Here is a 56115-nt window from a genome sequence, read left to right on the forward strand (position 1 = left end):
GATGCCGGCGCTGGGCCTGACCTGAGCCGCGGGGGTCACCCCGCCGGGTGGGCTCAGGTGACCCCGTAGAACTTCTCCGTCTCCTCGACCGCGGTCTGGAACCGCTCGTCGAAGTCGTCGCGAATGAGCGTCCGGACCACGTAGTCCTGGACGCTCATTCCCCTTTTCGCCGCATGGTGCCGGAGCCGTTCGAGCAGCTCCCCGTCTATCCGCAGGCTGAGCACGCTGGTCCCCATGGATCGAGGGTCACCCCATGGGGCCCGGCCATGAGTCGCTTTCCGGAACCGGCTCACTCATATGGGTGATGAAGTGGTTCAGTGGCCGGGGTCACGGGCATTTCGGCACCCCCGAGTGGTCCTTAGTCAGGGTAATGAGTTAACCTAAAGAACATGTCGGACCTTACCCATGGCGACGACGTTGCCGCCGTGAACGCCCTGCGATCCGCCGTCATGCGACTGTCCCGCCGGCTCAAGCACCAGCGGGTCGACGAGTCGCTGAGCCCCACCGAGATGTCGGTGCTCGGCACCCTGTCCACCTGCGGCCGGGCCACCCCGGGCGAACTCGCCCGCAAGGAGCACGTCCAGCCGCCGTCGATGACCCGCATCGTCGCCCTGCTGGAGGGCAAGGGGCTCGTCCGGCTGGAGCCGCATCCCGAGGACCGGCGCCAGAAGGTCGTCACGAAGACGGAACAGGCCGAGGCGATGCTCGCCGAGAGCCGTGCCAAGCGCAACGCCTTCCTGGCCACCCTGGTCGAGGGCCTCGACGAGGACGAGTGGGCGAAACTCCGCGCCGCCGCCCCCGTGCTGGAAAAGCTCGCGCACCTGTAGTCAGGCCCAGAAGGAGGCGAACCCTTTGAGTTCGGGATCCGGAGCAGCTTCCGCCCCCGCACCGACCACCCCTACCGGCAAGTCCTCCATGTTCGGCTCGCTGCGCATCCGGAACTACCGCCTGTTCTTCATGGGACAGGTCGTCTCCAACACCGGCACCTGGATGCAGCGCATCGCCCAGGACTGGCTGGTCCTCAGCCTCACCGGCTCCGCGACCGCGGTCGGCATCACCACGGCCCTGCAGTTCCTGCCGATGCTGCTCTTCGGCCTCTACGGCGGCGTCCTCGTCGACCGGCTGCCCAAGCGGCCGACGCTCCTCGCCACCCAGTCCGCGATGGCCGTCACCGGGCTCTTCCTCGCCCTCCTCACCCTCAGCGGGCACGTCGAGGTCTGGCACGTCTACCTCGCCGCCTTCGCCATGGGCCTCGCGACGGTCCTCGACAACCCCGCCCGGCAGTCCTTCGTCACCGAGATGGTCGGCCCCGAGCAGCTCCAGAACGCCGTCAGCCTCAACTCGGCGAACTTCCAGTCCGCGCGGCTGGTCGGCCCCGCGGTGGCCGGTCTGCTGATCACCGGGGTCGGCACCGGCTGGGCCTTCCTCCTCAACGGGCTGTCCTTCGTCGCGCCCATCGCCGGGCTGCTGCTGATGCGGGCGCGGGAGCTGCATGTGGTGGAACGGGCGCCGCGCGGCAAGGGGCAGCTGCGGGAGGGGCTGCGGTACGTCGCCGGGCGGCCCGATCTGATCTGGCCGATCGTCCTGGTCGGTTTCGTCGGCACGTTCGCGTTCAACTTCCCCGTCTATCTGTCCGCCTTCGCCGACGACGTCTTTCACGCGGGGGCCGGGGCCTACAGCCTCTTCAACACGCTGGTGGCCGTCGGCTCGGTCACCGGGGCGCTGCTCGCGGCCCGGCGGGGGACGGCCCGGCTGCGGGTGCTGGGGCTGGCCGCGATGGTGTTCGGGGCGGTGGAGATTCTCGCGGCGGCCACGCCGTCGTTGTGGATGTTCGCGGTGCTGATGGTTCCGCTGGGGTTGTTCGGGATGACGGTGAACGTCACCGCGAACACGACGATTCAGATGTCCACCGATCCCGCTATGCGGGGGCGGGTGATGTCGCTCTACATGATGGTGTTTCTCGGGGGGTCCCCGGTGGGGGCGCCGATTGTCGGGTGGATCACCGATGCGTACGGGCCGCGGGTGGGGCTTGCGGTGGGTGGGGCGGTTGCGGCGGGGGCGGCGGCTGTGATCGGGCTGATTCTTGTGCGGGTGGGTGGGCTTCGGGTGTCCGTGGGGTGGGATCGGGGGCATCCGGTTGTGCGGGTCGTTCCACGGGGTCGGGTGGCTGAGGTGGTGTGAGCGCGGGGGTGTCGTTTGTCCGCGGCGCCGTTGTGGGTTTTCGCGCAGTTCCCCGCGCCCCTGGAGGGGTGGGGTGGGTGGTTGGGTGCGGCGCCGTTGGGGCTGGTCGCGCAGTTCCTCGCGCCCCTGAAGGGGGTGAGTGGTCCGGTGCGGGGCCGTTGTGGGTTTTCGCGCAGTTCCCCGCGCCCCTGAAAGGGTGGGTGGTGGGGTGCGGCGCCGTTGTGGCTGGTTGCGCAGTTCCTCGCGCCCCTGAAAAGGGGGGGTGGTTGGGTGGGGGGATGAGGTTGTTTGCTGCTGTGTTGCCGCCGGAGGGGGTTTGTGGGGAGCTGGAGGGTGAGGTTGGGGGGTTGAGGGGGCTGCCCGGTGCGGGGTTGTTGCGGTGGACCGGGCGGGAGGGGTGGCACTTCACGCTTGCCTTCTACGGGGAGGTCGAGGACGCGGTCGTGCCGGAGCTTTCGGTGCGGTTGGGGCGGGTCGCTCGGCGTAGTGAGCCGTTCGGGCTGGCTCTGCGCGGGGGCGGGGAGTTCGGGCACGGGCGGGCCCTGTGGGTCGGGGCCGAGGGGGACGTGGCCGCGCTGCGGCTGCTCGCCGACCGGGCCGAGGCCGCGGGGCGCAAGGCGGGGGTGCCGATGGGCGGCCACCGGCGGTACAAGCCGCATCTGACCGTGGCCCGCAGCAGGGACGCCGTGGACGTGACCCCGTACCTGACGGCCCTGGACGGCTTCACCGGCCGTGACTGGACGGTGGCCGAGCTGGCGCTGGTGCGCAGCAGCCTGCCGAGGTCCGGGGTGCCGGGGGAGCAGCCCCGGTACGAGGCGGTCGCCCGCTGGGCACTCGGCGCGGGCGGTTAGGCTCGGAGCGTGGACCCGAAAACACGGAACCGGATCATGGCCGGTGTGCTTGTACTGATGTTCGTCGTGGTGGCGCTCGCCTCCGCCTTCGGAGGGTGAGGGGACGCTCCCGCGAGGAGCGCCCCCCGCCACTCCTACCAGGCGAAAGCCTCCGGAGAGGGGCCCGGGCCGGGGAAGATCTCCTCCAGGCCGGCCAGCAGCTCCTCGCTCAGCTCCAGCTCCACCGCCCGCAGGGCGGAGTCGAGCTGCTGCGCCGTGCGCGGGCCGACGATCGGTCCGGTCACGCCGGGGCGGGTGAGCAGCCAGGCCAGCGCCGCCTCGCCGGGCTCCACGCCGTGCTTGTCCAGCAGGTCCTCGTAGGACTGGAGCCGGGCACGGGCCGCCGGGTCGGCCAGGGTGTCGGCGGCGCGGCCCGAGGTGCGCCTGCCGCCCTCCGCCTCCTTGCGGATGACCCCGCCGAGCAGTCCGCCGTGCAGCGGTGACCAGGGGATGACGCCGAGGCCGTAGTCCTGGGCCGCCGGGATGACCTCCATCTCGGCGCGCCGCTCGTAGAGGTTGTACAGGCACTGCTCGCTGACCAGGCCGAGGGAGCCGCGGCGGGCGGCGGTCTCGTTGGCCTGGGCGATCTTGTAGCCGGGGAAGTTGGAGGACCCGGCGTAGAGGATCTTGCCCTGCTGGACCAGGACGTCGACGGCCTGCCAGATCTCCTCGAACGGGGTCGACCGGTCGATGTGGTGGAACTGGTAGACGTCGATGCGGTCGGTGCCGAGCCGCTTGAGGGAGGCGTCCACGGCCCGGCGGATGTTGAGGGCCGAGAGCCTGTCGTGGTTCGGCCAGGCCGGGCCGTCGGCGCCCATGTTGCCGTACACCTTGGTGGCGAGGACGACCTTGTCGCGGCGGTCGCCGCCCCGGGCGAACCAGCTGCCGATGATCTCCTCGGTGCGGCCCTTGTTGTCGCCCCACCCATAGACGTTGGCCGTGTCGAAGAGGTTGATGCCTGCGTCCACGGCCGCGTCCATGATCGCGTGGCTGTCGGCCTCGTCGGTCTGCGGGCCGAAGTTCATGGTGCCGAGGACGAGTCGGCCGACCTTGAGTCCCGTGCGTCCGAGCTGCGTGTACTTCATGACGCACCAGCCAACTGCGTGGAGTGGACTCGAAGCAAGGACGTTCAGCGCAGCTCGGCGAAGAGGCCCCGGGCGGGTGAGCCGTCCGCCGCGGTCCAGTGGCCGCCGACGTGGCCGAGGGCGCCGGGGGGAGGGGCGTCGGGCAGGCCGAGGCGGCGGTGCAGGCGCAGGGCGGTGCCGTCGGAGGCGGGGATCACGGTGCCGGTGCCGTCGTCGACGGCGGGACCGGTGGCGGCGAGGGTGCCGGTGCCGGTGAACGAGCGGGCGATCTCGTGGTCGGGGGCGCCGTCGATGCTCTGCGCCTGGGGCTGGGCGCGGCCCTCGATCAGCGCGAACAACTCCGCGACCAGCAGCGGGTCCTGGCAGCCGTCGTAGGCCCAGCGCCTGCCGAGGACGCCGTGCTCCATGGTGCCGATCAGCGCGTGCTCGGCGCCGTCCAGCGGGGCGCCGCGGTAGGTGAGGGGGACCAGGTACGCGGCGCCGGAGGCGTCGGTCGTCACCATGAACTCGATACCGACCTCACCGGCCGGGTCGTCCAGCCGGAAGCCACCGGCCTTGGCCAACTCCGGTGTCCCGGAACCGGCGTACCAGGGGCGGGTGGGCAGCCACCCGGCGAGCAGTTCGAGCTTGGTCGGCTTCAGGGTGGTGCGATGAATGATCGACATGGGCCCGATTGTGTCAGTCGCGCGGGAACTCGCCGGTCTGCTGGGCGAGTTCGCCGGAAACCGGTCAGACCCTCGTGGCCGAGTACGTCCCGCCGATGCCCCAGGCCTCGGTCATCGCCGCCGCGAAGGCCGCGGCTATGCGGTGTTCGCCGCTGGCGTTGGGGTGGGTGCCGTCGTAGGTGTCGGTGTGGAGGTCGTAGTCCTCGGGCGGGGAGGCCAGGAGGATCGGGGAGCGGGGTTCGTCGAGGTCGGCGACCTCCTTGGCGAGCAGGACGTTGAACAGGTCCACCTGCTCGGCGAAGGCGGGGTCCGCGACGGCCCGGATGTTCGGGATGACCGGCAGGAACACCATCCGGATGCGCGGCCGGGCGGCCCTGGCCTCGGTGACGAAGGCCCGCACGTTCTCGGCCGTCTGCTCGGCGTTGGTGTAGAAGCCCAGGTCTATCAAGCCGAGGGCGACGAGGAGGACGTCGGGGCGGTGGTCGCGGACCGCCTGTCCGACCAGCGGCGCCATGTGCAGCCAGCCCTCGCCCCAGCCGGCCAGGTGGGCGCGGGGGAAGTCGGGGTCGGCGTAGGCGTGGGAGGTGGCGGCGTCGGTGGCCTTGTCGTAGAGCTCCTCGCGGGGGCCGACGAGGGTGAAGGGGCCGCCGTACGTGGTGCACAGGTGCTGCCACAGCCGGTAACGCCAGGTGTGTTCGCCCGCGCTTCCGATCGTCTGCGAATCACCGACGGGCATGAACCTGAGCATTGGCTCATGATGGACGATCAGCGCCTCCGGTGGGGTGTGAGGCCGGACACGCGGGCCGGGACCGCGGGCGGGATGGCAGGCTTGGCGGCATGCGCCGTCCCTTCGCCCTTCTCGCCGCTGTCCTCGTCACGGGCGTGTTCGCCGTGCCCGCCTCCGCCGACGACGGCGACGCCTTCACCATCGAGGACCCGCGGATCACCGAGTCCAGCGGCCTGGCCGCCTCCCGGCAGCACCCGGGCGTCTACTGGACCCACAACGACAGCGACGACGGCGCCTACCTGTACGCCGTGGACGGCGCCACCGGTGAGACCGTCGCGACCGTCACGATGACCGGTGTCGGCGCCCCCCGGGACGTCGAGGCGATCTCGGTGGGGCCGGACGACCACCTCTACGTCGGCGACATCGGCGACAACCTCGGCGGCACCTGGCCGCACGTCTGGATCTACGAGCTGCCCGAGCCGAAGGAGCTCAAGGACCAGACCCTCAAGGCCACCCAGTACGTGGTGAAGTACTCCGACGGCGCCCGGGACGCGGAGTCGCTCGTGGTGCATCCGAAGACCGGGCGGGTGTACATCGTCGACAAGGACGAGGCCGGCAGCCATCTCTACGAGGGGCCCGCCGAGTTGTCCGCCTCCGGCACCAACGTCTTCCGGCCCGTCGCGGACGTGCCCGACCTGGAGGCCACCGACGCGGCCCTCTCCCCGGACGGCGAGGACCTCGTGGTGCGCAGCTACTTCGGCGCCGTCCACTACGACTGGAACGGCGGCGACCTCAAGCGCGTCGGCCGGCTGAGCGTGCCCTTCCTGGGGCAGGGCGAGTCCGTCACCTACACGGCCGACGGTTCGAAGCTCATGTACGGCGCCGAGGGCGAGCGGAGTTCGGTGGAGCCGGAGGACGCGCCGGGTGACGGGGGCGGCGGGTCCGGGACCGGTTCGGGCTCCGGTGGCAACTCCTCGTCCGGCGACGGGGGTTCGGACGACGGCGGCGGTGACTACAAGGTCGGCGCGCTCGCGGTGGCGGCCGTCGTCGCCGTGGTGCTCGGCTTCCGGCGGCTGCTGCGGCGCCGGTGAGCTGAACCCGGCCGGCGTCACCGGGCCCGTCACTCCGTCCGGCGCCGGGCCACGCACACCTCCAGGCCGTCCAGGATGCGTTGCAGCCCGAACTCGAAGTGGTCGAAGTCGGGGCCCCAGGTGTCCTCGTCGAGGGCGGCGAGCAGCGGGTAGCGGCCGGAGGTGAGGACCTTCTCCAGGATCGGCGTCTGCGCCTGCCAGAACTCCGCGTCGGTCAGCCCGGTGCGCCGTTCCGCCTCCCGCTGGTAGAGCTGGGTGCGGGCGGCGCCCACCACATAGCCGTCGATCATGATGATCGCCGAGACCAGTTCGGGGTCGCTCAGCCCCATCGGCTTGATGCGGGCGAGCATCTTCTCCATGCCGTCCAGCGCGCTCGGTCCGAGCAGCGGGCGGGTCTGGTTGACCTGGAGCAGCCAGGGGTGGCGCCGGTACAGCTCCAGGGTCGCCCGGCCGAGGGCCTCCAGCGCCGAGCGCCAGCTGCCGTCGCCGAAGCCGTCGGGGTCCTGCGAGGGGCGCTGGACGTGGTCCAGCATCAGGTCCAGCAGCTCGCCCTTGCCGGGGACGTACCGGTACAGCGACATCGTGCCGGTGCCGAGTTCGGCGGCGACCCGGCGCATGGAGGCCGCCTCCAGGCCCTCGGTGTCCGCGACCCGGACGGCGGCTTCCACGATCCGGTCGATGGTCAGGGTCGGCCTCGGCCCCCGGCTGGGGCGCCGGCCGGTGTCCCACAGCAGCTCCATGGTGCGCGCGATGTCGCCGCTGCCGCTGGTCTCCGTACCGCCCTTGCCGCTGGTCATGACCGCCATTCTAGGACCTCCCCGAAAAACTGGGTACGGTGTACGCGTAATCGGGTACGGTGTACTCAGTTACGGAGAAGGGGGACCCATGAGCGACGGATACGCCGTCCGGGCCGAGGCACTGCAGAAGCGGTACGGCGACAAGAACGCCCTGGACGGCTTCGACCTCGCCGTCCGCGAGGGCACCGTGCACGGACTGCTCGGCCCGAACGGCGCCGGCAAGACCACCGCCGTGCGCATCCTGTCCACGCTGCTGAGGCTGGACGGCGGACAGGCCACCGTGGCCGGTCTGGACGTCGTGCGGCAGGCCCGCGAGGTGCGCGCCCGGATCGGGCTGACCGGGCAGTACGCCGCCGTGGACGAGGTGCTCACCGGCCGGCAGAACCTGGAGATGTTCGGCCGGCTCTTCCACCTCGGAGGCGGCCGCGCCAAGGCCCGCGCGGCCGAGCTGCTGGAGCAGTTCGACCTGACCGACGCCGCCGAGAAGGGCGTCGGCAAGTACAGCGGCGGCATGCGGCGCCGCCTCGACCTCGCCGCGTCGATGATCCTCGCCCCGTCGGTGCTCTTCCTCGACGAGCCGACGACCGGGCTGGACCCGCGCAGCCGGGGCGAGGTGTGGGAGTCCGTGCGGGCGCTGGTGGCGAGCGGCACCACCGTGCTGCTGACCACGCAGTACCTGGAGGAGGCGGACAAGCTGGCCTCCCGGATCACCGTGATCGACCAGGGGCGGGCCATCGCCGACGACACCCCGGACGGGCTGAAGAACCTAGTCGGCGGCGACCGGATCGAGGTGGTCGTGGCGGAGCGGTCCGACATCCCCCGGGCGGTGAAGGTCGTCGCCCGGGTCTCCGACGGCGAACCGGATTCGGACGAGACCGAGTTGCGGGTGCACGCGCCCGTCACCGACCGGGTGGCCGCGCTGACCGAGGTGGCCCGCACCCTCCAGGACGAGGGTGTCGCGGTGGAGGACATCGGGCTGCGCAGGCCGAGCCTCGACGACGTCTTCCTGCGCCTGACCGGACACCGCACCGAGAAGGAGGCGGCGGCATGACCGCAGTGGACCTCAACGCCCCGGCTCCGCACGGCCGTACGTACTGGCTGCTCTCCGACGTCTGGAACATCGTCCGCCGGGGACTGACCCACTACCGGCGCCAGCCGGTCAACATCGCCTGGCAGCTGGGCTTCCCGATCCTCTCCGTGCTGCTGTACGGCTATGTCTTCGGCAGCGCCATGACGGTGCCCGGCGGCGGGGACTACAAGGACTTCCTGATGCCGGGCATGTTCGTGATGACGATGGCCTTCGGCTTCATCAACACCGCGACCATGGTCGTCTACGACTCCACCAAGGGCGTCATCGACCGGTTCCGCTCGATGCCCATGGAGTCCTCGGCGGTGGTCGCCGGGCGCGGGGTGACCGATCTCATCGTCGCCTGCGCCGAGTTGGCCATCATGATGCTGACCGCGATCGCGATGGGCTGGCGCCCGGACGGCGGACTGAACTTCCTGGCCGCCTTCGGACTGCTGCTGTGGCTGCGCTGCTCACTGATCTGGCTCGGGGTGTGGCTCGGCCTGATCGTCCCCAACCCGGAGGCGGCGGGCGGTCTGTTCGCGGTGGCGTTCCCGCTGACGATGATCTCCAGCATCTTCGTCGCCCCGCAGCTGATGCCCGACTGGCTGGGCTGGGTCGCGGCCTGGAACCCGATCTCCTCCACGGCGGCCGCCACCCGGGACCTGTTCGGCACCCCGGTCGGCGGCGGCGACTCCTGGGTCGAGGAGCACGCCCTGCTGATGGCGGGCGTGTGGCCCGTCGTGCTGACGCTGGTCTTCCTGCCGCTGGCGGTACGGAGGTTCCAGAGGCTCAGCCGCTGAACGGCCCGCGACATCGGAAAGGGCGCCCACTCGCGTGGGCGCCCTTCACCGTCGTGAGGAAGCCGCTTACAGCTTCTCGATCACGTAGTCGACGCACTTGGTGAGCGCCTCGACGTCCGCCGGGTCGATCGCCGGGAACATCGCGATCCGCAGCTGGTTGCGGCCGAGCTTGCGGTAGGGCTCGGTGTCGACGACGCCGTTGGCGCGCAGCACCTTGGCGACGGCCGCCGCGTCGATCTCGTCGGCGAAGTCGATCGTGCCGATGACCTGCGAGCGCTTGGCCGCGTCGGTGACGAACGGCGTCGCGTACTTGCTCTCCTCCGCCCAGCCGTACAGCCGGGTCGAGGAGTCCTTGGTCCGGGCCGAGGACCAGGCGAGACCGCCCTGGCCGTTGATCCACTCCAGCTGCTGGTTCAGCAGGAAGAGGGTCGCCAGCGCGGGGGTGTTGTACGTCTGGTTCTTGCGGGAGTTGTCGATCGCCGTCGGCAGGCTGAAGAACTCCGGGATGTGCCGGCCGGAGGCGTGGATCCGCTCGGCGCGCTCGATCGCGGCCGGGGAGAACACGCCGATCCACAGGCCGCCGTCGGAGGCGAAGGACTTCTGCGGGGCGAAGTAGTAGACGTCCGTCTCGGCGATGTCCACGGGCAGACCGCCCGCGCCGGAGGTGGCGTCCACCAGGACCAGGGAGCCCTCGTCGGCACCGGCCACGCGCTTGATCGGCATGGCGACACCGGTGGAGGTCTCGTTGTGGGTGTACGCGTACACGTCCACGCCCGCCTCGGCGGACGGCTCCGGGTGGGTGCCCGGGTCGCTCGCGATGACCGTCGGCTCGGCCAGCCAGGGGGCGAGCTTGGCGGCCTTGGCGAACTTCGAGCTGAACTCGCCGAAGTTCAGGTGCTGCGACTTGTTCTCGATCAGGCCGTGCGTCGCCACGTCCCAGAACGCGGTGGAGCCGCCGTTGCCGAGGACGACCTCGTAGCCCTCGGGCAGGGAGAACAGCGCACTGATGCCCTCGCGCACCTGACCGACCAGGTTCTTGACCGGAGCCTGGCGGTGGGAGGTACCGAGGAGGGACGTACCGGTGGCGGCCAGCGCGTCCAGCGCTTCCGTCCGCACCTTGGAGGGGCCCGCGCCGAATCGACCGTCGGCGGGCTTGATGTCAGCGGGAATCTGGATCTCAGCCACGGAAGGGAGGGTAGCCGTTGGGGGAAACCTGGTCGAAACGCAGTCCGTCGGCTGAGACGGGGTGTGACGGGGTGTTTGGAATGCTGGGCCCATGACGGATCCAGAGGCCGACCTGCGCGGGGCCGTCCGCGGCGACGTCCGCTTCGACGCCACCGCCCGGGCGCTGAACACCATGGACGCCTCCAACCACCGGCGTGTCCCGCTCGGCGTGGTCGCCCCGCGCGACGCCGACGACGTGAGCGCGGTGCTGGAGATCTGCCGCGCGCACGGCGTGCCGGTCGTCCCGCGCGGCGGCGGCACCTCCATCGCCGGGCAGGCCACCGGCACCGGCGTCGTCCTGGACTTCACCCGCCACATGAACCGTCTGCTCGCCCTCGACCCCGCCGGCCGCACCGCCGTCGTCCAGCCGGGACTGGTGCTCGACCGGCTCCAGGAGGCCGCCGCCCCGCACGGACTGCGCTTCGGCCCCGACCCCTCCACGCACTCCCGGTGCACGCTCGGCGGGATGATCGGCAACAACTCCTGCGGCGCGCACTCGGTGGCCTGGGGCACCACCGCCGACAGCGTGCGGGAGCTGGAGGTGGTCACCGCCCGCGGCGAACGGCTGCGCCCCGGCCGGGGCTGGGCGGGCGCCCCCGAAGGGCTGCGGAGCCTCGTCGAGGGCGAACTCGCCCTGCTGCGCACCGGGTTCCCGCGACTGCCCCGCCGGATCTCCGGGTACGCCCTGGACGCGCTGCTTCCCGAGAACGGCGCCGACGTGGCCCGCTCGCTGTGCGGCTCGGAGGGCACGCTCGGGGTGCTCACCGAGGCCGTCGTCGACCTGGTGGCGGCGCCCCCCGCACGGGCCCTCGCCGTGCTCGGCTACGCCGACGAGGGCGCCGCCGCCGACGCGGCCGCCGGACTCCTCCCGCACGGCCCGCTGACGGTGGAGGGCATGGCCGCCGACCTGGTGCCCTCCGCCGTCGCGCTGCCCCGGGGCGCCGCCTGGCTCTTCGTGGAGACCGGCGGCGAGTCGCCCGCCGAGGCACGCACGCGGGCGGAGACGATCGTGCGGGCCGCCGACGCGGCGGACTCCCTGATCGTCACCGACGCCGCCGGGCAGCGGGCGCTGTGGCGCATCCGCGAGGACGCCGCCGGCACCGCGACGAGGATGCCGGACGGCAGCGAGGCATGGCCCGGCTGGGAGGACTGCGCGGTGCCCCCGGCCCGGCTCGGCGCCTATCTGCGGGACTTCCGCGCCCTGCTCACCGCACACGGGCTGCGCGGCACCCCGTACGGGCACTTCGGGGACGGCTGCATCCACGTCCGGATCGACTTCGACCTGCTCACCGCGGCGGGCGTGGCCCGCTTCCGGCACTTCTCCGGGGAACTCGCCGACCTGGTCGTGGCGCACGGCGGTTCGCTCTCGGGGGAGCACGGCGACGGCATGGCCCGCGCGGAGCTGCTGCCGCGGATGTACGGGCCCGACCTGGTGGGCCTGTTCGAGCGGGCCAAGACCGTGTGGGACCCCGACGGCCTGCTCAACCCCGGCGTACTGGTCCGCCCGGCGCCCCTCGACTCCGGACTGCGCTTCGCCGTCCTGCCCCGCGAACCCGTCGACGTCGCCTTCGGCTACCCCGCCGACGGCGGTGACTTCGCCGCCGCCGTACGCCGCTGCGTGGGCGTCGCCAAGTGCCGTACGACCGAGGCTGCCGGACCCGCCGTCATGTGCCCGTCGTTCCGCGCGACCGGCGAGGAGGAGCACTCCACCCGCGGCCGGGCCCGGCTGCTGCACGAGATGCTCGCCGGAGAGGTGGTCACCGACGGCTGGCGCTCCACCGAGGTGCGCGACGCCCTCGACCTGTGCCTGTCCTGCAAGGGCTGCCGCTCCGACTGCCCGGTCGGCGTCGACATGGCCACCTACAAGGCGGAGTTCCTGCACCACCACTACGCCGGCCGGCGCCGCCCGGCCGCCCACCACTCGATGGGCCGGCTGCCGGAGTGGCTGCGCCCGGTGGCGCGGGCCCGGCTCGCGGGGGCGGTCAACCTCCTGGCGCGGGTACCCCTGGTGGCGGCGGTGGCCAAGCGGCTGGGCGGGATCGCCGCCGAGCGGACGCTCCCGGCGCTGGCGACGCGCACGTTCAGCCGGTGGTGGCGCGCCCGGCGTGCCCCGGGCCCCTGCGACGGCACCCTGGTCGTGCTCTGGCCCGACACCTTCACCGAGCACCTCTCGCCCTCCGTCGGCCGGGCGGCCGTACGGGTGCTGGAGGCGGCGGGACTGCGGGTGGCGCTGCCGCCCACCCTGCGCACTCGCCGCCGGCCGGTCGGCGACGGACGGACCGCCTCGGCGCTGTCGCTGCTCACGGCCCGCCGCCGGGGGCGCGTCTGCTGCGGACTGACGTACGTCTCCACCGGGCAGCTGGACCGGGCCCGCGCCGTGCTGCGCCGCACCCTGGACCTGATGGCACCGGTGCTGGAGACGGACGCGCCGGTCGTGGTCCTCGAACCGAGCTGCGCCGCCGCGCTCCGCACCGACCTGCCCGAACTGCTCCACGACGATCCGCGCGCCGCCCTGCTCGCCGCCCGGGTCCTCACCTTCGCCGAGACCCTCCGGCGCCACGCCCCCGACTGGACCCCGCCCGCCGTGGACCGCCCGGTCACCGGGCAGACCCACTGCCACCAGCACGCCGTACTGGGCGACACGGCGGACCGCGCCCTGCGCGCGGCGGCCGGACTGACCGGCGAGCTGACCGGCGGCTGCTGCGGGCTCGCGGGCAACTTCGGCTTCGAGAAGGGCCACTTCGAGGTGTCCGCCGCCTGCGCCGAGGAACGGCTCCTGCCGTCGGTGCGCCAGGCGCCGCCGGGCGCGGTGGTCCTGGCGGACGGCTACTCCTGCCGGACCCAGCTGGAACAGCTGGGCGGGGTGCGCGGGAGGCATCTGGCGGAGGTGCTGGCCGAGGCACTGGACGACGAGGGATGACGCCCGGTGACCCCGGCCTTCGGCCGGCGGCGGATCACAGCGAGCGGTCGAAGTGGGCGGTCACCGTGTCCAGGGCGAGTTCGACCTGGGGTGCCCGGTCGTAGAAGTCGAACTGGGTGCCCTCCGTCCACAGGATGTCCTTGCGGCCCGCCAGCGCGGCATGGAAGCGGCGGGCGCCCTGCGGGATCGCGGCGTCCTCGCTGTGCACGAGCAGCACCGGCCGGCTGATCCGCGGCGCCAGCTCGATCGCGTCGTAGGTCAGCCAGTCGGCCCACGCCATCACGGCGAACCGGTTGGGCCAGGCGGGGACCGCGCCCCGCTCCGGGTTGAGATAGAAGTCGATGTCGTACGGCATCGCCGCGCGCTCGTCGGTGACGCTCACCACCGGCACGTAGTCGACCTCGCCGGTCTCGTCGTAGCGCGCCCTCGCCTCCAGGCCCGCCTTGATCCGCTCCGCGACCGCCCCGTCCCCGCCGTACGCCTCGGCGCAGACCTCGGCGTCGTGCAGCCAGGGCGCGACCAGGGCCAGCGCCCTGATCCGGGGGTCCTGGGCGGTCGCGTCGGACATGTACATCGCGGCGGCGCAGATGCCGAGCGCCGCGAGCCGGTCGCCGTCGACCTCCGGCCGGCCGGCGAGGAAGGTCAGCGCGGCGCGGATGTCCCGCACCTTGCGCTCCGGGTTCTCCACGTCACGCGGTGCGCCCCCGGACGCGCCGAAGCCGGTGAAGTCGAACGACAGGGCCGCGTAACCGCGTTCGGCGAGCTTGCGGGCGTACCGGTCGGCCATCAGCTCCTTGACGCTGGTCCAGGTGCCGGCGACGACGACGGCGGGCGCCGGGTGGTCGGGGAGGAAGAGGTCGCCGGTCAGGGTGGTGCCGTCGCCGTTGTCGAAGGTGACGGTCTCTTGTCGGGCCACGGTGTCTCTCCTGGTGGGGGATCGGGTCGGGCGTACCGCGGATCGGCCCTGGTGATCAGGCCGTCGGCGATGTCGAGGTGGTGGCGGGCGCGGAATCCGCCGGGGCCGCCGGGCCGGAAGCGGACCAGCAGGGTCGTGCCGCCCGCGGATCTCCCGGCCGACGTCGATCACGACGGCGTCCTCGGCGAAGGCGGCCGCCGGCGCGTCCGCGTCCTCGGCGACGACGGCGTCCAGATAGCGCTGCGCGGCCGGGTCGAGTCCGGCCGGGGCCGGGGCGGGCGCGCTCCCGGTGGCCGGCGCGGTCGCCGGACCGGTCGTCGGGCCGGTCGCCGGGCCGGACCCGGAGCACGCCACGGCGGTCGTGCCGACGAGCAGCACGGCGGCGGCCGTTCTCAGGGAGCCAGCGCGCGGTTGCCGTCGCCCCAGACAGCGGTCATCACCAGGCCGGCGATCCGCCAGCCCCCGGCGGTGCGCACCAGGTCGAAGCGGTAGGTGCCGCCCAGCGTCCACAGCGTCGCGCCGAGGTCCGAGCTGCCGTGGTGCGTGGCGTGGAAGGCGGCCGTGCACACGGCGCCGTCGCCGTCGACGGTCACGAGGTGGTTGGTGAGCAGGTGCTGGGTGGCGGTGTAGCGGCTGAAGCCCTCCCGCCAGGCGGCCGCGATCTGCCCGGGTTCGAGCGTGACGGGCTCGCCGCCGTTGAGGCTGGTGTAGTCGAGCGTCACCTTGTCGGCGAAGACGGCGGCCAGCCGGTCCCAGTCGCGCAGATCCGCGTACCAGGCCATCCGGGTGCAGGTGTCGATGATGTCGGATCGGTCCATACGGACCAGCCTGTCCGCGGGCCCGCCCCACCCGGCAGGGGAACCGGCTGCACGCCGGCGTGCAGGATCATGCACACACCCGTTCGGCGCCCGGTCACAGCCAGCCGAGTTCCTTGGCGCGCAGGGCCGCCTGGAAGCGGGTCGACGCGCCGAGGCGTGCCATCAGGTCGGCGACGTGCGAGCGGAACTTGCGCACCGACACGTTCAGCGACCGCGCCCCGGCCTCGTCGGTGCCGTGCTCGGTGAGCGCGCGCAGCACCCGCTGCTCGATGGGGGACAGCGGCAGGTCGTCCAGTTCACGCGCCCGCGCCCACATGCCCTCGAACACGTCCGCCGGCATCGCCACCACCCCCGGCTGGCGGATCTGGAGCGCCCCGGCGAAGGGGTCGGCGGGATCGGCCTGGACGAAGGCGACCGAGCCGTTGACCACCGCCAGGTGCCGGAACGGCTCCACGGTCACCCGGTGCAGGTCGCCCATGGCGTGCGAGGAACGGGCGTACGCCGCCTGCTCCGGGTCCTCCAGGGTCTCGGCGGCGAACAGGGTCCGGCTGCGCAGCCCGGCGGCCAGCAGCCGCCGGAACGGGGCCGGGTCGTAGACCTTGTTGCTCTGCTCGCGGGCCCGCCGCTTCATGTGCACGAACTCACGCGGCTCGCCGCCGAGCAGGTCGTCGATACGGCGGCTCACGGACGAGCCGTCGGTCAGGTGCTCGACCATCTGCACGCTGCGCCCGCTGCGGTGCTCCTAGGTCAGCTCCGACAGCACGTCCCAGGCGACGCTGAGCTCGGTGAGCCGCCGCTGGGTCTCCGCCATGCGCCGCCGGACCAGCAGATCGACGGCGGCGGCCGGGGTGACCGCGGTCGCCGTCCGGTCCACCAGCCCCAGCTCGCGCAGCTCGTCCAGGACCCGCGCCGGTTCGGGCATGCCGAGTTCGGCGCGCGCCCCGTCGAGATCGGGGTTCAGGGTGCGTAAGAGGTAGGGGTAGAGCCGCTCCTGCTCGGTACTCAGCCCCAGTTGGGCCAGGCTCACGGAAGTCCCCCCGGTCGGATGCTCGCTCTGGTGTCGAGGTGAAGGAACGCCCTGTGGCTCCCCTGTGTTCCGCCCGCGCCCGGGGCCTGGCGCGGGACAGCCCCAATCCGGCTTCACACACCTGACCGAGTCCATTACCCTGGACGCGGAAGTACATCAGGATGAACGATCCCGAGCACCTGGACCGCCCGTGAGCACCCCCGACGCCATTACCTCCGCACCCGCGCCGACTGCCACCGCCGCACCCGCGCCGGCCGGCGCCCCCGGCCGCCGGGGCTCTCTCGGGCCGGTCGGTCTGCTGCTGGCCGGCGGCGTCTCGGTCCAGTTCGGCGGCGCCCTCGCGGTGACCCTGATGCCCAGGGCGGGCGCGCTCGGCGTGGTCACGCTGCGGCTGGCGGTGGCGGCGGTCGTGCTGCTCGTGGTCTGCCGGCCCAGGTTCCGGGGGCACTCCCGCACCGACTGGGGCACGGTCGTCGTCTTCGGTCTCACCATGGCCGCGATGAACGGCCTCTTCTACCAGTCGGTCGCCCGGATCCCGCTGGGCCCCGCGGTCACCCTGGAGGTGCTCGGCCCGCTGGCGCTGTCGGTCTTCGCCTCCCGCCGCGCGATCAACCTCCTGTGGGCGGGCCTCGCCCTCGTGGGCGTCTTCCTCCTCGGTGGCGGCGGCTTCGGCGGCCTGGACCCGGCCGGTGTGGCCTTCGCCCTGGCGGCGGGCGTGATGTGGGCGGCGTACATCGTCTTCAGCGCGCGCACCGGCCGGCGGTTCCCGCAGGCCGACGGGCTGGCCCTCGCCATGGTGGTCGCCGCGGTGCTGTTCCTGCCGCTCGGCGTGGTGGAGTCCGGCGCGAAGCTCCTGGACCCGACGACGCTCGCGCTCGGCGCCGCGGTGGCGATCCTCTCCTCCGTACTGCCGTACACCCTCGAACTGCTCGCCCTGCGCCGGCTGCCCGCGTCCACGTTCGCGATCCTGATGACGCTGGAGCCGGCCATCGCGGCGACGGCCGGCTTCCTCATCCTCGACCAGGCCCTCTCGGCGTACCAGGCCCTCGCCATCGCCCTGGTCATCGCGGCCAGCATGGGCGCGGTACGGACCCAGGTGGGCCGCGCCAAGCCCGCCCTCGCGGAACCGGTGTCCTGACGAGCGCCGGGCGCGCCCCGGGCGCCCGCCCCCACCCCCACCGCCGCCGCGGCCGAGAGCGAGGCTCTCCGCCGCGGCGGCGGTCGTTTTCCGGGCGGCGTCCCCGGAGTCGCGCGCCGTGCCGCACGCGGCGGGCCCCGCCCCGCCGCCCCGCGCGGCGACACACCGCAGCTCCACAGCCCCCGCGGCGACACACCGCCGCCCCGAAGCCCTCGCGGCCCCCGAAGAAATTAATGCAAGCACGCTTGATTGTTTCTGGGCCCGCTGCCATGCTCCCCGTCATGGCCGACCCGACGCCCGTCTTCGACGACCTGCGCGCGGAGAGCGACGAACTCGACCGGCTCGTGGCCGAGTTGAGCCCGGACCAGTGGTCCCTCGCCACTCCCGCCCCCCGCTGGACGATCGCGCACCAGATCGCGCACCTCGCCTGGACCGACCACGCCGCCCTGCTCGCCGCCACCGACGCCGAGGCGTTCGGCAAGGAGGTCGAGAAGGCCCTCGCGGCCCCCGACCGCTTCGTCGACGAGGGCGCAGACGAGGGAGCCGCCCGCCCGCCGGACCGGATCCTCGCCGACTGGCGCTCCGGCCGGCAGGCCCTGCAGGACGCCCTGCGCGCCGCCCCGCCCGGCACCCGCTTCCCCTGGTACGGGCCACCCATGGCCGCCGCCTCGATGGCCTCCGCCCGCCTGATGGAGACCTGGGCCCACGGCCAGGACGTCGCCGACGCCCTCGGCGCGGTCCGCACCCCCACCGACCGGCTCAGGCATGTGGCCCGCATCGGGGTACGGGCCCGCGACTACGCCTTCGGGGTGCGCGGACTGACCCCGCCCGCCGAGGAGTTCCGGGTGGAACTCGCCGGACCTGGCGGCGACGTGTGGGCCTACGGTCCCGAGACCGCGGCCCAGCGCGTCACCGGCCCCGCCCTCGACTTCTGCCTCCTCGTCACCCGGCGCGCCCACCGCGTCGACCTCGCCGTACGCGCCGAAGGAGAGGACGCCGGCCGCTGGCTGGACATCGCCCAGGCGTTCGCCGGCCCACCGGGTGAGGGCCGAACGGCGAAGAGGGACGGCCGCACGGCCGAGGGGGACGGCCGGTGACCCTGCGGATCGGCAACGCCTCCGGGTTCTACGGCGACCGCTTCGACGCCGTGCGCGAGATGCTCACCGGCGGTGAACTCGACGTCCTCACCGGCGACTACCTCGCCGAACTGACCATGCTGATCCTCGGCCGGGACCGGCTGAAGGACCCCGCCGCCGGCTACGCCCGCACCTTCCTGCGGCAGCTGGAGGAGAGCCTGGGACTGGCCCAGGAGCGCGGCGTGCGGATCGTCGCCAACGCCGGCGGACTCAACCCCGCCGGGCTCGCCGACGCCGTACGGGAGCTGGCCGGGCGGCTCGGCCTGTCCGTCCGGGTCGCCCATGTCGAGGGCGACGACCTGACCGCCGGCCACCCCGGCAGCCTCGCCGCCCACGCCTACCTCGGCGGCTTCGGCATCGCCGCCGCGCTGCGCCGGGGCGCCGAGGTCGTCGTCACCGGACGGGTCACCGACGCCGCCCTGGTCACCGGGCCCGCCGCCGCCCACTTCGGCTGGGGGCCCGGCGACCACGACCGGCTCGCCGGCGCCGTCGTCGCCGGTCATGTGCTGGAGTGCGGCACCCAGGCCACCGGCGGGAACTACGCCTTCTTCGGCGAGCGGCCCCGGGACCTGCTGCGCCCCGGCTTCCCGCTCGCCGAGATCCACGAGGACGGCAGCGCCGTCATCACCAAGCACCCCGGCACCGGCGGCTTCGTCGACCTCGGCACCGTCACCGCCCAGCTCCTCTACGAGACCGGCGGCGCCCGCTACGCCGGACCCGACGTCACCGCCCGGCTGGACAGCGTCCGGCTGGAACAGGACGGGCCCGACCGGGTCCGGATCCACGGGGTGCGCGGGGAGGCGCCGCCCCCGACGCTCAAGGTCGGCGTCAACCGCTTCGGCGGCTTCCGCAACGAGGTCGTCTTCGTGCTCACCGGGCTCGACATCGAGGCCAAGGCCGAGCTGGTGCGCGCCCAGATGACCGACGCGCTCGCCAAGTCGCCGCCCGCCGAGGTCCGGTGGGAACTCGTCCGGACCGACCGGCCCGACGCCGACACCGAGGAGACGGCGAGCGCCCTGCTGCGGCTCGTCGTCCGCGACCCCGACCAGGCGGCCGTCGGCCGGGCGCTGAGCGGGGCCGCCATCGAACTCGCCCTCGCCGGCTACCCCGGCTTCCACGTCCTCGCCCCACCCGGCAAGGGCGCCCCCTACGGCGTCTTCGAGGCCGAGTACGTCGCCCAGGACACCGTGCCCCATGCGGCCGTCCTCGACGACGGCAGGCGGATCGACGTCACGCCGCCCGACGACACCCGCGTACTCGAGGACGTGGACGCGCCCCCGCTTCCCGAGCCGCTGCCGCCCGGCCCCACCGTCCGCGCCCCGCTCGGGCGGGTCGCCGGGGCCCGCAGCGGCGACAAGGGCGGCGACGCCAACGTCGGCGTGTGGGTCCGCACCGACGAGGAGTGGCGCTGGCTCGCCCACGAACTCACCGTCGAGCGGTTCCGGCAGCTGCTGCCCGAGTGCGCGGAACTGACCGTCCACCGGCACGCCCTGCCCGCCCTGCGCGCCCTCAACTTCGTCGTCGAGGGCATCCTCGGCGCCGGAGTCGCCGCCCAGGCCCGGTTCGACCCCCAGGCCAAGGCGCTCGGCGAGTGGCTGCGCTCGCGCCACCTGGACATCCCGGAGGTTCTGCTGTGACCGTCCTGTCGTCCGCGCTGGACGTGAAGGGCCCCGAGTACCGGGCCCACCGCGAGGCGATGCTCGCCAAGCTCGCCGACCTCGACACCGAGCACGCCAAGGCCCTGGCGGGCGGCGGCGAGAAGTACGTCCAGCGGCACCGGGGGCGCGGCAAGCTGCTCGCCCGGGAACGCATCGAACTGCTCCTCGACCCCGACACCCCCTTCCTCGAACTCTCCCCGCTGGCCGCCTGGGGCAGCGACTACGCCGTCGGCGCCTCCCTGGTCACCGGGATCGGCGTCGTCTCCGGCGTGGAGTGCCTGATCACCGCCAACGACCCCACCGTGCGCGGCGGCGCCAGCAACCCCTGGTCGCTGAAGAAGGCGCTGCGGGCCAACGACATCGCCCTCGCCAACCGGCTGCCCTGCATCAGCCTGGTGGAGTCCGGCGGCGCCGACCTGCCCTCGCAGAAGGAGATCTTCATCCCCGGCGGCGCGATCTTCCGGGACATCACCCGGCTGTCGGCCGCCGGCATCCCCACCGTCGCCGTCGTCTTCGGCAACTCCACCGCGGGCGGCGCCTACGTCCCCGGCATGTCCGACCACGTGATCATGGTCAAGGAGCGCGCCAAGGTGTTCCTCGGCGGGCCCCCGCTGGTCAAGATGGCCACCGGCGAGGAGAGCGACGACGAATCCCTCGGCGGCGCCGAGATGCACGCCCGCGTCTCCGGCCTCGCCGACTACTTCGCCGTCGACGAGCGGGACGCGCTGCGCCAGGCGCGGCGGGTCGTCGCCCGCCTCAACCACCGCAAGGCGTACCCGGATCCGCCACTCGCCGAGGCGCCCAAGTACGACGCCGAGGAACTGCTCGGCATCGTCCCCGGCGACCTGCGGACCCCCTTCGACCCGCGCGAGGTCATCGCCCGGATCGTCGACGGCTCCGACTTCGACGAGTTCAAGCCCCTGTACGGGACCAGCCTGGCCACCGGCTGGGCGAGCCTGCACGGCTACCCCGTCGGCATCCTCGCCAACGCCCAGGGCGTGCTGTTCAGCGAGGAGTCGCAGAAGGCCGCCCAGTTCATCCAGCTCGCCAACCAGCGCGACATCCCCCTGCTGTTCCTGCACAACACCACCGGCTACATGGTCGGCAGGGAGTACGAGCAGGGCGGCATCATCAAACACGGCGCGATGATGATCAACGCGGTGTCCAACTCCCGCGTCCCGCACCTGTCGGTCCTGATGGGCGCCTCCTACGGCGCCGGGCACTACGGCATGTGCGGGCGCGCCTACGACCCGCGGTTCCTGTTCGCCTGGCCCAGCGCCAAGTCGGCCGTCATGGGCCCCCAGCAGCTCGCCGGGGTGCTCTCGATCGTCGCCCGCCAGTCCGCGGCGGCCAAGGGCCACCCCTACGACGACGAGGCGGACGCGGCGCTGCGCGCGATGGTCGAGCAGCAGATCGAGTCCGAGTCCCTGCCCATGTTCCTCTCGGGACGCCTCTACGACGACGGCGTCATCGACCCGCGCGACACCCGCACCGTCCTCGGCCTGTGCCTGTCCGCCGTGCACACCGCGCCCTACGAGGGCGCGCGCGGCGGCTTCGGCGTCTTCCGGATGTGAGACGAATGATTACTTCTGTACTGGTCGCGAACCGGGGCGAGATCGCCTGCCGCGTCTTCCGCACCTGCCGCCGCCTGGGAATCCGCACGGTCGCCGTGCACTCCGACGCCGACACCGGCGCCCTGCACACCCGCGAGGCCGACACCGCCGTACGGCTCCCCGGCGCGGCCCCCGCCGACACCTATCTGCGCGGCGACCTGATCGTGAAGGCGGCCCTCGCCGCGGGCGCCGACGCCGTCCACCCCGGCTACGGCTTCCTCTCCGAGAACGCCGACTTCGCGCGGGCCGTCCTCGACGCCGGACTCACCTGGATCGGACCGCCTCCCGAGGCCATCGAGGCGATGGCGTCCAAGACCCGCGCCAAGCAGCTCCTCGGCATCGCGCCCCTGGCCGACGTCACCGAGGCCGACCTGCCGGTCCTGGTGAAGGCCGCGGCGGGCGGCGGCGGACGCGGCATGCGCGTCGTACGCCGCCTCGACGAACTGCCCGCCGCACTGGAGGGCGCCGCCGCCGAGGCCGCGAGCGCCTTCGGCGACGGCGAGGTGTTCGTCGAGCCGTACGTCGAGAACGGCCGCCACGTCGAGGTGCAGATCCTCGCCGACACCCACGGCACGGTCTGGGCCCTCGGCACCCGCGACTGCTCCCTCCAGCGCCGCCACCAGAAGGTGATCGAGGAGGCCCCGGCGCCCGGCCTGTCCGCCGAACTCGACGAGGAACTGCGCACGGTGGCCGTCCGCGCCGCCCGCTCGGTCGACTACGTCGGCGCCGGCACGGTCGAGTTCCTCGTCGCCGACGGACGGGCGCACTTCCTGGAGATGAACACCCGCCTCCAGGTCGAACACCCCGTCACCGAGGAGGTCTTCGGCCTCGACCTGGTCGCCGAGCAGCTCCGGGTCGCCGAGGGCGAGGCCCTCGCCCAGGACCCGCCCGCCCTAAGCGGCCACGCCGTCGAGGCCCGCCTCTACGCCGAGGACCCGGCCCGCGACTGGGCCCCGCAGACCGGCACCCTGCACCGCCTCACCGCGCCCGACGGCGTCCGCCTGGACACCGGGTACACCGACGGCGACGAGATCGGCGTCCACTACGACCCGATGCTCGCCAAGCTGATCGCCCACGCCCCCACCCGTGCCGAGGCGCTGCGCGCACTCGCCGGCGCCCTGGAACGCCTCACCCTGCACGGCCCCACCACCAACCGGGCCCTGCTCCTGGCCTCCCTGCGCCACGAGGAGTTCACCTCCGCCCGCATGGACACCGGGTTCTTCGACCGCCACCTCGCCGCCCTCGGCGGGCCGCCCGACCCCCTGGCCCCGCTGGCGGCGGCCCTCGCCGACGCCCACGGCCGCTCCCGCTTCGGCGGCGGCTGGCGCAACGTGCCCTCCCGGCCGCAGACCAAGAGCTACACGATGGCGGGCGAGGAGCACGAGGCCCACTACCGTCACACCCGCGACGGCCTCCAGACCGACGGAGCCCGCGTCGTACACGCCGACGCGAGCCTGGTCGTCCTCGAAGTGGACGGCGTGCAGCGCAAGTTCGAGGTCGCGCGGTACGGCGACGACGTGTACGTCAACGCCACCGCCCTGCGCGCCCTCCCCCGCTTCCCCGCCCCCGGCACCCAGCACGCCCCCGGCTCCCTCCTGGCCCCCATGCCGGGCACGGTCGTCCGCGTGGCGGAGGGCCTGGAAGTGGGCGCGACGGTCAAGGAGGGCGACCCCTTGATCTGGCTGGAAGCGATGAAGATGCAGCACCGCATCACGGCCCCGGCCACCGGAACACTGACGGCCCTGGAAGTGGCCCCAGGACAGCAGGTGACGGTCGGTCACCTGTTGGCGGTGGTCGAACCCGCCTAGGGGCGCGGGACCGTATCGATGTGCGGCTCCGCCGCGTGAGCGCGACCAGCCACCGACAACCCGGCAGCCCGAAGGAGCACAGTGACCACCCTCATCGAATCCGAAGAACACAAAGCCCTCCGCGCAGCCGTAGCCGCCCTGGGCAAACGCCACGGCCGCGACTACGACCGAGAGGCCCTCTGGGCCGAGGCGGCCAAACTCGGCTACCTCGGCGTCAACCTGCCGGAGGCGTACGGAGGCGGCGGCGAGGGCATCGCCGAACTCTCCATCGTCCTCGAAGAGCTCGGCGCGGCCGGCTGCCCCCTGCTCATGATGGTCGTCTCCCCGGCCATCTGCGGCACGGTCATCGCCCGCTTCGGCACCGAGGACCAGAAGCGCCAGTGGCTCCCCGGCCTCGCCGACGGGACCCGCACGATGGCCTTCGGCATCACCGAGCCCGACGCCGGCTCCAACAGCCACCGCATCACCACCACCGCCCGCCGGGACGGCACCGACTGGCTGCTCACCGGCCGGAAGGTCTTCATCTCCGGCGTCGACATCGCCGACGCCACCCTCATCGTCGGCCGTACGGAAGACGCCCGCACCGGCAGCCTCAAGCCCTGCCTGTTCATCGTCCCGCGCGACGCCGAGGGCTTCGGCCGGCGTGCGATCGACATGGAACTCGACGCCGTGGAGAAGCAGTTCGAACTCACCCTCGACGACGTACGGCTGCCCGCCGACGCGCTCGTCGGCGACGAGGACGCCGGTCTGCTCCAGCTCTTCGCCGGCCTCAACCCCGAGCGGATCATGACGGCCGCGTTCGCGATCGGCATGGGCCGCCACGCGCTCGCGCAGGCCCTCTCCTACGCCCGCGAACGCACCGTGTGGAAGGCGCCCATCGGCTCCCACCAGGCCATCGCCCACCCCCTCGCCCAGGCGCACATCGACCTCGAACTCGCCCGCCTGATGATGCAGAAGGCCGCCCACCTCTACGACGCCGGGGACGACGTCGGCGCCGGCGAGGCCGCCAACATGGCCAAGTACGCGGCCGGCGAGGCCTGTGTGAAGGCGGTCGACCAGGCCGTGCACACCCTCGGCGGAAACGGCCTCACCCGGGAATTCGGCCTCGCGCGATTGATAACCGCCTCCCGTGTGGCCCGTATTGCTCCGGTGAGCCGGGAGATGATTCTCAACTACGTCTCCCACCAGACCCTCGGTCTGCCCAAGTCGTACTGATCGGCCCCGTGTTCCGACCGGCACAGCGTTGTGCGAGGAGGCCCCATGTTCCGCAGCGAGTACGCAGACGTGACCCCCGTGGACCAGCCCATCCACGAGTTCGTCCTGGGCGGCGCCGCCGGGTTCGGCGACACACCCGCCCTGATCGACGGCACCGACGGCACCACCCTGACCTACGCCCAGGTGGACGCCTTCCACCGCAGGGTCGCCGCGGGCCTCGCCGAGGCCGGGCTGCGCAAGGGCGACGTCCTCGCCCTGCACAGCCCGAACACCGTGGCCTTCCCCACCGCCTTCTACGCCGCCACCCGCGCGGGCGCCTCGGTCACCACCGTGCACCCGCTCTCCACCCCCGAGGAGTTCGCCCGGCAGCTCGGCGACAGCGCGGCCCGCTGGATCGTCACCGTCTCGCCCCTGCTGGAGACCGCCCGGCGCGCCGCCGAACTCGCGGGCGGCGTCGAGGAGATCTTCGTCTGCGACAGCGCGCCCGGACACCGCTCGCTGATCGACCTGCTCGGCTCCACCGCCCCCGAACCCGAGATCGACATCGACCCGGCCGAGGACATCGCGGCCCTGCCGTACTCCTCGGGCACCACCGGGACCCCCAAGGGGGTGATGCTCACCCACCGGCAGATCGCCACCAACCTCGTCCAGCTCGACGCGGCCGTCACCGCCGGCCCCGGCGAACGCGTCCTCGCCGTCCTGCCCTTCTTCCACATCTACGGCCTGACCGCCCTGATGAACGCGCCCCTGCGCAAGGGCGCCACCGTCGTCGTCCTGCCCCGCTTCGACCTGGAGACCTTCCTCGCGGCCATCCAGAACCACCGCATCACCGCGCTGTACGTGGCCCCGCCGATCGTCCTCGCCCTCGCCAAGCACCCCGCGGTGGAGAACTACGACCTGTCGTCCCTGAAGTACCTCATCTGCTCCGCCGCCCCCCTCGACGCGGCGCTCGCCGCCGCCTGCTCCCGCCGTCTGAACCTGCCCCCGATCGGCCAGGCGTACGGCATGACCGAACTCTCCCCGGGCAGCCACGTCGTCCCCCTCGACGCCGTCGCCGAGGCGCCCCCCGGCACCGTCGGCAGGCTCATCGCGGGCACCGAGATGCGGATCGTCTCCCTCGACGACCCCGGCAAGGACCTCGGCACCGGCGAACCCGGCGAGATCCTCGTCCGCGGCCCCCAGGTGATGAAGGGCTACCTCGGCCGCCCCGAGGAGACCTCCGCGCTGATCGACCCCGACGGCTGGCTGCACACCGGGGACGTCGGCCATGTCGACGCCGACGGCTGGCTGTTCGTCGTCGACCGGGTCAAGGAACTCATCAAGTACAAGGGCTTCCAGGTGGCCCCCGCCGAACTGGAGGCCCTGCTGCTCACCCACCCGGGCATCGCCGACGCCGCCGTCATCGGCGTGTACGACGACAACGGCAACGAGATACCCCGCGCCTACGTCGTCCGCCAGCCCACGGCCGGCGAGCTCGGCGAGGGCGAGGTCATGATGCACGTCGCCGAGCGGGTCGCCCCCTACAAGCGGGTCCGCGAGGTCGTCTTCCTCGACGCCGTGCCCCGCGCCGCCTCCGGGAAGATCCTCCGCCGTGAACTGAGGGAGCGCGCGTGACCCTCATCGGCGGCGGCCTCGAACGCGGGGTGCGGACGCTCAGCCTGGACTCGCCGGACAACCGCAACGCCCTGTCGGCGGCCCTGGTCGGCGAACTCGCCGACGCGCTCGCCGACTGCGCCAAGGACCCCGGCGTCCGCGCCGTCCTGCTCACCCACACCGGCAACACCTTCAGCGCCGGCGCCGACCTGCGCGACCCGCCGCCCCCGGACGCGTTCGTCGCCCTGCTCCGGCAGATCGTCGAACTGCCCCGGCCGGTCGTCGCCCGCGTCACCGGACACGTCCGCGCCGGCGGCCTCGGCCTGCTCGCCGCCTGCGACATCGCCGCCGCCGCGCACACGGCGAGCTTCGCCTTCACCGAGGTACGCATCGGAGTGGCCCCCGCCGTCATCTCGCTGCCGCTGCTCCCGCGCACCGACCCCCGCGCCCTCGCCCGCTTCTACCTCACCGGCGAGCGCTTCGACGCCACCGAGGCGGCCCGCACCGGCCTGGTCACGGCCGCGGGCGAGGACGTGGACGCCGTCCTCGCACCCGTCCTCGACGGGCTCAGGCGCTCCGCCCCCGAGGCCCTGGCCGAGACGAAGCGGCTGCTCACGGCTAGGGTGCTGGAGTCATTCGACCGGGACGCGGCCGACCTCACCGCGCTCTCGGCCCGGCTGTTCTCCGCCCCGCAGGCCAGGGAGGGGATGACGGCCTTCCTGGAGCGACGGGATCCCTCATGGGTGGTGTGAGTACCGCGGAACGCGACCGCGTGCCCAAGCAGGACCGCAGCCGGGCCACCCGGCAGCGGCTGCTGGAGGCCGCCGTGGCCTGCCTCGCCGAACACGGCTGGGCGGGCTCCACGGTGTCCGTCGTCGCCGAACGGGCCGGCGTCTCCCGGGGCGCCGCCCAGCACCACTTCCCCACCCGGGAGGACCTGTTCACGGCCGCCGTCGAATACGTCGCCGAGGAACGCTCCACCGCCCTGCGGGACCTCTTCCCGCAGGGCCCGGGGCAGGACCGGCGGGCCGTCGTCGCCGCCCTCGTCGACCTCTACACCGGGCCCCTCTTCCGCGCCGCCCTGCACCTGTGGGTCGCCGCCTCCAACGAGGAACAGCTCCGCCCGCAGGTCACCGAGCTGGAGGCCCGCGTGGGGCGCGAGACGCACCGGATCGCCGTCGAGCTGCTCGGCGCCGACGAGTCCGCGCCGGGGGCCCGGGAGAGCGTGCAGGGACTGCTCGACATGGCCCGCGGGCTCGGCCTCGCCAACCTGCTCACCGACGACCGGGCCCGCCGCGAGCGGGTCGTCGCCCAGTGGGCCGCCCTGCTCGACACCACCCTCGGCACCAGGGACTGAGCGCCCGGCGCCCGCGTTCAAGGGCTGAGCCGCTCCACCCGCCAGCTCCCGTCCGGCCGGGTCACGTACCGCAGCCGGTCGTGCAGCCGGTTCTCCCGGCCCTGCCAGAACTCCACCGACTGCGGCGCCACCCGGAAACCGCCCCAGTGCGGCGGCACCGGAACCTGCTCGCCCTGCGGATACCGGGCCGACAGCTCCGCGTACGAGGCGTCCAGCTCGGCCCGGGTGGGCACCACCTGCGACTGGGCGCTGGCCCACGCCCCCAGCTGGGAGCCGTGCGGGCGGGTCCGGAAGTACGCGGCCGTCTCGTCCCGGCCGGTGCGCCGCGCCACGCCCCGCACGATGACCTGCCGGGCCATCGGATGCCACGGGAACAGCAGCGAGACGTAAGGGTTCTCCGCCAGATCACGGGCCTTTTGCGAGTCGTAGTTCGTGTAGAACACAAAACCCTGCTCGTCGAACTGCTTCAGCAGCACGGTGCGCGAGCTGGGACGGCCCTCCGCGTCGGCGGTGGACACGACCATGGCGTTCGGCTCGAAGAGATGCGCCTCGCTCGCGGCCTGCTTGAACCAGCGCGCGAACTGCTCCAGCGGCGTGGCCGCCAGCTCGTCCTCGGCGAGGCCCGCGGCCCGGTACTGCTTGCGCATCGCGGCGGGATCCGGCGATACGGCGTCTCGGTCGGTCACGCCGTCATCTTGCCCCATCCACGCCGCCCGCCCGGCACGGTGTCCTTCGTCACTGCGTGGCACTCAGTGCCGCAACCCCTCCCTAAGAGTGGCACTCAGGGCTATCGTTGAGATGGCGTCGCAGTTGGGTGACCGCCCGCCGCACGGGGCATCACAGGGATACCGCACAGGACCGCGAGCCTCCGGAGCCGGGACCGCGGATCCACCGGGCACAGAGCCGTTTCCCGCCGTACCGGTCACGGTCCGCACCATCGCCCCCACAACACCATCCGTCGCACACATCACGAGGGAGCCGCCTGATGTCCGACTTCGTACCCGGACTCGAAGGAGTCGTCGCGTTCGAGACGGAGATCGCCGAACCCGACAAGGAGGGCGGCGCGCTCAGGTACCGCGGCGTCGACATCGAGGACCTCGTCGGTCACGTCTCGTTCGGCAACGTCTGGGGCCTGCTCGTCGACGGGGCCTTCAACCCCGGCCTGCCGCCCGCCGAACCCTTCCCCATCCCGGTCCACTCCGGCGACATCCGCGTCGACGTGCAGTCCGCGCTGGCCATGCTGGCACCGGTCTGGGGCCTCAAACCCCTCCTCGACATCGATGCCGAGACGGCCCGCGACGACCTCGCCCGCGCCGCGGTCATGGCCCTGTCCTACGTCGCCCAGTCCGCGCGCGGCCAGGGCCTGCCGATGGTGCCCCAGCGGGAGATCGACAAGGCGCAGTCCGTCGTCGAACGCTTCATGATCCGCTGGCGCGGCGAGCCGGACCCCAAGCACGTCGCGGCCGTCGACGCCTACTGGACCTCCGCCGCCGAGCACGGCATGAACGCCTCCACCTTCACCGCCCGCGTCATCGCCTCCACCGGCGCCGACGTGGCCGCCGCCCTCTCCGGCGCCGTCGGCGCGATGTCCGGCCCCCTGCACGGCGGCGCCCCCTCCCGCGTGCTGTACATGATCGAGGAGATCGAGCGCACCGGCGACGCCGAGGCGTACGTGAAGCAGGCCCTCGACAAGGGCGAACGCCTGATGGGCTTCGGACACCGGGTGTACCGCGCCGAGGACCCCCGCGCCCGTGTGCTGCGCCGCACCGCCCGCGAACTGGGCGCGCCCCGCTTCGAGGTCGCCGAGGCGCTGGAGAAGGCCGCGCTGGCCGAACTGCACGCCCGCCGCCCCGACCGGGTGCTCGCCACCAACGTGGAGTTCTGGGCGGCGATCGTCCTGGACTTCGCCGAGGTCCCCGCCCACATGTTCACCTCGATGTTCACCTGCGCCCGCACCGCCGGCTGGTCGGCGCACATCCTGGAGCAGAAGCGCACCGGACGCCTGGTCCGCCCCTCCGCCCGCTACACCGGCCCCGGCACCCGCGACCCCCGCGAGATCGAGGGCTACGGCGACATCGCCGGCTGAGCCGGACGAGGGCGCCCCCGCCGGGGGCGCCCCGCACGTCACGCGGGCGTCAGCAGCCCCGGGTGATGCCGCTCCGCGACCAGCGGATGCGCCCGCAGCTTGCCCTTCAGCTCGTTGAAGCCGTACTCGGCGAAGAGCGGATTGCCCGGGTCCGCGCTCACGCCCGGCGCCGCGGACGCGTACGGGAACGGCACCGGCTCCACCCGCGCGTCCAGGCTCGGGTTGTAGAAGAACGGCACCGAGAAGCGCTCGGTCGCCCCGGGCGGCGACACCACCCGGTGGTTGGTGGCGACCAGGTAGCCGTCGGTCGCCACCTCCAGCAGCTCCCCGAGATTGACGACGAAGGCGCCGGGCACGGGCGGCACGTCATGGAACAGCCCGTCCGCCCGCTGCACCTGGAGCCCGCCCACCCGGTCCTGGAGGAGCAGCGTCAGGAACCCGTAGTCCTTGTGGGCGCCGACCCCCTGGTCGCCGCCGTCCCCGGCGCTGCCCGGGTACCGGACGAGCTTGAGGTGCGGATGGGCCCGGTCGCCGAAGACCGGGTCGTAGAAGTCGGGGGGCGCCCCGATGGCGGTGAGCAGTTCGCGCAGCAGCCGCTGGGCGACCCCGCTGAGCAGGTCGATCCACTCCAGCGCGGCCGCGCGCAGCTCGGGAAGGGCGGCCGGCCACTGGTTGGGGCCCTGGAGCCACCAGTAGGCGGGCTCGCCGGGACCGGGGACCCGGGCGGGCCGCTCCGCGCCTATGTCCAGCTGGTCCCGCCAGTCCCGGGCGCCGCCGGTGCGCTCGTCGCCGGTGCGGGTGTAGCCGCGGAAGTGGGGCGAGCCGACGTTGTCGAGCGCCAGCCGCTCGGCCTCGGGCAGCGCGAAGAACTTCCGCATGGCGGACAGGAGCCGCTCGGTCTCCTCGGCACCGACACCGTGCCCGACGAGCTGGAAGAACCCCACGTCATGGGCGGCGCTGTGCAGCCGCGCGTGCAGATCGGGGGCGGAGAGATCGATGATCGGAAGCTGCATGGGACGTCCTGGGCAGGAAAGGGACGGGGGCGCTGGGTTCAGAGGAAGCGCCGACAGCCCATGCTCGTGACGCGGAGGAAGTCCACGTGGCGACGTCGAACGAGCGAGATCATGCGGCCAGGATACTGGGGACCGCAACATTTCCGGATGGCGCACGTCACACCCGGAATTCCTCCCGCAACGCAGACGACCCGCGAGCTCGGGTCCTCCGCCGGGGCGGAAGGGCCGGCCGGACGTACCGGCGAGCTCGCGGGTCGGGTGACTGCTGGGATTGGGCCGGCTGCACACGCTGTCGCGTGCCGGTCCGGCACCGCACTGAGTGGGATGACGGGCCGCTAGCCCGCAGCCACCTCGTACGTCCGGGTGTCAATCATGAACCCGATCACCTCCTTTCCTACGTGGGTCACACCTTAGAAACCGTGCGACGCGCCTTCAACCGCTTTTTCCGCGCCGGCCGTCAGCAGCTTCTGACATGCGGTTCTGTGATTGAGGTGTACGCGTCGGGGGGAGACCCAGGGTGTGGATGATCTTCGTGTCGTGCCGGTGGACGGTGACCGCATGCGGGAGCAGTGGCGGTACGTCCACAACGTCGTCGTGCCGCCCGACGAGCTGAGCGCCGACGAGGTGCGGGAGCGCGTCGGGCGGCACCGGCTGGAGAACGTCTACCTCGGGGACGTGCTCGTGGGGTGCTCCACCGTGCGGCCGCCGGACGGGGAGCGGGGCGTGGCGACGGTGATCGCGCGCGTGCTGCCCGAGTACCGGGGGCGCGGGGTCGGGGCGGCGCTGTACGAGCACTGTCTGGCGCAGGCGCTCGGGCTGGGCGCGAAGGAGGTGCGCACGGTCGTGCTCGCCGCCAACGCCGACGGGGTGCGGTTCGCCGGAAAACGTGGGTTCGTGGAGGTGGAGCGGTACGTGCCGCCCGAGGACGAGACCGAGGTCTGGCTCACGCTCAGACTTGAGTCATGAGTGGTACGACGTCGTCGGCGCGCAACGATTCCCTCAATCTTGCGGGAACCCGCTGTGTGCTGCGTCACGTTCGAGTTGAATGATTGTTAGTGGGCGAACCGCCGCACCGTATGTGTGCGGACGCGGCTTGGCAGGGGGTCCAGGTGAGTGCTTCCCGGCGTAGTGGGACCACCGACGAGCTGGGGCCGGACGAACCCGAGCGGGCCGGTCCCGAGGGCTCGGGCGGTTCCGATCTGCTCGCCGCGCTGCTGGACGGCATGGACGCGGCCCTGTGCGCCTTCGACGCCGACGGCGCCGTCACCCACTGGAACCGTGAGGCCGAGCGGATCCTCGGCTGGAGTGCGGCCGAGGCCGTGGGGCGGCCGGGGTTCGCCGGGTGGGCCGTGCGCAGCGCCGACGCCGAGGAGGTCGAGGAGCGGCTGATGTCCGCCATGGACGCCCCCGGACGTCAGGTGCACGAGTTCGCGCTGCTGACCAAGGACGGCGGCCGGGTACTGGTGCGGACCCAGTCCGCCGCGGTGCGCGGACCCGACGGCAAGCCCGCGGGTGTGTACTGCGCTTTCAGCGAGGTGCACGCGCAGATCGACCTGGAGCGTTCCATCGCGCTCAGCGAGGCCCTCTTCGAGGACGCCTCCTGGGGGGTCGTGCTGGTCGACGCCGACCTGCGCCCCGCCGTCGTCAACGCGCACGCCGCCCGGTCCCTGGGCATCGGCCGTACGTCCGTGCTGGGCCGCCCGCTGGGGGAGCTGCTCGCGCAGGGGGTGGAGGAGCTGGAGGCGGCGCTCACCCATGTCCTCGCGGAGGGCGCTCCCCCCGCGCCCGCCGAGATCTGGGTGAGTGTGCGCGCCGCTGAGGGCGAGCAGCGGCGCTGCTGGCGCTGCGGGTTCGTGCGGCTGGCCTCCCCGCTCGCGGAGGAGCCGGTGCCGCTCGGGGTGGGCTGGCTCTTCCAGGACGTGACGGAGGCCAAGCAGGCCGAGCAGGAGGCGGCGCTGCTGCGGTTCCGGAGCAATCAGATGCACCGGGCCGCCCGGGCCGCCGCGGAGTGCGAGGACCCGGAGGAGGCGGCCACCGTGCATCTGGACTTCGCGCTCGCCGGATTCGCCGACCACGCCCTGGTCGACCGGGTCGCGGGCGGCCCGCTGAGCGACGCGGACGCGGCCGGCCCGGTCCGCCTGGTCCGGACCGCCGTCACGCCCTCCGGTCCGCCCGGCCCGAGCCTGCCCACCGGCGCGGCCGGCCTGCCCGTGCGCTATCCGGAGGGGCACCCGGCGCTCCAGTGCGTGGCCCGGGCCGGTTCGGTGCGGGCCGGTGTCGGCACGGTGCCGCCGGAGCAGGCGCGGATCTGGGCGCAGGCCCGCCAGTGGCCGTCGGACTCGGTGCACGCGCTGTGCGCGGTGCTGCGCAGCCGGGGCCGGACGCTGGGGGTCGTGACGTTCCTGCGGGGCGGCGGCCGGAACGCCTTCGAGCGTTCCGACACGGTGTACGCGGAGGACGTGGCCGCGCGGATCGCGGCGGCCCTGGACCTGGCGGGGTCCGCCTAGGGCGTGTTTCGAAAGTCCCGTCGTCCGCCCGAAGGGGGGGCAGGCGGGACTTTCGAAACACGCCCTAGAGCCTGCGTCAGCGCTGGTAGAAGATCCGGTCGCCGTACTCGTCCATGACCTTGCCGTTCCACTCGTGGCCGCCGTCCACGTTGCCCGAGCGCAGCAGCGGCGGCTCGATGCCCCGGTCGGCGAGCGCGCCCGCGGCGGTGGCCAGTACGGCCTGGAGCAGCGCGGAGGTGACGACGGTGGAGGCGGGCGCGAACGGCGCGGGGACGGTGTCCAGGGTCAGTTCGGCGTCCCCGACGGCGATCCTGGAGTCAAGGACCACATCGCAGTGGTCCTTGAGGTAGGTGCCGGAGACATGCCGTGACGTGGTCTCGGAGGCGTACGCCACGGATGTCACGCCGATGACCTTGATGCCGCGCTCGCGGGCGGTCATGGCCATCTCCACGGGCAGCGCGTTGCGCCCGGACAGCGAGATGATGATCAGGACGTCGCCCGCGCGCAGGGGCGAGGTGTCCAGGACCACGGTGGCGAGTCCGTCGACCCGCTCCAGGGCGGAGCCCAGGGTCGCGGGCATCACGTCGACGCCGACGACGCCCGGCACGGTGAGCAGGTTCATCAGCGCGAGGCCGCCCGCGCGGTAGACGACGTCCTGGGCGGCCAGCGAGGAGTGCCCGGCGCCGAAGGCGAAGAGCCGACCGCCGTTCTCGACGGTGTCGGCGAGGAGTTCGCCGGCCGCCTCGATGTTCTCGCCCTCCTCGTCGCGGACCGTCCTGAGGAGCCCGATCGCTGCGTCGAAGAACTGGCCGGCCAGCTTGCTCTCGCTCATGCGCGGGTCCCCTTTGCCGTGCGGATGGCGTTGGCGGTGGTGATCTGTGTCGCGGATCACGGTGCGGTCTGGACCACTGTGGTGTCAATACGGCGGTGGGGTGGGTCGGAGGGCGCCGGACGGGGCGGAGGGGGCCCGGCGGGCGCGGGCGGGGGAGCGGCGTGCGGAGCCGTCCGCACGGGCGAAACCCGTTGGTTTCAACGGCGCGGCACGGTTGTCAGCGCTATGCGTCAGAATTGAGGCCAGGGCCAGCGCACGCGCCGCGAAGCTGTCGCGCTTCCGGCATCTCATCGAGGGGCACGTATGTCCGGACTGATCGACACCACGGAGATGTATCTCCGCACCATCCTCGAACTGGAAGAGGAAGGGGTGGTCCCGATGCGTGCCCGGATCGCCGAGCGACTCGACCAGAGCGGGCCCACGGTCAGCCAGACGGTGGCCAGGATGGAGCGGGACGGCCTGGTGTCCGTCGCCTCCGACCGGCATCTGGAGCTGACCGACGAGGGCCGCCGCCTGGCCACCCGGGTGATGCGCAAGCACCGGCTCGCCGAGTGTCTGCTGGTCGACGTGATCGGCCTGGAGTGGGAGCAGGTGCACGCCGAGGCCTGCCGCTGGGAGCACGTGATGAGCGAGGCCGTGGAGCGCCGCGTCCTGGAGCTGCTGCGGCACCCGACCGAGTCGCCCTACGGCAACCCGATCCCGGGTCTGGAGGAGCTGGGCGAGAAGGACGGCGCCGACCCGTTCCTCGACGAGGGCATGGTGTCGCTGGCCGACCTGGACCCGGGCTCCGAGGGCAAGACCGTGGTGGTGCGCCGGATCGGGGAGCCGATCCAGACGGACGCCCAGTTGATGTACACGCTGCGCCGGGCGGGTGTACAGCCCGGTTCCGTGGTCAGCGTGACGGAGTCGGCCGGCGGGGTGCTGGTGGGCAGCGGCGGGGAGGCGGCCGAGCTGGAGTCCGAGGTCGCCTCGCATGTCTTCGTCGCCAAGCGCTGAGTTTGCCCGGCAGTCCGCGCGGGGTAACTCCTGCTGTTGCAGGGGTAGTTGAGGCGACCGGCGCGAACTCGTCGAATACGGGGGCCAGTCCGTCGAATCGCAGCGCTCCGGCGCTTCGCGTGCGAGGCTGTCGCGTGGGGCATATGACCTGAGGGGGCGGAGAGATGCGCCGCAGACGTGTGGAGGGCCCCGGCGCCTTACGGCGCCGGGGCCTGTCCTCCCCAGTGCTGACCCGGAGCCCCGAGCTCCCAGGGTCATTCCCCTCGGACCGTCATCCCCGAGCGGTCCGCCTCCCGTTGAAGATCTCCCCTCGGGCGCAGCGGTCAATCCTTGAGGGAGGTCACTCGAACGAGGGGTGTTGTCGGGCAAGAGAGCGTTTTCGAATAGGGGTTCGATAATCTGCGGGTGATGTGGCACGCACGATGTGCGCTGGAGAGAACGACACGCACGTCGCGCGGGACACACGGACCACTCACACCACGCGAGGCTCGCGTGACCGACGCAACGGCAACGGCAGGCGGAGCTAGGGGGGTGCCACCTATGGCACGGCGCATCGACGTGACCGGGACGGACGGGGTACGCCTCGCGGCCTGGGAGTTCGGCGACCCGCCCAAGACCGACCGGACGGCCTCCGAGGGCGAGCCCGGCCACGGCGTGCTGTTACTGCACGGGCTGATGGGCCGCGCCTCGCACTGGGCCGCCACCGCGCGCTGGCTCTCCGAGCGGCACCGCGCGGTCGCGCTGGACCAGCGCGGACACGGCCGCAGCGGCAAGCCGGCCGAGGCCGCGTTCACGCGCGAGGCGTACGTGGAGGACGCGGAGGCCGCGCTGGAGCAGCTCGGTCTCGCACCGGCCGTGCTGATCGGGCACGCGATGGGCGCCCTGACCGCCTGGCAGCTCGCCGCGAAACGCCCCGACCTGGTCAGCGGCGTGATCATCTGCGACATGCGGGCCTCCGCGCTCGGCGCGGCCTCCCAGCGGGAGTGGGCGGACTGGTTCAAGTCCTGGCCCCTGCCCTTCGCGACCCTCGCCGACGTCCGCAAGTGGTTCGGCGAGGACGACCCCTGGGTGGAGCGGCCCAACCCCGCGCGCGGCGAGTTCTACGCCGAGGTCATGCAGGAGGGCGAGGACGGCTGGCGGCCGGTCTTCGAGCCCGAGCAGATGCTGCGCTCCCGGGAGACCTGGGTGTACGACGCGCACTGGGAGGAGCTGACCCAGGTCCGCTGCCCGGCGCTGGTCGTGCGCGGCCTGGACGGCGAGCTGGGCCGGGCCGAGGCGCAGGAGATGGTGCGGGTGCTGCCCAGCGGGGAGTACGCCGAGGTCGCCGACGCCGGGCACCTGGTCCACTACGACCAGCCGGAGGCCTGGCGGGCCGCCGTGGAGCCCTTCCTGGACGCCGTACGGGCCCGCTGACGGGCCGCGCGGCCCTCCGGCGCGCGCCGGGGCCCGGAGGGCGTCCTCAGCCCCGGCTCACCGCCGTGAGGATCTCCGGCAGGCGCTCCGCGGTCCGCGGGGCCGCCAGCCGCAGGCCCAGGAACGTGATCCCGGCCCCGTAGGCCGCCCCGACCGGCAGCAGCAGCGGCGCCCAGTCCTCGCCGTCCGCCGAGATGTTCACCCAGATCGTCAGCGCGATGAAGGGGGCGCACAGCAGCGCCGCCGCGACCATGCCGCCGAAGATGGAGATCCAGGCCAGCCCCGCCTGCCCGGGCGCCACGTTCTTGTAGCCCTCCTGCGGGATGGAGTACGGGAAGCGGGCCGAGGTCCAGGCGCCCGTCGCCAGCATCGCGCCGAGCAGCGCGAAGGAGAGCCCCAGCGCCTCCGGCAGCCGGGCCCAGTCGCCGAGCAGCGCCGCCGTCACGACGGTCACCAGCGTCGCGTACGGCAGGGTGATCACCAGCAGGGCCAGTGCGCGGGCGCGCAGTTCGACGTAGGCGTCCCGGGCGGTGGCGATCGTCGTCGCGACCATCCAGAACGCCGAGGTGTCCTGGCCGAACTGGTTGTACATCAGGATCCCGAGCATCCCGGCCGCGAAACAGGCGAAGTAGATCGACCCGGTGCCCTGGACGGCGTTGAAGACCGGCACGATCAGCCCGATGGCCAGCGAGGTCACCCAGGCGGCCTTGGTCTTCGGATCCCGCCAGACGTAGCGCAGGGCGCGTTCCACGACCGTGCCGGTGCGTCCGCCCGGCAGCAGCCGGCCCAGGCCCGTGGAGCCCCGTACGGCGGTGTCCGCCGCCGGCTGGAGGGTCGAGCCGTCGGGCTCGGTCATCAGCCGGGTCAGATGCCGCGACCACACCGCCACCAGCCCCGCCAACGCGAGCGCCGTGAGCGCCAGTTGCAGCACCGCCACCCCGTAGGCGCCCTCGCCGGCCGCGTCCGCCGCGCCGATCGCCGACGCGGGCGGCACCCAGCGCAGCACGTCCGCGGCCGGGTCGAGCTGTCCCAGCCCGGACGAACCGAGCCGCTGCGCGCCGAAGTTGACGACCTGCGCGCCGACCGCGATGACCAGACCGCTCAGCACCGCCAGATCACGGCCCTTGCGGCTGGTCAGCAGCCGGGTGTTGGCGGTGGCCACGGTCCGCGCGAGGGCCACGCACACCAGCAGCGCCAGGACCGCGCCGACGACGCCCACCGCGAAGGCCGCGGCGCCGTCCGCCACCGCGATCACGGAGCCGGCCAGCAGACAGAGCGTGAACAGCGGCCCGATCCCGACCAGCGAGGCGGCCAGCAGGGCGCGCACCAGGGGGCGGGGCCGCAGCGGCAGCATCACCAGACGGGTCGGGTCGAGGGTCTCGTCGCCGCCGGGGAAGAACAGCGGCATCACCGCCCAGCCGAGCGCCAGCACCGCCACCAGCAGCACCGCCACCGACGCGGCGTGGGCGTGCCCGCGCAGCGCGATCAGCCCGATCAGCTGCGACGCGGCGAACAGCAGCGTGAAGACGGCCGAGGCGACGTACGCGGCCCGGCGCCCCGTCGACTGGCGCAGCCCGTTGCGCAGCAGCGACAGCTTGAGCCGGACGAGTACCGCCGTGACCGAAGGGGCCGGGGTGACCGGTGCGGCCGGTGCGGCGGTGGGCGCGCTCACCGGGCCCCGCCGCCCAGCCAGTCCAGGCGTGCCCCGGCGTCCCGCTCGTGCGCCCCCACCAGCTCCAGGAACGCCTGCTGGAGGGAGGGCGCCCCGCCGCGGACCTCGGCGAGGGTGCCGTGCGCCCTGATCCGGCCCGCCGCCATCACGGCCACCCAGTCGCACAGCGACTCGACCAGCTCCATGACGTGGGAGGAGAAGACGACCGTGGCGCCCGAGGCGGTGTAGCGCTCCAGCACGCCCCGGATGGTCTGCGCGGAGACCGGGTCGACACCCTCGAACGGCTCGTCGAGGAAGAGCACTTCGGGGTTGTGGAGGAGGGCGGCGGCGAGCCCGATCTTCTTGCGCATGCCGGTCGAGTAGTCGACGACGAGCTTGTGCTGGGCGCCGGACAGGTCCAGCACGTCGAGCAGCTGGCCGGCCCGTTTGTCGACCTCGGCGCCGGGCAGGCCGCGCAACCGGCCGGAGTAGGCGAGCAGTTCACGCCCCGACAGCCGCTCGAAGAGCCGCAGCCCTTCCGGCAGCACCCCGATCCGGGCCTTCACCGCCACCGGGTCGCGCCACACGTCGTGCCCGACGACCTCGACGGAGCCCTGATCGGGCCGGAGCAACCCGGTGATCATGGAGAGTGTGGTGGTCTTCCCGGCGCCGTTCGGCCCGACCAGCCCGATGAACTTCCCGGCGGGCAGCTCCAGATCGATCCCGGCCACGGCGATCTGCTGCCCGAACCGCTTCCAGAGCCCACGTACACACACGGCCGACGTCATGGTTGCCAACCTAAGGGGCGGGAGGCCGCGCAGACATGCGTCAGCGCCGCGCGAGGCGCGGCCGTCCCGCCCGGCGACCGCTACCGGTCCCGGCCGCAGGCGTAGGCGAGGGGCGAGATCAGTTCCTCCGCGTCCGGCAGCCAGCGGTTCGCGGGGGTCGGACGGCAGGCCCACTGGACGGCGCCCCGGGAGCCGAACCGGGTGGGCGGGGCGGCCACCCAGCCGCCCTCGCCGAGCGCGTGGAGGTCGAGGGAGGACGGGGTCCAGCCCAGCTTGCGCACCAGATCGGGCACCTTCACCGAGGCGCCCGGCAGCACGAAGAAGTGCATCCGGCGGTCCGGGGTCAGCGTCACCGGGCCGAGCGTCAGCTCCATGCGCTCCATCCGGGCCAGGGCGAGGAAGCCGGCCGTCTCCGCGACGGAGATCGCGTCGAACGTGCGCCCGGTGGGCAGCAGGATCGAGGAGAGCGGCTGCTTCGACCACATGCGGCGGGCCACCGTCGCGCTGCCGGTCGCCTGGGTCGCCCAGTCGTCGCGCGCCGGATGCGCCCCGGGCGCCTCGCAGGCGGCGTCGCCGCACGAGCAGCGCTGTGTCCCGTCGACGGCTTCCAGCCAGGTGCCGGGGAACACGTCCCAGTGGCGCTCCTCGGCGTACCGAACGGCGGTCTCCAGCAGCGATTCCCCCCGCTGCTCGGGAATCTGGGCGGCGGCGGTGCTCGCGATCGTCTCTTCCACGCACATCACAACTCCCGCACCCACCTCGGGTTACGCCTGTAACGCGCGCGGGGGAGGAGCATCGATTCCGCAACTGGGGCGCATGGGTGCACGGGTGGGGGCGCGCGGGAGGATCTGCCGCCGGACCGGGTAGCCAGGAGTGGGGCCGGCTTCCACCGTTACCCCGGCAATCCTCGCATGTCTCGCATTGTCGGTATGTCCGCGGGGCATTGATCTTCACGGCCGGATCCGTCCGGTACGAAGACCAGTCAACTCGGTGCGTGGGCAGGCACCGCAGCCACAGGGGGTACGCCATGGCCGCAAGGCCTCTCGTCGCACGACAGCCGAACGAACGGCTGCAGGCGCTCATCCAGGAGGCGGGCTGCTCGAACGCGGGGCTCGCCCGCCGGGTCAACATGTGCGGTGCCGAGCACGGCCTCGACCTGCGTTACGACAAGACGTCCGTGGCCCGCTGGCTGCGGGGACAGCAGCCGCGCGGGCGCGCGCCGGCGATCATCGCGGAGGCCCTGGGCCGCAAGCTCGGCCGTACGGTCACGATCGACGAGATCGGCATGGCCAACGGCAAGAACCTGGCCTCCGGCGTGGGGCTGCAGTTCTCGCCGACGGTCCTGGGCGCCATCGAGCAGGTGTGTGAGCTGTGGCGCAGTGACGTGGGCCGCCGGGACTTCCTGTCCGGCTCGTCCGTCGCCGCGTCCGCGCTGGTGGAGCCCAGCCGGGACTGGCTGATCTCCGCGCCCGACTCCCAGGTCGCCCGGGCCGCGGGCCCGCGCGTCGGCCCGTCCGACGTGGCCGCCGTGAAGGCGATGACCCAGGCGCTGGTCGACCTCGACCACCGGCACGGCAGCGGGCATGTGCGGCCGGTCGTCGTGCACTACCTCAACAGCGTCGTCTCGGGGCTGCTGGCCGGGTCCTACCGGGAGGCGGTGGGGCGCGACCTGTTCGCCGCGGTCGCCCGGCTGACCGAACTGGCCGGCTACATGGCCGTCGACACCGGCCAGCCCGGCCTCGCCCAGCGGTACTACATCCAGGCCCTGCGGCTCGCCCAGGCGGCCGGGGACCGCGGCTACGGCGGCTACGTCCTGGCCGCGTCCATGAGCCATCTCGCCGCGCAGCTCGGAAACCCGCGTGAGATCGCCCAGTTGGCGCGGGCGGCGCAGGAGGGGGCGCGCGGCCGGGTCACCCCGCGCGCGGAGGCGATGTTCCACGCGGCGGAGGCCCGCGGGCACGCGCTGATGGGCGACGTACGGGCGGCGCAGCTGTCTTCCGGGCGTGCGGTGAGCGCGCTGGAGGCGGCGGATCCGGCCTCCGGGGACGACCCGGCGTGGATCGCCCACTTCGACGAGGCCTATCTCGCCGACGAGTTGGCGCACTGCCACCGCGACCTCGGGCAGGCCGAGGCGGCGGCGCGGAGCGCCGAGGAGTGCCTCGCGCGGCTGCCGGAGACCAAGGCCCGGCGGCGGGCGATCGGTTATGTGCTCCTCGCCACGGCCCAGGTGCAGCAGCGGGAGATCGAACAGGCCTGCCACACCGGGCTGAAGGCGGTGGAACTCCTGGAGACCCTGCGCTCCAACCGGGGCGCCGAGTACCTGGAGGACTTCCAGCAACGGCTGGAGCCGTACCGGGAGGAGCCCGTGGTAAGGGAGTTCGGGGCGCGGCTGGATCTCCAGGCGGCGGCGTGAAAGAACCGGCCGCCGGGACGTGAACACGGAGGAAACGCAGGTACCGCGGGGGAGAGGGGAGTGGAGCGGGGTTCGGGGGGCCGTTCTGTAACGGCGGTCACAGGGACGGGCGTCACGGCCTGAGCTGCGTGGCACGCGGCTCGGGGAACCCGGTAGCGTGAGCCGACGATTCCGAAGGTCCCCCATTCGTAGGAGTCCCGGTGACGCAGAGCGGACAGGGCGAGGAGCCCTCGGCGCGACCCGCGCGCGAAGGCATCGTGCTGCCCTCGGACGGAGGCGAGCCGCTGCTCCCGGGCATGACGGGTCCCGTCGGTCCGCGGGCCGCGGCCCGCCCGGCCCAGCCGCCCACCCCGGCCGCCCCGCAGGGCGGCCAGTCCTGGAACGGCTCCTGGGGCCCCGAGCAGCAGCACCAGCAGCAGCCGGCGGCGCCCACCGCCGGACAGGGCTGGTCGGCCCGGCCCGCCCAGCCTCAGCCCGCCCGGACCTGGGGGGAGCCGGAGCAGCCCGCCGCCGCGTGGGGCACCCCGGACGGCGCGCCGCAGCCCGCGTCCCAGCCGCTCCCGCCGGAGGGCGCCCCGGCGCCGTCGTACGGCACCCCGTCCCCGGACTACGGCACGCAGGGCTACGGCACCCAGGGCTACGGCACCCAGGGCGCGGCGTTCCCGCCCGCCGCTCCCTACGGCGCGGAGGGTGCCACCCAGTACATCCAGCCGGTGACGGACCTGCCGGGCGCGGACGGCGCCACGCAGTACATACCGCCGGTCGTGGACGACGGCGCGACCCAGTACATACCGCCGGTCGGCGGCGGGGCGCTGCCGCCGGAGATCACCCCCGAGGCGCCCGGCGAGAGCACCACGGTGCTGGGCCGGGTCCGGCCGCACGCGGCTCCGGCCGCGGACGCCGAGGCCACGCAGTACATCCCGCCGGTGCCCGCGGGCTCCGGCGAGCGGCAGCCGCCCGCGGAGTTCGACAACCTCTTCCGCAGCGAGCCGGGCGGTGAGTCGCCCGCCGGCTCCACCCAGCAGCTCCCGCGCTTCCAGCAGCCCCAGCCGCAGCCGCAGTCCCACGGCGGCCGGCAGCAGCCCCCGTTCATCCCCCGGCGCGAGACGCACGAGGACGAGCCCCGGCGCTCGGGCGGCCGCACCGGTTCCAAGGTGCCGCTCTTCGCGGCCGTCGGCGTCGGCATCGCCGTCCTCGGCATCGGCGCGGGCGCGCTGCTCGCGGGCGGCGGCGGGGACGAGGGCGACGACAACAAGCCCGTCGCCGCGACCGCCCCGGCGAGCGAGTCGGCCTCCCCCTCCGCCTCGCCGTCCGCCGACCCGGCGAAGGCGCAGGCCGTGGAGCTGGACAAGCTGCTCGCGGTGAGCGGCGACAGCCGGACCATGGTCATCAACGCGGTGGCCGACGTGCGGGCCTGCAACAACCTCGACCAGGCGGCCAAGGACCTCAGGGACGCGGCCAAGCAGCGCAACGACCTGGTGACCAAGTTGTCCGGGCTGTCGGTGGACCAGCTGCCGCAGCACACCGAGCTGACCGCCGCCCTCAACGCCGCCTGGCAGGCGTCGGCGTCGGCCGACAACCACTACGCGGCCTGGGCCGACCAGGTCGCGCAGCGCCAGGACAAGCTCTGCAAGAAGGGCCAGGCCCGCTCCACGCCCCAGACCCAGCAGGGCGACCGGGCCAGCGGCACGGCCACCACCGAGAAGGGCAAGGCGGCCGGGCTGTGGAACTCGATCGCCAAGTCCTACGGCCTCACCGAACGCCAGCCGACCCAGCTGTAGGCCGGGCCGGCCGCGCGTCGGCGCGGGTCAGGTCAGGTCGGCCTGGAGGAGGGTCTTCGTCACGTCGATGAAGCCCTCCCGGGCCGCCACCAGACGGCCCTGCCGTACGACCTGGAGGGTCACGTCGGCGTTGACCAGCTGCGGCAGGCCCACCGAGGCGAGGCTCTCGGAGTGCTCCCAGTTCAGCTCGGGCGTGAGTCCGCCGGTGTCGATCTGCAGACCGTCGTCCAGGGCCCGGCGGACCGAGCGCGCGGTCACCGGGGAGTCGCCGATGGACTTGATCACGGCCTCCAGGACGGTGTAGGCGATCCAGGTGGTCTGCACCCCGGCGTCCGAGGGGTCGATGCGGTTGTCGCCGAACGCGTGCTCGCTGATCACCTCCTTCAGCCCGTCCCAGCGCTTGTCGCTGGAGACGGGGTACCAGCCGGTGATGTACGCGCCCTCGTACGGTCCGGACTTGCCGCCGGAGGCGTCGATCACGGTCTGGTCGACGCTGCCCAGCACGGTCGCCGTGCGCACCGAGGCGGACTCCTCGCGGCCGCGCCGGAAGGAGTCCATGAAGGTGCTGGTGCGGTCCCCGAGGGCGGGCACCACACAGCCGGCGTTCACCGGGTCGCTGGTGGTGTACGTGAGCGCCTGCTCGGAGTGGGCCGAGTACTCGGTGGCGTCCTCCGCCGCGAGCTGGTCGGCCGCGTCGGGGTGGCCGCCCGCGGAGAGGCCGGAGTTCAGCAGGGCGGGCAGCTCGTCGCCGGCGATGCTGTCGGGCCGCACCAGGGCGATGGGCCCGCACTCGTCGGCGAGCTCCCGGCCCAGGCCCGCCAGCAGGCTGGGCTGGCCGCCGTTGACGGGGTAGGACAGGGGGCTGGTGAACTCGGCTCCGGTGACACCGTAGCCGCCGATGTAGGGGATGCCCGCGCTCTCCAGCGTGGGGAAGAAGGAGTCGGCGTACTGGCTGTAGGAGCCGACGACGGCGACCGCCTTCTCGTCGACGGCGCGCTCGGCGCACTTCGCCGCGGAGACGCTGTCGTTGTGGTCGTTGCAGTTCAGAACCCTGAGCTTGCGGCCGTTCAGACCGCCCTTGGCGTTGATCGCGCGGGCGTAGGCCAGTGCGATCGCCGGCATGCCCGGCTTGTTGGTGGCCCTGGTGTCCTGGGGCGCCCAGGTCATGACGGTGATGGGATCGTCCCCGGCACCCCCCGTGATGCCGGGGATGATCCCGCAGCCGACGGTGAGCGACGCACACGCGATCAGTGCCGCCGCTTTTGCCGCGGTGGCTCTGAACGGTTGCGCGAACGCGGGGAGGTGGGAACTGCGTATGCGACGCCTGCCGGTCATGGACACGCACGATTCCGTCACATCACTAACCGTGGAGTCATGTCCGGTCAACGGAAGGTGACCGCGAGGTGAATTACGGGGGCCCGTGAGTGATCGCGGAGCGGGAACGTACGATCGATGACCGTGCAAGGTTCGGAGAACTCTTCCCGTCGCGGCCGTCGCTCCTCCACCATGGGCGGCATGCCACTGAACGACATGCCGTGGTGGCGCTGGCGCAGCAATGTGCGCTCCGCGCTGCACATGCTCTCCGACCCAGGGTTCCAGCGGGACGTCTGGCTGGCCGGCGTCGACGGATACGGAGACGTCACCGACGCCGTGTACCGGCTGGTCGAGGACACCTGGCTCGACAACTGGTCCGCCGAGAAGTACGTCGGCACGATCTTCCGCGACTCGCAGGAGGCGGCGCTCGTCGACACCGCCGTGCTGCGGGTGCTGCGGATCATGCACCAGGTCGGGCCGGACGCGCCGGTCGCCGCGTACCTTCAGAACGAGGGCTGGCCGGACGCGGTGCGTGCCGCGCGGGACGCCCATGTGCGGATGGCCGCGAGCGACGGGGACGACGCCGACGCCCCGCCGCGCACGCTGGAGGTGCTGAGCATCATGACGAGGTCCGCGTAGCGGGACGGCCGTGATCGGCGGGCGGCGGTTGTGGGACCCTGTCCCGCATGAACGAGCAGCCCGACCGAGCCGCGGTCACCCCCGACCAGTACGTCCTGACGCTGTCCTGCCCCGACAAGCAGGGCATCGTGCACGCCGTGTCGAGCTACCTCTTCATGACCGGCTGCAACATCGAGGACAGCCAGCAGTTCGGGGACCACGACACCGGTCTGTTCTTCATGCGCGTCCACTTCTCCGCGGAGTCCCCGGTGACGGTGGAGAAGCTGCGCGCGTCGTTCGCGGCGATCGGCGACTCCTTCCACATGGACTGGCAGCTCAACCGGGCCGACGAGAAGATGCGCATCGTCCTGATGGTCTCCAAGTTCGGGCACTGCCTGAACGACCTGCTCTTCCGGGCGCGGATCGGGGCGCTGCCGGTGGAGATCGCCGCGGTGGTCTCCAACCACACGGACTTCGCCGAGCTGGTGGGCTCGTACGGGATTCCCTTCCACCACATTCCGGTGACGCGGGACACCAAGGCGCAGGCGGAGGCGCGGCTGCTGGAGCTCGTGCGTGAGGAGAACGTCGAGCTGGTCGTGCTCGCCCGGTACATGCAGGTGCTCTCGGACGATCTGTGCAAGCAGCTCAGTGGGCGGATCATCAACATCCACCACTCGTTCCTGCCGAGCTTCAAGGGCGCGAAGCCTTATCACCAGGCGCATGTGCGGGGGGTGAAGCTGATCGGGGCTACCGCGCACTATGTGACCGCGGATCTCGACGAGGGGCCGATCATCGAGCAGGAGGTCGAGCGGGTGGGGCACCAGGTCACTCCGGATCAGCTGGTGGCGGTGGGGCGGGACGTGGAGTGCCAGGCGCTGGCGCGGGCCGTGCAGTGGCATGCCGAGCGGCGGATCCTCCTCAACGGCCGCCGGACCGTCGTCTTCGCCTGACGGTCCGGGCCGCTCGGCGCTCGTCGCCGCCTGCGGCCCGCCGTGGGCCGTTCGCGCAGTTCCCCGCGCCCCTGGGGATGTGGGCCCACCGGCCCGGTATCGGCTGCGGGCTTGTTGTGGCTGGTTGCGCAGTTCCCCGCGCCCCTGGGGGGTGTGGGTCGACCGGTCGGGTATTGGCTGCGGGCTTGTTGTGGCTGGTCGCGCAGTTCCTCGCGCCCCTGAGAACAGGTGGGTTCGCTGGACCGACCTATGGGGGCGCGGGGAACTGCGCGACCAGCCCCCACGCGGCCGCGGGTGCTACATGCGGCTCAGGGATGCTGCTGCGAAGAGGACGTCCTTGATGGCGGAGCGGTCGCCGGACTGTCCTGCCGCCGCTTCCGCGGGAGACACGTGGCCGGCCGCGAGCTGGCAGAACTCCACTCCGTCCAGCGCCACATGCGCCACCTCGCGCTCGGCGGAGCCGACCGAAGGGGAGTCCAGGGGGATCAGCCACTCCCCGCCGCCCAGGCCCTCGATCTCCAGCCGCACGCTGCGGCCGGGCGCGCCGGCCGGGGCCGCCGGACCGGGCCGCCGGCGCCGGGCCAGCGCACCGGGCAGCATCCGCGCCCCCAGGTCGATCATGTCGTGCAGATGCCGCGCCGAGGGCGGCGCGTACGGGTAGTCGACCGCCTCCGCGATGTCCTCCGCGTGCACCCAGCACTCGAACGCCCGGTCCAGCAGCGCGTCGTGCAGCGGCAGCTCGAAGTCGCCGTAGGAGACGGGCAGCCCGCCCTCCCGGCCGCCGGTGAAGGAGGCCGTGCGGACCACGTCGTGGCTCTGTTCGCGCCAGGGCGCCCGCACCGACCGCGTGGGCGGGAAGTGCGAGGCGCGCCAGAACGCCTCGGTGCGGGAGGCCGGTGTGGGACGGTCCGCGGGGACGTCGCCCAGCGGGTCGTCCAGGCCGAGGCCGACCGCGACCAGCCCGTCGACGGTCATCAGGTGCGCGATCACCCCGGCGACCGTCGTACGGCGGCTGGTCGGCTCGTCCGAGTCGAACCACCTGAGCCGCACCGGCGCGTGCCACTCGGCGTCCCCGAAGTCCTGGAGCAGCGCGTCCAGGCGCGCCGTCTCGGCGTCGTAGGCGGACGCCCAGCGGGGGACCGGGATGCGCGGCGGGCGGCGCTCCAGGCAGCTCTCCAGGACCCGGGTGCGCAGGGCGGGGTCGAGGTCGAGACTCTCGGCCGGGTGCAGCAGTCCGACGGCCTCGCGCAGCCGCAGCGCCTCGTCGGCGCAGGGGCCGCAGTCGCCGAGGTGCGCCTCGACGGTGAGGGTCTCCTCCGGCGAGCAGGCGGCCAGCGCCCACGCGCCGAGCAGTGATTTCAGCACCCGGTGCTCCAGGACGAGCGGCGCCGGTCCGTCGAGGTCGGGGAGGGGCCTGCCGGTGTCCTCGACGGAGGCGCGGGGCAGCGGTATGCGGGGCGGCCGGCCCGGCCCGGGGCGCGTGGGCCCGCTGCCGCTCCCGCCGCCCCCGGTGCCGCCGCCGTCCTTCCGCACGTCCTCGCCCTGTCCCTCGCCCCTGTTCCCGCCCTCGGTCTCCCCCTCGTCCCCGTCGTGCGCCTCGTACCGGCCGGTGCTCACACGGCACCCCCGTATCCCGGCGGGGCGCCGGCGTCGTGGGCGGTGGAGAGCAGCTGGAGGCCCAGGCGCAGCCTGCGGCGGGCCTCGTCCTCGGTGACGCCGAGGTCGGCCGCGGTCTGGCGGTAGTCGCGGCGCTGGAAGTAGGCCAGCTCCAGCGCGGCGCGCAGGGGCACCGGCATGGCCTGGACGATGTAGTCGGCGCGGGCGGCGACCGAGGCGTGGCGCACCTTGCGCTCCAGCTCCTCGGGGGTGCCGTCGCCGCCCAGGTCGAGCGCGGCGGTCTCGGTGGCGCGCAGCCGCCGTACGGCGAGGCGGTGGGTGAGATCGGCCACCCAGGAGCGCAGCGGACCCTGCTTGGGGTCGTAGGCGTCGGGGTGTTCCCAGACGTGGGTGAAGACCTCGCGGGTCACGGCGTCGGCGCCCTTTTCGTCGGCGAGGACGGTGTGGGCCAGGCCGTGCACCAGGGAGGCGTACCGGTCGTAGAGCTCGCCGAGGGCGGCGGCCTCACCGCGGGCGAGCCGCTGCTGCATCTTGCGGTCCCAGCGGGGCGGTGCGTCCTTCTTCGCCATGCTGCCCCCTCACGTCACCCTGCCTGCGCCCTGGTCAAGCCTGCTCCCACCGTCTCCTCGAATGTAGTCGGCACCTCTGACGGCGCACGCCCCTTTGTCGCAATGTGCGCCCCCCGAAGCGCCTGAAGTGATAGGGAACCGACGCCCGCTCTGTCCACAGCTGATCGAACAAGACCGAAGGCGACTGAATCAAGCCTCCTTGCGCCTCTTTCTGTTTCCGGCCCGGAGTTTCAGGGCACAGCCGCTGGGCAGCCGCGCTGCAGGGAAGCGTAGGTACTGCTTCCGGTTGCGGGGGTTCCGGCGAGCGAAGGGCATGGCGGTGGCGTTCAAAGTGACCTGCGGCGAGCAGGACGGGTGGGCCGTGCTGCGGGTGTCGGGCGAACTGGACCTGGTGACCTCACCCGCGCTGCGCCAGCGCGTGCACGACGAGGTGGCCGAGGGCCGCCACAGCCTCGTGCTCGACCTGTCGGAGGTCTTCTTCTGCGACTCCAGCGGGGTGGGCGTGCTCATCGCCTCCCGGCGGCTGGTGCGCTCCTGCCGGGGCCGGCTGCGCCTGATCCTCCCGGCGCAGGGCGCCGTCGAGGGCTCCCACGTCAACCGGGTCCTCGGTGCCCTCGGGGTCCGGCGCCTGTTCGACGTCCACCCCGACCTCGCCTCCGCCACCGACGAGTCGGCCGGGCCGCTCTCCGCGTGACGGCACGCCGTCGCGCCACGCCGTTGTCCCGGAATTCTCCCGGTCCTGGCACAACCGTCGCCTTCTCGTTCCCGGACGGCCCCGCGCGTCGTACGCTCCCTGGCAGACGTACCCCCCGTGACGTAAAGGTGGCACAAAAGACATGGTCAGCAGCGAGTACGAGCGCAGGATCGCGGCCCGGTTCGCCACCTTCGACCAGGACGGCAACGGCTACATCGACCGTGCGGACTTCAACGCGGCGGCCAAGTCGCTGCTGGCGGAGTTCGGCACGACGGCCCGGTCCGACAAGGGCCAGGCGCTCTACATCGGCGCCGAGGCGTTCTGGCAGGGCATGGCGGGGATAGCGGACCGGGACGGCGACCAGCGCATCAGCCGGGACGAGTTCGTGGGCGGCGCGGTCAAGCGGCTGCGCGACAACCCCGACCGGTTCGCCGAGATCGCGCGGCCCTTCCTGCACGCCGCCCTCGCGGTCGCCGACGCGGACGGCGACGGGGCGGCCACCCTCGACGACACCGCGCGCGTGCTCTCGGCGCTCGGTGTGCCCGCCGAGGTGGCCCGCGCCGCGGCCGCCACGCTCGACGCCGACAGCGACGGCAGGGTGGAGGAGTCCGAGGTCGTGACCGCCTTCGCCCGCTATTTCACGGTCCCTGAGTAGGGCCTGCCGGGCCTGCCGGGCCTGTCGGGCTTCCTGAGCTTTCCGGGCTTTTCGAATAGCGCTCCCTGAGCTTGTACTTGAGCACCTTGCGCAGCGCGTCGTTGCGCGGAAGGGCGTCGACCACCTCCAGCCGCTCCGGCAGCTTGTGCGCCGACAGCCCTTCCGCGCGCAGCAGCTCCGTGATCTGCGCGAGGCTCAACTCCGGCGCGTCCGGCGGCTGTTCGACGACCGCGCACACCAACTCCCCGCGCTCGGCGTCCGGCAGCCCGATGACCGCGGCGTCCGCGACCGCCGGATGCCGGTGCAGCAGCTCCTCGATCTCCTTGGCCGAGATGTTCTCGCCCTTGCGGATGATCACGTCCTTCAGCCGTCCGGTGAGCACCAGATACCCGTCGCCGGTGAGATGCCCCAGGTCGCCGGTGCGCAGGAAGCCCTCCTCGTCGAAGGCGGCCGCGCTCTGCTCCGGGTCCAGATAGCCCCGGCACACCGCCTCCCCGCGCAGCCGGACCTCCCCGTCCACGATCCGGATCTCCATCCCCTCGGGCGGCCGTCCCTCGGTGGTGGCGAGCAGCTCGGGGTCGTCGTCCGGATCGCCCATCGTGATCATCGGCACCTCGGTCATGCCGTAGCCGTGGCACAGCCGCACCCCCAGCTCCCGGACCACGGCGTGGTGCAGCTCCGGCGGCTTGGGCGCCCCGCCGCCCGCCAGCAGCCGCAGGGTGGGGATCACCCTCGCGCCCGGACTCCTGCGCTGCTCGGCCAGGAACATCGAGTAGAACGCCGTCGAACCGCCCGCCGTCGTCACCCCGTGCCGCCGGTACTCCGCGAGCGCCTCCGGCAGCGCGAACTTCTCGAACAGCACCGCCGGGAAGCCGTACAGCAGCAGCATCACCAGGTAGTCCGGCCCGCCGATGTGGGCGTACGGGAAGGCGATCGAGCCGACGTCGGAGGATTCCGGGCGCAGGGCGTGGGCCAGGCAGGAGCCGCCCGCGATCAGCGAACGGTCCGTGTGCAGCACGCCCTTGGGATCCGAGGTGGTGCCCGAGGTCCAGTAGATCCAGCGCACCGAGGTGCCCTCGGCGGGCGGCGCGGGCAGGACCCGCGGATCGCCGTCCGGGAGCCGGTCGTACACCTCCAGGACGTTCTTCGCTCCGAGCCGCCGCGCCAGCGCGGTGTGGTCGTAGCCGCGCCAGGTGCCCGGTACGGCGAAGTACTCGGCTCGGGACTCGCGCAGCACGAAGCCGACCTCGCGCTCGCGGTGGAAGGGGATGACCGGCGACTGCACGGCGCCGAGCCGGGCCAGCGCGAAGGAGAGCACGACCGTCTCGATCCGGGTGGGCAGCTGCCAGGCGACGACCGTGCCGGGACGCACCCCGAGCCCGTACAGGCCGGCCGCCGCCCGCTCGGCGCGTGTCCGCAGCGCGCCGAAGCTCACCGCGCGGTCCTCCTGGAGGAGCAGCGGCCGGTCCGGGGTGAGCGAGGCGCGCAGATCGAGCAGGTCCCACAGGGTCCGGGCGGAACTCAGGTCGGGTGCGGTGTCGGTCACGGCGGCGGCCCCCTTTGCTGACGGTGTGTCAGATCGTGCGCAGAGCGTAGGGCGCCCCGCCTTGTCGGTCCAGAGGCGCGGGGCTAGCCTGAGCTGACGGATCGTCAGATCGGAGGCGCCGGATGGACCTCGCGTGCACGCCCGAGGAGGAGGAGTTCCGGGCCCGCCTGCGGCAGTGGCTCGGCGAGGTCCTGCCCGAGCTGCCGGACCCGCCCCCGCCCACCGACTGGCCCGCCCGCCGCGCCTACGACCTCGGCTGGCAGCGCATGCTCCACGACGCCGGGTACGCCCACGTCCACTGGGACGCCTCCCCGACCACCCGGCTGATCTACCTGGAGGAGACCGAACGCGCGGGCGCCCCCTACGTCGGCGCCAACTTCGTCGGACTCCTGCACGCCGGGCCCACCGTGGCCGCCGAGGGCACCCCCGCGCAGCGGGCCCGCTGGCTGCCGCCGATCCTGCGCGGCGAGGAGGTCTGGTGCCAGGGCTTCAGCGAACCCGGCGCCGGCTCCGACCTCGCCGCCCTGCGCACCCGCGCCCACCGCGACGGCGACGACTACGTGGTCACCGGATCCAAGATCTGGACCTCGCACGCCGAGGTCGCCGACTGGTGCGAACTGCTCGTCCGCACCGACCCGTCGGCCCCCCGGCACCGCGGCATCAGCTGGCTGGCGCTGCGCATGGACGCCCCCGGCGTCACCGTACGGCCGCTGCGCACCCTCGCCGGGTCCACCGAGTTCGCCGAGGTGTTCCTCGACGAGGTCCGGGTGCCGGCCGCCCACCGGGTCGGCGAGGAGAACGACGGCTGGCGCGTGACGATGGTGACGCTCTCCTTCGAGCGGGGCACGGCCTTCGCGGGCGAGGTGGTCGCCTGCCGCCGGGTGCTGCGCGAACTCGCCGCCGAGGCGCGCGCCAACGGCCGCTGGGACGATCCGGTGCTGCGCCGCGCGCTCGGGCGCCTGAACGCCGAGTTCCGGGCGCTGTGGCGGCTGACGCAGTGGAACGTGAGCGAGGCGGAGGCGGCCGGGAGCGGCGTACCGGGCGTCGGCGGCTCGGTCTTCAAACTGCGCTACTCGCACGCCCGTCAGCAGCTCTACGACACCGCCGCCGACGTCCTCGGACCCGACTGCCTCGACCTCGGCCGCCCCTGGACCCTCGACCGGCTGTCCTCGCTGTCGTACACCATTGCCGCCGGCACCTCGCAGATCCAGCGCAACATCGTGGCCGAGCGGATCCTCGGGCTGCCGAAAGGGCGGTGACCATGCGCTTTCGACCGACCGCGGAACAGCGGGCGTTGCGGGCCGGCATGCGGGAGCTGTTGGCGCGGCGCCCCGACGGCACGGCGGTGCCGGCCGGACCGGGACCGGACCGCGCGCTGTGGCGGGAGCTGGGCGGCGCCGGGTTCTTCGCGCTGCGGCTGCCCGAGGCGGACGGCGGGGTCGGGCTCGGGCTGCCGGAGGCGGCCCTGCTCTTCGAGGAGGCCGGACGGGCGCTGCTGCCGGGCCCGTTGATCCCGACCCACCTGGCGGCGGGCACCGTGCCGGGCGCGGCCACCGGGGACACCGTCGTGACGGCCGTGGACGGCGCCCTGGTGGAGTGGCTGGAGGGGGCGGACGTGGTGCTCGGGGACGCCGAAGGGGCCGTACCCCTGCGGTCGGTGGACCCCGCGACACCGCTGCACCGGGTGCCCGGCGCGGCGGGTCGCGGTTCGGCCGCACCGGTCGCGAGTGTGCTGTCCGCCGCCGAGCAGTTCGGTACCGCGAGTGTGCTGTCCGCCGCCGAACAGCTCGGCACCGCCGCCCGGGTGTGCGAGCTGGCCGTGCGCCACGCCCGGACCCGCGAGCAGTTCGGGCAGCCGGTCGGGGCCTTCCAGGCGGTCAAGCACCTGTGCGCCGACATGCTGGTGCGGGCGGAGACGGCCCGCGCCGCCGTGTACGCCGCCGCCGTGACCGCGGACCCCGCCGACATCGCCGCCGCCCGGCTGCTCGCCGACGAGGCGGCGGTGCGCGGCGCCCGTGACTGTCTCCAGGTCCACGGCGGGATGGGCTTCACCTGGGAGTGCGAGGTGCATCTGCATCTCAAGCGGGCGTGGGTGCGGGCGCGGCGTGGCGGAGGCGGGGCGCAGAGTGAGGAGTTGCTCGCCGCCGAACTGCTCGCCTGACCGCCCCAAGCGCCCCCGGCCTGCGGCTCCGCCGGTACCCAGGGCCCCGGTGTCGCGGATCGTGGCATACCGGAACTACGGAGCGTTGATATCGGGTTGTGTCCTACGTGTGACTCGTCACGTCCTGGAGTCGGTGTCCGGCTCCGGTACCTTGTGTGGGATGCGAGTGGTTCCGAGGACGAGCCATGCCGGAGTTGCCCTTGAGGCGGCTCCGGATCCGGCGATGCGTGCCGGTCATCGCAGGGCGGGCGCGGTTCTGGTCCCCGCCCGTTCGACTCCCCCGCAAGCGCGTCGCACAGTATCCCGCACGGGTACTCCTTCGCGCTGGAATATGCCCGAAGCGCTTGTTGGGGTGACTGTACGTCAACCATGCTTTCTCGTAAGGGACTCACGTTCTGTGACCCTGGCTCCGGCCGTTGTCCTGGTCATGCAAAAAATGGCTACGATCGTGGCCCTCGCGAGACGCGGGGCTATGTGTCCGCCGGTTCGGATGGTGTGAGCGGTGCAGGTGCTTCAAGTGCAGCTGGAGATCCGGCCCGACCCCGCTGAGGTGGGACGGGCGCGCCGGTGGGCCCGCTCCCGGCTCGCCGGTTCCGGGATAGGGGTCGACGACTCGCTCTCGGAGACCCTGATCCTGCTCGTCTCCGAACTGGTCACCAACGCCGTGGTCCACACCGGCTGTCCGGCCGTGCTGAGGCTGTTCCTGCCCGGCGTCCCGGCCGAGGCCGAGTCGGCCACCGTACGGCTGGAGGTGGTCGACGCCAGCGGCCGGGCCCCGGTGCCGCGTTGCGCGGGCGGCGGGGAGACCGGCGGCCGGGGGCTCGCCCTCGTCGACGGACTGGCCGACCGCTGGGGCTGGATGCCGGACGGGCCCGGCAAGCGGATCTGGTGCGAGCTGGACCGCTGTGCGGAGCGGCGCGAACCCGAGCCCGTGTACGGCGGCAGCAGCTTCGAGGGGCTGGCGTTCGAGGCGGTCTGAGGCCCTTCGCGGGGTGCGGGCGTCCGAGGCCCTTCCGGGGTCGGGTGTCTGAAGTCCCTTCCGGGGTGCCGTCGGCGCTTCGGCGCTCCGACTCCTCCTGTGCGTCGCGGTGCGATGCGCCGGGGTGTGCTTCACCGTGCGCCCGCCGCATTCGGGACGTAAGTGATGAATCGCCGAACGGGTGTTGACGACCCATGTCCGTTTGATCACGCTTGTGGTCGGCGATTCGCCGCGAGGGGACGGCGAGGGTTTCGGTGACGGGAGTCCTCGCCGAGTGCGGGTCGCGATCCGGCGCCGGCTCCCCCGGGGGTCGGGGCAGCCCGGGGGTGGGTGCGCCGGAGTCGGGTGGCGGTGCGCGCCGCCGTGCTCGGGGCGGACGATCGCGCACCGCCGGCCGCACTTCGGCAGGCCCGGGACGTACGGCTCACAGGACGGCGACCGGTGCCACCGGGGCGCCCGTCGCGCCGACGAACGGTTCCGGGGTCGCCGACAGGAGGAAGCTGTAACGGTTCTCTTGTCCACAGGCTGTGGACAACTCTTCGAGGTTCCAGTTCTGCCCCTGCGGCATCCCCATCTCCACCAGGTCCAGCGCGTGCACCGGCAGCCACAGGTCCTCGATCTCCGGCGGGAAGATCTCGAAGGTGAGGGTGTCGTTGGCCACCGCGGCGACATCACGGGCGTGGAACCACTCCGGCGTCCGGATCGACAGACCCGGCGAGGGATACCCGTACGCGTGCATGTCCCCGGCCAGGCAGAGCCCCATCTGACCGGTGCGCACGAGCACGATGTCGCCCGCCCGTACGCGCGTGCCCGCCAGTTCCTCGGCCGCCTCCAGGTCCTCCGGGGTGACGGCGTGCCCGCCGTCCAGCCGCTCCACGCCCCGCGCGCGGGCCACGTCGAGCAGCACCCCCCGCGAGACGACGTGCCGCGCCGTGGCCATCCCGGCGAACTCCGCGCCCCCGTGCGCGGTGACGGTGCCGGCCGGGCGGCCGTTGTAGAGGCGGCCCGAGTGCGAGACGTGCGGCAGCGCGTCCCAGTGGGTGGCCGCCTGAAGGCCCATCGTCACGGCGTCGTCGCTGCACGCCACCGTCCCCGGGCCGAAGATCTCCTGGTTGATCTGCACCATGACGTGCAGCGGGTTGACCCGCCCCGGGATCATCCCGGTCTGCACCCCGTCCTGGCGCAGCGGCAGCGCCAGCGGGACCCGGCGCCCGCTGCGGACCTCGGCGGCCGCGCCGCGGACGACGTCGTCGGTGATCAGGTTGAGGGTGCCCAGTTCGTCGTCGGCTCCCCAGCGGCCCCAGTTGTTCACGCGCTTGGCGATCTCGTGGAACGCGTCCGGCAGTGACATCGGTCCCTCCCCGGGGCTTGTCTCCTACGGTCCGACCGGTCATAAAATCTAACGGTCCGTCAGAAACCGCGGGAAGGGGCCGGGCGTGGGGAACTTCTTGGCAGGCAGGGTCGTCGCGGTGACCGGCGCCGGACGCGGCATCGGCCGGGCCGTGGCGCTGGCGGCGGCGGCCCACGGGGCGCGGGTCGTCGTCAACGACCACGGGGTCGCGGTGGACGGGGCCGCGCCGTCGAGCGAGGTCGCCGAGCGGGTCGTCAAGGAGATCGAGTCCGCCGGCGGAGAGGCGGTCGCGGTCGCCGACGACATCTCCGCCATGGCGGGCGGGCAACGGGTCGTGGACGTCGCCGTGTCCACGTACGGGCGGCTCGACGGGGTCGTGTGCGTGGCCGGGATCCTGCGCGAGCGGATGCTGTTCAACATGACCGAGGAGGAGTGGGATCCGGTGATCGCCAC

The 56115-nt window shown here is 73.0% G+C and carries 53 protein-coding genes (2 of these 53 cut by a window edge); 32 read left to right on the forward strand and 21 right to left on the reverse strand.

Translation table 11 applies throughout. The annotated features are described in order from the left end of the window. Positions 1 to 25, forward strand: partial view of an NCS2 family permease gene (locus ABT296_RS15545; RefSeq protein WP_351927350.1) — the final stretch only. The gene continues 1427 nt to the left of window position 1, outside the view; only the last 25 of its 1452 coding nucleotides appear in the window; its start codon lies off the left edge, out of view; its stop codon occupies positions 23 to 25. Positions 26 to 53: 28 nt separating this feature from the next. Here ABT296_RS15545 and ABT296_RS15550 read toward each other — a convergent pair whose 3' ends face one another. Further along, positions 54 to 236 (reverse strand): ribbon-helix-helix protein, CopG family, encoded by a 183-nt coding sequence (locus ABT296_RS15550; RefSeq protein ID WP_015659639.1) that lies wholly within the window; start codon positions 234 to 236, stop codon positions 54 to 56. A gap of 153 nt (positions 237 to 389) precedes the next feature. Here ABT296_RS15550 and ABT296_RS15555 point away from each other — a divergent pair, with 153 nt between their 5' ends. The 3 genes from ABT296_RS15555 (at position 390) to thpR (ending at position 3032) form a co-directional block, all read left to right on the forward strand. Next, positions 390 to 827, forward strand: coding sequence for a MarR family winged helix-turn-helix transcriptional regulator (locus ABT296_RS15555; protein ID WP_351927351.1), 438 nt, complete (start codon positions 390 to 392; stop codon positions 825 to 827). A 25-nt stretch (positions 828 to 852) separates the two neighbouring features. Further along, positions 853 to 2181 (forward strand): MFS transporter, encoded by a 1329-nt coding sequence (locus ABT296_RS15560; protein ID WP_351927354.1) that lies wholly within the window; start codon positions 853 to 855, stop codon positions 2179 to 2181. A 278-nt stretch (positions 2182 to 2459) separates the two neighbouring features. Further along, positions 2460 to 3032, forward strand: a complete 573-nt coding sequence (gene thpR, locus ABT296_RS15565; RefSeq protein ID WP_351927356.1) for an RNA 2',3'-cyclic phosphodiesterase — start codon at positions 2460 to 2462, stop codon at positions 3030 to 3032. A gap of 134 nt (positions 3033 to 3166) precedes the next feature. On the opposite strand, the gene ABT296_RS15570 is transcribed toward thpR, so the two are convergent. The 3 genes from ABT296_RS15570 to ABT296_RS15580 all read right to left on the reverse strand — a co-directional run bounded on the left by ABT296_RS15570 (position 3167) and on the right by ABT296_RS15580 (position 5569). Further along, positions 3167 to 4156 (reverse strand): aldo/keto reductase, encoded by a 990-nt coding sequence (locus ABT296_RS15570; RefSeq protein ID WP_351927358.1) that lies wholly within the window; start codon positions 4154 to 4156, stop codon positions 3167 to 3169. Between the two features lie 44 nt (positions 4157 to 4200). After that, the gene (locus ABT296_RS15575) at positions 4201 to 4821 is read right to left on the reverse strand and encodes a maltokinase N-terminal cap-like domain-containing protein (protein ID WP_351927360.1); all 621 of its coding nucleotides are present in this window, start codon (positions 4819 to 4821) and stop codon (positions 4201 to 4203) included. Positions 4822 to 4885: 64 nt separating this feature from the next. Then, on the reverse strand, positions 4886 to 5569 hold the full coding sequence (locus ABT296_RS15580) for a GDSL-type esterase/lipase family protein (RefSeq protein ID WP_351927362.1): 684 nt from the start codon (positions 5567 to 5569) through the stop codon (positions 4886 to 4888). An 89-nt stretch (positions 5570 to 5658) separates the two neighbouring features. On the opposite strand from ABT296_RS15580, the gene ABT296_RS15585 reads away from it, so the two are divergent. Further along, positions 5659 to 6639, forward strand: coding sequence for a WD40 repeat domain-containing protein (locus ABT296_RS15585; RefSeq protein ID WP_351927364.1), 981 nt, complete (start codon positions 5659 to 5661; stop codon positions 6637 to 6639). 29 nt (positions 6640 to 6668) lie between these two features. Here ABT296_RS15585 and ABT296_RS15590 read toward each other — a convergent pair whose 3' ends face one another. Continuing rightward, positions 6669 to 7436 carry a TetR/AcrR family transcriptional regulator gene (locus tag ABT296_RS15590; RefSeq protein ID WP_351927366.1) on the reverse strand — a complete coding sequence of 256 codons (768 nt, stop codon included), beginning with the start codon at positions 7434 to 7436 and terminating at the stop codon, positions 6669 to 6671. Positions 7437 to 7524: 88 nt separating this feature from the next. Between ABT296_RS15590 and ABT296_RS15595 the strand changes: the two genes are divergently transcribed. Further along, positions 7525 to 8487 (forward strand): ATP-binding cassette domain-containing protein, encoded by a 963-nt coding sequence (locus ABT296_RS15595; RefSeq protein ID WP_351927369.1) that lies wholly within the window; start codon positions 7525 to 7527, stop codon positions 8485 to 8487. Continuing rightward, positions 8484 to 9305, forward strand: coding sequence for an ABC transporter permease (locus ABT296_RS15600; protein WP_351927371.1), 822 nt, complete (start codon positions 8484 to 8486; stop codon positions 9303 to 9305). The genes ABT296_RS15595 and ABT296_RS15600 overlap by 4 nt, the downstream gene beginning before the upstream one ends. 66 nt (positions 9306 to 9371) lie before the next feature. Here the strand turns inward: ABT296_RS15600 and serC are convergent, their stop codons facing one another. Continuing rightward, positions 9372 to 10490, reverse strand: a complete 1119-nt coding sequence (serC, locus tag ABT296_RS15605) for a phosphoserine transaminase (RefSeq protein WP_351927373.1) — start codon at positions 10488 to 10490, stop codon at positions 9372 to 9374. Between the two features lie 91 nt (positions 10491 to 10581). On the opposite strand from serC, the gene ABT296_RS15610 reads away from it, so the two are divergent. After that, positions 10582 to 13449, forward strand: a complete 2868-nt coding sequence (locus tag ABT296_RS15610; RefSeq protein WP_351927375.1) for an FAD-binding and (Fe-S)-binding domain-containing protein — start codon at positions 10582 to 10584, stop codon at positions 13447 to 13449. A 34-nt stretch (positions 13450 to 13483) separates the two neighbouring features. On the opposite strand, the gene ABT296_RS15615 is transcribed toward ABT296_RS15610, so the two are convergent. The 4 genes from ABT296_RS15615 to ABT296_RS15630 form a co-directional block, all read right to left on the reverse strand. Then, positions 13484 to 14743: an alpha/beta hydrolase gene (locus tag ABT296_RS15615; RefSeq protein WP_351927377.1), complete on the reverse strand. Its 1260-nt coding sequence runs from the start codon at positions 14741 to 14743 to the stop codon at positions 13484 to 13486. Between the two features lie 14 nt (positions 14744 to 14757). Then, positions 14758 to 15183, reverse strand: coding sequence for a nuclear transport factor 2 family protein (locus ABT296_RS15620; protein WP_351927379.1), 426 nt, complete (start codon positions 15181 to 15183; stop codon positions 14758 to 14760). 94 nt (positions 15184 to 15277) lie between these two features. Further along, on the reverse strand, positions 15278 to 15898 hold the full coding sequence (locus ABT296_RS15625) for a helix-turn-helix transcriptional regulator (protein WP_351927381.1): 621 nt from the start codon (positions 15896 to 15898) through the stop codon (positions 15278 to 15280). Positions 15899 to 15925: 27 nt separating this feature from the next. Continuing rightward, positions 15926 to 16210 carry a hypothetical protein gene (locus ABT296_RS15630; RefSeq protein WP_351927383.1) on the reverse strand — a complete coding sequence of 95 codons (285 nt, stop codon included), beginning with the start codon at positions 16208 to 16210 and terminating at the stop codon, positions 15926 to 15928. A 190-nt stretch (positions 16211 to 16400) separates the two neighbouring features. Here ABT296_RS15630 and ABT296_RS15635 point away from each other — a divergent pair, with 190 nt between their 5' ends. The 9 genes from ABT296_RS15635 (at position 16401) to ABT296_RS15675 (ending at position 27728) form a co-directional block, all read left to right on the forward strand. Then, complete coding sequence (locus tag ABT296_RS15635) at positions 16401 to 17348, forward strand: EamA family transporter (protein WP_351927385.1); 948 nt, start codon at positions 16401 to 16403, stop codon at positions 17346 to 17348. Between the two features lie 281 nt (positions 17349 to 17629). Continuing rightward, a complete protein-coding gene (locus ABT296_RS15640; protein ID WP_351927387.1) occupies positions 17630 to 18445 on the forward strand; it encodes a TIGR03084 family metal-binding protein in 816 nt (271 codons plus the stop codon). Then, the gene (locus tag ABT296_RS15645) at positions 18442 to 20121 is read left to right on the forward strand and encodes an acyclic terpene utilization AtuA family protein (protein WP_351927389.1); all 1680 of its coding nucleotides are present in this window, start codon (positions 18442 to 18444) and stop codon (positions 20119 to 20121) included. Before ABT296_RS15640 ends, ABT296_RS15645 begins: the two co-directional genes overlap by 4 nt. Beyond that, positions 20118 to 21716 carry an acyl-CoA carboxylase subunit beta gene (locus ABT296_RS15650; RefSeq protein ID WP_351927391.1) on the forward strand — a complete coding sequence of 533 codons (1599 nt, stop codon included), beginning with the start codon at positions 20118 to 20120 and terminating at the stop codon, positions 21714 to 21716. Before ABT296_RS15645 ends, ABT296_RS15650 begins: the two co-directional genes overlap by 4 nt. 5 nt (positions 21717 to 21721) lie before the next feature. After that, a complete protein-coding gene (locus ABT296_RS15655; RefSeq protein WP_351927393.1) occupies positions 21722 to 23563 on the forward strand; it encodes an acetyl/propionyl/methylcrotonyl-CoA carboxylase subunit alpha in 1842 nt (613 codons plus the stop codon). Between the two features lie 81 nt (positions 23564 to 23644). Next, entirely contained in the window at positions 23645 to 24778 is a 1134-nt protein-coding gene (locus tag ABT296_RS15660) for an acyl-CoA dehydrogenase family protein (RefSeq protein WP_351927395.1), read from the forward strand. A 45-nt stretch (positions 24779 to 24823) separates the two neighbouring features. Further along, positions 24824 to 26392 (forward strand): 4-coumarate--CoA ligase family protein, encoded by a 1569-nt coding sequence (locus ABT296_RS15665; RefSeq protein WP_351927397.1) that lies wholly within the window; start codon positions 24824 to 24826, stop codon positions 26390 to 26392. Continuing rightward, positions 26389 to 27123 (forward strand): enoyl-CoA hydratase family protein, encoded by a 735-nt coding sequence (locus tag ABT296_RS15670; RefSeq protein ID WP_351927398.1) that lies wholly within the window; start codon positions 26389 to 26391, stop codon positions 27121 to 27123. Before ABT296_RS15665 ends, ABT296_RS15670 begins: the two co-directional genes overlap by 4 nt. After that, positions 27111 to 27728: a TetR/AcrR family transcriptional regulator gene (locus ABT296_RS15675; RefSeq protein ID WP_351927400.1), complete on the forward strand. Its 618-nt coding sequence runs from the start codon at positions 27111 to 27113 to the stop codon at positions 27726 to 27728. Before ABT296_RS15670 ends, ABT296_RS15675 begins: the two co-directional genes overlap by 13 nt. 17 nt (positions 27729 to 27745) lie before the next feature. Here the strand turns inward: ABT296_RS15675 and pdxH are convergent, their stop codons facing one another. Next, complete coding sequence (gene pdxH, locus ABT296_RS15680) at positions 27746 to 28414, reverse strand: pyridoxamine 5'-phosphate oxidase (protein ID WP_453169306.1); 669 nt, start codon at positions 28412 to 28414, stop codon at positions 27746 to 27748. Positions 28415 to 28713: 299 nt separating this feature from the next. Here pdxH and ABT296_RS15685 point away from each other — a divergent pair, with 299 nt between their 5' ends. Beyond that, positions 28714 to 29814 (forward strand): citrate synthase 2, encoded by a 1101-nt coding sequence (locus ABT296_RS15685; protein ID WP_351927404.1) that lies wholly within the window; start codon positions 28714 to 28716, stop codon positions 29812 to 29814. Between the two features lie 38 nt (positions 29815 to 29852). Here the strand turns inward: ABT296_RS15685 and ABT296_RS15690 are convergent, their stop codons facing one another. Then, a complete protein-coding gene (locus ABT296_RS15690) occupies positions 29853 to 30827 on the reverse strand; it encodes an isopenicillin N synthase family dioxygenase (protein WP_351927406.1) in 975 nt (324 codons plus the stop codon). Between the two features lie 519 nt (positions 30828 to 31346). On the opposite strand from ABT296_RS15690, the gene ABT296_RS15695 reads away from it, so the two are divergent. Both ABT296_RS15695 and ABT296_RS15700 read left to right on the forward strand, forming a co-directional pair. Further along, positions 31347 to 31793 carry a GNAT family N-acetyltransferase gene (locus tag ABT296_RS15695; protein ID WP_351927408.1) on the forward strand — a complete coding sequence of 149 codons (447 nt, stop codon included), beginning with the start codon at positions 31347 to 31349 and terminating at the stop codon, positions 31791 to 31793. Between the two features lie 143 nt (positions 31794 to 31936). Further along, positions 31937 to 33334 carry a PAS domain-containing protein gene (locus ABT296_RS15700; protein WP_351927410.1) on the forward strand — a complete coding sequence of 466 codons (1398 nt, stop codon included), beginning with the start codon at positions 31937 to 31939 and terminating at the stop codon, positions 33332 to 33334. A gap of 76 nt (positions 33335 to 33410) precedes the next feature. Here the strand turns inward: ABT296_RS15700 and ABT296_RS15705 are convergent, their stop codons facing one another. Continuing rightward, a complete protein-coding gene (locus ABT296_RS15705) occupies positions 33411 to 34166 on the reverse strand; it encodes an SIS domain-containing protein (RefSeq protein ID WP_351927412.1) in 756 nt (251 codons plus the stop codon). A 303-nt stretch (positions 34167 to 34469) separates the two neighbouring features. Between ABT296_RS15705 and ABT296_RS15710 the strand changes: the two genes are divergently transcribed. Both ABT296_RS15710 and ABT296_RS15715 read left to right on the forward strand, forming a co-directional pair. Next, on the forward strand, positions 34470 to 35162 hold the full coding sequence (locus ABT296_RS15710; RefSeq protein WP_351927414.1) for an iron-dependent transcriptional repressor DtxR: 693 nt from the start codon (positions 34470 to 34472) through the stop codon (positions 35160 to 35162). A gap of 540 nt (positions 35163 to 35702) precedes the next feature. Continuing rightward, positions 35703 to 36575 (forward strand): alpha/beta fold hydrolase, encoded by an 873-nt coding sequence (locus ABT296_RS15715; RefSeq protein WP_351927416.1) that lies wholly within the window; start codon positions 35703 to 35705, stop codon positions 36573 to 36575. 46 nt (positions 36576 to 36621) lie between these two features. Here the strand turns inward: ABT296_RS15715 and ABT296_RS15720 are convergent, their stop codons facing one another. The 3 genes from ABT296_RS15720 to ABT296_RS15730 all read right to left on the reverse strand — a co-directional run bounded on the left by ABT296_RS15720 (position 36622) and on the right by ABT296_RS15730 (position 39757). Then, on the reverse strand, positions 36622 to 38247 hold the full coding sequence (locus ABT296_RS15720; RefSeq protein WP_351927418.1) for a transporter: 1626 nt from the start codon (positions 38245 to 38247) through the stop codon (positions 36622 to 36624). After that, positions 38244 to 39014, reverse strand: coding sequence for an ABC transporter ATP-binding protein (locus tag ABT296_RS15725; protein ID WP_351927420.1), 771 nt, complete (start codon positions 39012 to 39014; stop codon positions 38244 to 38246). Before ABT296_RS15725 ends, ABT296_RS15720 begins: the two co-directional genes overlap by 4 nt. A gap of 80 nt (positions 39015 to 39094) precedes the next feature. Next, positions 39095 to 39757: a bifunctional DNA primase/polymerase gene (locus ABT296_RS15730; protein ID WP_351927493.1), complete on the reverse strand. Its 663-nt coding sequence runs from the start codon at positions 39755 to 39757 to the stop codon at positions 39095 to 39097. Between the two features lie 284 nt (positions 39758 to 40041). On the opposite strand from ABT296_RS15730, the gene ABT296_RS15735 reads away from it, so the two are divergent. Then, positions 40042 to 41427, forward strand: coding sequence for an NsdA family TPR-like regulatory protein (locus ABT296_RS15735; protein ID WP_351927422.1), 1386 nt, complete (start codon positions 40042 to 40044; stop codon positions 41425 to 41427). A gap of 200 nt (positions 41428 to 41627) precedes the next feature. Next, positions 41628 to 43208: a hypothetical protein gene (locus ABT296_RS15740; RefSeq protein ID WP_351927424.1), complete on the forward strand. Its 1581-nt coding sequence runs from the start codon at positions 41628 to 41630 to the stop codon at positions 43206 to 43208. Between the two features lie 27 nt (positions 43209 to 43235). Here the strand turns inward: ABT296_RS15740 and ABT296_RS15745 are convergent, their stop codons facing one another. Next, complete coding sequence (locus tag ABT296_RS15745; RefSeq protein WP_351927426.1) at positions 43236 to 44543, reverse strand: ABC transporter substrate-binding protein; 1308 nt, start codon at positions 44541 to 44543, stop codon at positions 43236 to 43238. A 117-nt stretch (positions 44544 to 44660) separates the two neighbouring features. Here ABT296_RS15745 and ABT296_RS15750 point away from each other — a divergent pair, with 117 nt between their 5' ends. Beyond that, a complete protein-coding gene (locus ABT296_RS15750) occupies positions 44661 to 45161 on the forward strand; it encodes an SCO4402 family protein (RefSeq protein ID WP_351927428.1) in 501 nt (166 codons plus the stop codon). Between the two features lie 47 nt (positions 45162 to 45208). Beyond that, the gene (gene purU / locus ABT296_RS15755; RefSeq protein ID WP_351927430.1) at positions 45209 to 46090 is read left to right on the forward strand and encodes a formyltetrahydrofolate deformylase; all 882 of its coding nucleotides are present in this window, start codon (positions 45209 to 45211) and stop codon (positions 46088 to 46090) included. Between the two features lie 297 nt (positions 46091 to 46387). On the opposite strand, the gene ABT296_RS15760 is transcribed toward purU, so the two are convergent. Next, complete coding sequence (locus tag ABT296_RS15760; RefSeq protein ID WP_351927432.1) at positions 46388 to 47707, reverse strand: zf-HC2 domain-containing protein; 1320 nt, start codon at positions 47705 to 47707, stop codon at positions 46388 to 46390. After that, complete coding sequence (locus tag ABT296_RS15765) at positions 47704 to 48276, reverse strand: sigma-70 family RNA polymerase sigma factor (protein ID WP_351927434.1); 573 nt, start codon at positions 48274 to 48276, stop codon at positions 47704 to 47706. The genes ABT296_RS15760 and ABT296_RS15765 overlap by 4 nt, the downstream gene beginning before the upstream one ends. Before the next feature lie 313 nt (positions 48277 to 48589). Here ABT296_RS15765 and ABT296_RS15770 point away from each other — a divergent pair, with 313 nt between their 5' ends. Both ABT296_RS15770 and ABT296_RS15775 read left to right on the forward strand, forming a co-directional pair. Continuing rightward, positions 48590 to 48970: an STAS domain-containing protein gene (locus tag ABT296_RS15770; protein ID WP_351927436.1), complete on the forward strand. Its 381-nt coding sequence runs from the start codon at positions 48590 to 48592 to the stop codon at positions 48968 to 48970. Between the two features lie 142 nt (positions 48971 to 49112). Continuing rightward, positions 49113 to 49625, forward strand: a complete 513-nt coding sequence (locus ABT296_RS15775; protein ID WP_351927438.1) for an EF-hand domain-containing protein — start codon at positions 49113 to 49115, stop codon at positions 49623 to 49625. On the opposite strand, the gene ABT296_RS15780 is transcribed toward ABT296_RS15775, so the two are convergent. Further along, positions 49609 to 51171 (reverse strand): class I adenylate-forming enzyme family protein, encoded by a 1563-nt coding sequence (locus ABT296_RS15780; RefSeq protein ID WP_351927440.1) that lies wholly within the window; start codon positions 51169 to 51171, stop codon positions 49609 to 49611. The two genes, ABT296_RS15775 and ABT296_RS15780, sit on opposite strands and share 17 nt — an antisense overlap. Positions 51172 to 51293: 122 nt before the next feature. Here ABT296_RS15780 and ABT296_RS15785 point away from each other — a divergent pair, with 122 nt between their 5' ends. From ABT296_RS15785 to ABT296_RS15795, 3 genes are all read left to right on the forward strand, one after another. Next, complete coding sequence (locus ABT296_RS15785) at positions 51294 to 52430, forward strand: acyl-CoA dehydrogenase family protein (protein WP_351927442.1); 1137 nt, start codon at positions 51294 to 51296, stop codon at positions 52428 to 52430. Positions 52431 to 52432: 2 nt separating this feature from the next. Next, complete coding sequence (locus ABT296_RS15790; protein ID WP_351927444.1) at positions 52433 to 53332, forward strand: acyl-CoA dehydrogenase family protein; 900 nt, start codon at positions 52433 to 52435, stop codon at positions 53330 to 53332. Between the two features lie 502 nt (positions 53333 to 53834). Further along, positions 53835 to 54311: an ATP-binding protein gene (locus ABT296_RS15795; RefSeq protein WP_351927446.1), complete on the forward strand. Its 477-nt coding sequence runs from the start codon at positions 53835 to 53837 to the stop codon at positions 54309 to 54311. 424 nt (positions 54312 to 54735) lie between these two features. On the opposite strand, the gene ABT296_RS15800 is transcribed toward ABT296_RS15795, so the two are convergent. Then, a complete protein-coding gene (locus ABT296_RS15800; RefSeq protein WP_351927448.1) occupies positions 54736 to 55662 on the reverse strand; it encodes a cyclase family protein in 927 nt (308 codons plus the stop codon). An 85-nt stretch (positions 55663 to 55747) separates the two neighbouring features. Here ABT296_RS15800 and ABT296_RS15805 point away from each other — a divergent pair, with 85 nt between their 5' ends. Continuing rightward, positions 55748 to 56115: the start of an SDR family NAD(P)-dependent oxidoreductase gene (locus tag ABT296_RS15805; RefSeq protein ID WP_351927450.1), read on the forward strand. 508 nt of this gene lie beyond the right edge of the window; 368 of the gene's 876 nt are visible here — the first part of the coding sequence; its start codon is at positions 55748 to 55750; its stop codon lies beyond the right edge, outside the window.

Source organism: Streptomyces sp. NPDC000983, assembly GCF_040299205.1.
Classification (GTDB): domain Bacteria; phylum Actinomycetota; class Actinomycetes; order Streptomycetales; family Streptomycetaceae; genus Streptomyces.

Excerpts from the sequence above, each read along its gene's own strand:
- ABT296_RS15550 (WP_015659639.1), bottom strand. The coding sequence starts at position 236 with ATGGGGACCAGCGTGCTCAGCCTGCGGATAGACGGGGAGCTGCTCGAA.
- ABT296_RS15555 (WP_351927351.1), top strand. The coding sequence starts at position 390 with ATGTCGGACCTTACCCATGGCGACGACGTTGCCGCCGTGAACGCCCTG.
- thpR (WP_351927356.1), top strand. The coding sequence starts at position 2,460 with ATGAGGTTGTTTGCTGCTGTGTTGCCGCCGGAGGGGGTTTGTGGGGAG.
- ABT296_RS15570 (WP_351927358.1), bottom strand. The coding sequence starts at position 4,156 with ATGAAGTACACGCAGCTCGGACGCACGGGACTCAAGGTCGGCCGACTC.
- ABT296_RS15575 (WP_351927360.1), bottom strand. The coding sequence starts at position 4,821 with ATGTCGATCATTCATCGCACCACCCTGAAGCCGACCAAGCTCGAACTG.
- ABT296_RS15580 (WP_351927362.1), bottom strand. The coding sequence starts at position 5,569 with ATGCTCAGGTTCATGCCCGTCGGTGATTCGCAGACGATCGGAAGCGCG.
- ABT296_RS15585 (WP_351927364.1), top strand. The coding sequence starts at position 5,659 with ATGCGCCGTCCCTTCGCCCTTCTCGCCGCTGTCCTCGTCACGGGCGTG.
- ABT296_RS15590 (WP_351927366.1), bottom strand. The coding sequence starts at position 7,436 with ATGACCAGCGGCAAGGGCGGTACGGAGACCAGCGGCAGCGGCGACATC.
- ABT296_RS15595 (WP_351927369.1), top strand. The coding sequence starts at position 7,525 with ATGAGCGACGGATACGCCGTCCGGGCCGAGGCACTGCAGAAGCGGTAC.
- ABT296_RS15600 (WP_351927371.1), top strand. The coding sequence starts at position 8,484 with ATGACCGCAGTGGACCTCAACGCCCCGGCTCCGCACGGCCGTACGTAC.
- ABT296_RS15610 (WP_351927375.1), top strand. The coding sequence starts at position 10,582 with ATGACGGATCCAGAGGCCGACCTGCGCGGGGCCGTCCGCGGCGACGTC.
- ABT296_RS15620 (WP_351927379.1), bottom strand. The coding sequence starts at position 15,183 with ATGGACCGATCCGACATCATCGACACCTGCACCCGGATGGCCTGGTAC.
- ABT296_RS15625 (WP_351927381.1), bottom strand. The coding sequence starts at position 15,898 with ATGGTCGAGCACCTGACCGACGGCTCGTCCGTGAGCCGCCGTATCGAC.
- ABT296_RS15640 (WP_351927387.1), top strand. The coding sequence starts at position 17,630 with ATGGCCGACCCGACGCCCGTCTTCGACGACCTGCGCGCGGAGAGCGAC.
- ABT296_RS15655 (WP_351927393.1), top strand. The coding sequence starts at position 21,722 with ATGATTACTTCTGTACTGGTCGCGAACCGGGGCGAGATCGCCTGCCGC.
- ABT296_RS15665 (WP_351927397.1), top strand. The coding sequence starts at position 24,824 with ATGTTCCGCAGCGAGTACGCAGACGTGACCCCCGTGGACCAGCCCATC.
- ABT296_RS15675 (WP_351927400.1), top strand. The coding sequence starts at position 27,111 with ATGGGTGGTGTGAGTACCGCGGAACGCGACCGCGTGCCCAAGCAGGAC.
- ABT296_RS15685 (WP_351927404.1), top strand. The coding sequence starts at position 28,714 with ATGTCCGACTTCGTACCCGGACTCGAAGGAGTCGTCGCGTTCGAGACG.
- ABT296_RS15690 (WP_351927406.1), bottom strand. The coding sequence starts at position 30,827 with ATGCAGCTTCCGATCATCGATCTCTCCGCCCCCGATCTGCACGCGCGG.
- ABT296_RS15705 (WP_351927412.1), bottom strand. The coding sequence starts at position 34,166 with ATGAGCGAGAGCAAGCTGGCCGGCCAGTTCTTCGACGCAGCGATCGGG.
- ABT296_RS15710 (WP_351927414.1), top strand. The coding sequence starts at position 34,470 with ATGTCCGGACTGATCGACACCACGGAGATGTATCTCCGCACCATCCTC.
- ABT296_RS15715 (WP_351927416.1), top strand. The coding sequence starts at position 35,703 with ATGGCACGGCGCATCGACGTGACCGGGACGGACGGGGTACGCCTCGCG.
- ABT296_RS15725 (WP_351927420.1), bottom strand. The coding sequence starts at position 39,014 with ATGACGTCGGCCGTGTGTGTACGTGGGCTCTGGAAGCGGTTCGGGCAG.
- ABT296_RS15735 (WP_351927422.1), top strand. The coding sequence starts at position 40,042 with ATGGCCGCAAGGCCTCTCGTCGCACGACAGCCGAACGAACGGCTGCAG.
- ABT296_RS15745 (WP_351927426.1), bottom strand. The coding sequence starts at position 44,543 with ATGACCGGCAGGCGTCGCATACGCAGTTCCCACCTCCCCGCGTTCGCG.
- ABT296_RS15750 (WP_351927428.1), top strand. The coding sequence starts at position 44,661 with ATGACCGTGCAAGGTTCGGAGAACTCTTCCCGTCGCGGCCGTCGCTCC.
- purU (WP_351927430.1), top strand. The coding sequence starts at position 45,209 with ATGAACGAGCAGCCCGACCGAGCCGCGGTCACCCCCGACCAGTACGTC.
- ABT296_RS15765 (WP_351927434.1), bottom strand. The coding sequence starts at position 48,276 with ATGGCGAAGAAGGACGCACCGCCCCGCTGGGACCGCAAGATGCAGCAG.
- ABT296_RS15770 (WP_351927436.1), top strand. The coding sequence starts at position 48,590 with ATGGCGGTGGCGTTCAAAGTGACCTGCGGCGAGCAGGACGGGTGGGCC.
- ABT296_RS15775 (WP_351927438.1), top strand. The coding sequence starts at position 49,113 with ATGGTCAGCAGCGAGTACGAGCGCAGGATCGCGGCCCGGTTCGCCACC.
- ABT296_RS15785 (WP_351927442.1), top strand. The coding sequence starts at position 51,294 with ATGGACCTCGCGTGCACGCCCGAGGAGGAGGAGTTCCGGGCCCGCCTG.
- ABT296_RS15790 (WP_351927444.1), top strand. The coding sequence starts at position 52,433 with ATGCGCTTTCGACCGACCGCGGAACAGCGGGCGTTGCGGGCCGGCATG.
- ABT296_RS15800 (WP_351927448.1), bottom strand. The coding sequence starts at position 55,662 with ATGTCACTGCCGGACGCGTTCCACGAGATCGCCAAGCGCGTGAACAAC.